This is a genomic window from Streptomyces sp. NPDC059037 (assembly GCF_042740015.1).
Taxonomy (GTDB): Bacteria; Actinomycetota; Actinomycetes; order Streptomycetales; family Streptomycetaceae; genus Streptomyces.
Map to the genome: position 1 here is coordinate 1 of NZ_JBHYIG010000035.1, position 43,731 is coordinate 43,731.

Here is a 43,731-nt window from a genome sequence, read left to right on the forward strand (position 1 = left end):
GGAGCACGGCTCCGGGCCCTTCTGGGTGTCCTGGCGCGCCCCTGGCGCGCTAAACGGTCTGTTGCGCCAGCAGCGCCATCGCCGCGATCAGCACCACGAGGACCCCTATCAGGGCCGCAGGGCTGAGGCCGCCGAACGGCCCCTCTTGCTGCTGCATGCGCTCGCGATTGGCCCGGCACACGGGGCAGCGGCCTTCGCTGACGGGCGCCGCGCAGTTCGCGCACACCAACCTGTCATAGGTCATGCGCTCCTCCTCCCGCACAGTCACAGCCTGCCCAACGCTAGGGGGAACCCAACCGTTCCCCTTCCACTGTGCCAGCTTCCACGGATTTCGGCGCGGCCCGCCCGACGCAGTCGGTTTCGGACTGATCTGTTCCGTGGTATATCCGCGACAATTCGCGCAACTCAGGACGCTGACTGCGCTCGCGCACCGCCTTCGCGTATGGTCACGCACACCTACCCCCGGCTACCCGTGGTGCATCCGTGATCCGATTCGACAACGTCTCCAAGGCCTACCCCAAGCAGTCCCGGCCCGCTCTCCGGGATGTCTCCCTGGAGATCGAGAAGGGCGAGTTCGTCTTCCTGGTGGGATCGTCCGGCTCCGGAAAGTCCACCTTCCTGCGGCTGATCCTCCGCGAGGAGCGCACCAGCCACGGCCAGGTGCACGTCCTGGGCAAGGACCTCGCCCGCCTCTCCAACTTCAAGGTGCCGCACATGCGGCGCCAGTTGGGCACCGTCTTCCAGGACTTCCGTCTGCTTCCGAACAAGACCGTCGGCGAGAACGTCGCCTTCGCGCAGGAAGTCATCGGCAAGTCCCGCGGCGAGATCCGCAAGTCCGTGCCCCAGGTCCTCGACCTCGTCGGTCTCGGCGGCAAGGAGGACCGGATGCCCGGCGAGCTCTCCGGTGGTGAGCAGCAGCGGGTGGCGATCGCGCGAGCCTTCGTCAACCGCCCCAAGCTGCTCATCGCGGACGAGCCGACCGGCAACCTCGACCCGCAGACGTCGGTCGGCATCATGAAGCTGCTCGACCGGATCAACCGGACCGGCACGACCGTCGTCATGGCGACCCACGACCAGCAGATCGTGGACCAGATGCGCAAGCGGGTCATCGAGCTGGAGAAGGGCCGTCTCGTCCGCGACCAGTCGCGCGGCGTATACGGCTACCAGCACTGACGACCCGTACTGATCCACAGCACTGATCCACTGAAAGGGAGCCATGCGCGCCCAGTTCGTCCTGTCGGAGATCGGCGTCGGTCTCCGCCGCAATCTCACGATGACCTTCGCGGTCATCGTCTCCGTCGCCCTCTCGCTCGCCCTGTTCGGCGGCTCGCTGCTCATGCGCGACCAGGTGAGCACGATGAAGGGCTACTGGTACGACAAGGTCAACGTCTCGATCTTCCTCTGCAACAAGGCCGACGCCGAGCAGGACCCCAAGTGTGCCAAGGGCGCGGTCACGAACGAGCAGAAGGAACAGATCCGTCAGGATCTGAAGAAGATGCCCGTCGTGGAGAAGGTCGCGTACGAGTCGTCCGACGACGCGTACAAGCACTACAAGGAGCAGTTCGGCGACTCCCCGCTGTCCAGCTCGCTCACGCCGGACCAGATGCAGGAGTCGTACCGCATCAAGCTGAAGGACCCGGAGAAGTACCAGGTGGTCGCGACCGCCTTCTCCGGGCGTGACGGCGTGCAGTCCGTGCAGGACCAGAAGGGCATCCTGGAGAACCTCTTCGGGCTGCTCAACGGCATGAACTGGGCGGCGCTCGCGGTGATGGCGCTGATGCTCGTCGTCGCGCTGATGCTGATCGTCAACACGGTGCGCGTCTCGGCGTTCAGCCGCAGACGTGAAACCGGCATCATGCGTCTGGTCGGCGCGTCCAGCTTCTACATCCAGATGCCGTTCATCATGGAGGCCGCCGTCGCCGGTCTCATCGGCGGCGGTGTCGCCTGCGGCATGCTCCTGGTGGGCCGTTACTTCATCATCGACCACGGTCTCGCGCTCTCCGAGAAGCTGAATCTGATCAACTTCATCGGGTGGGACGCGGTTCTGGCCAAGCTGCCGCTGGTGCTCGCCATCGGCCTGCTGATGCCCGCGCTCGCCGCGTTCTTCGCGTTGCGCAAGTACCTCAAGGTGTGACAAGACCCGCCTGTGCGTAAGGGCGTCGTGCGGTTCAACCGGCCGTACGGCGCCCTTCGTTGTCCTAGACTCACCGGCATGTCAGGCCTCGACCGGTTCTGCGACCGGCTCTCCCGGCCCCGCCGCATCCGCCGTGGGGCCACGCTGACATTGGTCTTCGCGAGTGTCCTCGCCACCGGCGCGGCCACCGGATCCTGGAGCGAAGGCGCCGAGCAGGGCCGGAAGTCGCCCTCCCCGGCGACCCGTTCCGTCGCCTCGTCCGGCGACGCGGGCGACGCCGCCGACGAAGCGGCCGACGCCGCCGCCGAGGCGATGGCCGACGGCAAGTCCGGCAAGAAGGCCGCGGAGGACGCCGTCAGCCGCAGCGGTGACCGCTGGGGTTCGGTGTACTCCCCCGGGGAGTTCCAGGAGTTCGAGCAGGCCCTCGACGGTGCCTACACCGGAGTCGGCCTGTGGGCCAGGCGCGCGGCCGACGGGCGCATCGAGGTGTCCCGCGTCCAGCGCGGCGGCCCCGCCGACCGGGCCGGCGTACGCGAGGGCGACCGGCTCACGAGCATCGACGGCAGGCGCGTGGCGGGGCTCCCCGTCACCGAGGTGGTGTCCCTGCTGCGCGGCGACCGCGCAGGCACCCCCGTCACCCTGGACCTGGAGCGGGGCACGCGCGCGTGGAGCGAGACGCTGCACCGGGCCCGCCTCTCCACGGACCCCGTGACGGTCACCCGGATCGCGGGCGGCGCCGTACTGATCAAGGTGGACGCCTTCACCAAGGGCTCGGGCGAGCGGGTGCGTTCCGCGGTGCGCAAGGCCCCCGAGGGCGCCGGGATCCTGCTCGATCTGCGGGGGAACTCCGGAGGCCTGGTGTCGGAGGCGGTCACCGCGGCGTCAGGCCTTGTCGACGGCGGCCTGGTGGCGACGTACGACGTGCGCGGCCGGCAGAAGGCGCTCCACGCCGAGCGGGGCGGGGACACCTCCAGACCCGTGGTCACGCTGGTCGACGGCGGCACGATGAGCGCGGCGGAACTGCTCACGGGAGCGCTGCAGGACCGCGGCCGGGCGGTCGTGGTGGGCTCGAAGACCTTCGGCAAGGGTTCGGTCCAGATGCCGAGCCGGCTGCCCGACGGCTCGGTGGCCGAGCTGACGGTCGGGCACTACCGCACTCCTTCGGGGCGAGCGGTCGACGGCCAGGGCATCACGCCCGACCTGGAGGTCGACGGCGGGGCGGAGACCCGGGCCGAGACAGTATTGACTGGCCTCGGACCCCCCTCGTAGTGCGAAAATGGCCGCACTATGGCGAAGGAAAAGGTAAAGCGCAAGGCCGCGAAGGCCGCTGAGAAGGCCCCCGCCCGGAAGATGGTCGCGCAGAACAAGAAGGCGCGGCACGACTACCACATCCTCGACACGTACGAGTGTGGCCTCGTCCTGATGGGCACCGAGGTCAAGTCGCTGCGGATGGGCAGGGCCTCCCTGGTGGACGGCTTCGTACAGATCGACAACGGAGAGGCGTGGCTGCACAACATCCACGTCCCGGAGTACGTGCAGGGCACCTGGACCAACCACTCGGCCACGCGGAAGCGCAAGCTCCTGCTGCACCGGGCGGAGATCGACAAGCTGGAGTCCAAGTCGCAGGAGACGGGTCACACGATCGTGCCCCTGTCCCTGTACTTCAAGGACAGCCGGGTCAAGGTCGAGATCGCTCTTGCCAAGGGCAAGAAGGAGTACGACAAGAGGCAGACACTGCGTGAGAAGCAGGACACCCGCGAGACGAACCGCGCGATCGCGGCGGTCAAGCGGCGCCAGCGGAGCGCCTGAGGTGCCCGCCGCCTGAGGTCGCCAGGAATTGGCTGGCATCGTCGTGCGTTGGTCACGTACGATGGGCCTTGCCCCTCAAGCAGGGGCGCGGTTTGAGCAGTATCTAATTCAAGAGTGCCAACATGGGGATGATCGGTTTCGACAGCGGATGTCGAAGCAGGGGAAGCGAGCCGAGGAAGCGGCAATGATCTCGTAAACCATATGTCGCAACCAATAATCGCCAATTCTAAGAGCGATTCCCAGTCCTTCGCCCTCGCTGCCTAATAAGCAGTGAGTGAAGGACCCTTAATGGGTGTCAGCCCGGGAGTGTTCCCGACCCGGATCCTGGCATAATCTAGGGAACTAAACCATCGAGCCCGGTCACGGGGTTCGATGGGAAATCAAACAGTGACTGGGCCCGTCGGAGACTTGTTCGCGAGATCACCGGGGCCGAGAAAATCGAAGCGAACTGCGCTCGGAGAAGCCCTCCTTTAGCACCGTTGGACGCGGGTTCGATTCCCGCCATCTCCACAATTCCCATGTGAGGTTAAAGCCCCCTGGTCACCGGCCAGGGGGCTTTTCCGTGTGCGGGGCACGGGTCGGTCGGGCACATCCTCTGGGCATGTGACTCGTTACTGCATCCGAGTGGAGGTTCAGAGCAGCCGACGGGGCAGAGGACGGCTGCGTACGCAAGAGCAGGAGGCAGTCGCTTGGATGCCACCGTCACTCTCTTCGGATCTTTTCTCGCCTGCATGGGGGTGCTTGGCGCAGCAGTGGTGGCGTATCTGGGAAAGCGCGGGGAGAACGCGCTCACCGGCTACTCCAGTCTCACGGAGAAGCTCCAGACCGAACGGGACCGGCTGGAGCGCCAGGTCGCCGAACGCGACGTGAAACTCGCAGAGTTAAACGCCTTGCACGCCCATGACCAGAGCGAGATCGCACGGCTTCTCATCGACAACCAACGGCTCGGAGGCACGCCGTGATCCAGCTCGAGCGACTCCTGGCCCGCCGTTGGCGCAGTGTGTTCCTCGTCTGCGTGCTCATCGCGCTCTCCGGTGTCGCGGCGATTCTCTGGGCCCGTATCGACGCCGGTGACCGCCGTGCCGACCAGTTCGCCGCCGAGGCGGACCGGCGCGGCGAGGCCGTTTCCACCCTCGCCCGGGATGTGCGCACCCTGCGTGCGCAGGTCAGGTCCCAGGGGGGCACGCCCGCGGCACCGGACCCCTCCGACGCGATCGACGATCTGCTGGCCCGGGTGCGGGTGCCGGCCGTGGGTCCCGGTTCGCCCGGCGAGGACGGCGCCGACGGTGCGGACGGCTCGGACGGGAAGCCGGGCGAGAAGGGCGCGCGCGGAAGCGGCGGGCAGCAGGGCGACCCCGGAGATCCGGGCGAGCCCGGGGAGCCCGGGGAGCCGGGGAAGTCCGGTGAACCCGGAGAGCCAGGGCCGACGGGACCCCCGGGCGTGGACGGCCGGGACGGCGAGCAGGGGCCCGAAGGGCCGGCCGGCTCGGCCGGGTCGGACGGCCCTCCCGGCCCCGCGGGCGCCGGCGGTGCCACGGGTCCCGCGGGCCCGGCGGGACCCGCGGGGCCTCCCGGCGAGCGAGGCCCCAAGGGTGAAGCGGGGCCCAGCTGCCCCGAGGGCTACAGCCTTCAGCAGCCTCCCGACGACCCCGACGCCCTGGTCTGCCGCCGCGAGGCCGGTGCCCCCGCCGACCCGGCACCGGCCCTGTTGCTTGCGGCCGCGCTGCAGGTCCGCTGCCGTCGGCCGCGGAGGACCGCGGAGTGGGGTCTGTCGCCGGGCGCCGGAGTCAGGGATGCTCCTGGGTCATGAGTAGACCCGTGAGACGCGTCAACACCCGTATGCGCCACTGGATCTGGCCCGCCGTGCTCGGCCTCGCGGCGGCCTCCCTCTCGCTGAGTGCCCCGGCCGGGGCGGATTCCGACCGCAGTGGTCTGCCCGAGGCGATCGACACCATCCTCGGCGATCCCCGGATGGAGGGCGGCGCCGCGAGCGTCGTCGTCGCCGACGCCACGTCCGGTGACGTGCTCTACCAGCACCTGCGCAGCGGGCGCCTGATGCCCGCCTCCAACACCAAACTCCTCACGTCGGCGGCCGCCATGGAGCGGCTCGGCCCCGACCACCGCTTCACCACCGATGTCCTCACCGACGGCAAGCAGCACGGCCCCGTGCTCTCCGGCGATCTGTATCTGCGCGGCACCGGCGATCCGACGACGCTCGCCGAGGACTACGACCGGCTCGCCGCGAAGATCGCCGACGCGGGTGTCCGGCGGGTCTCGGGGCGCCTGGTCGCCGACGACACCCGGTTCGACGACCGGCGCATCGGCGACACCTGGGCCGGCGACGACGAATTCGCGTACTACGCCGCCCAGATCTCCGCGCTGAGCGTCGCCCCGGACACCGACTACGACACCGGAACGGTCATCGTCGAGGCCGTGCCCGGAGCGAAGGCCGGGGACAAGCCCAAGGTGACGGTGTCCCCGAAGACCGACTACGTAGACGTCGACATCAGCGCCGAGACGGTCGCGGCGGGCGGCGAGGACACGCTCACGATCGAGCGGGAGCACGGCACCAACACCATCACCGTCACCGGGACCGTCCCCGTGGGCGGCGACGCCACCAAGGAGTGGATCGCCGTCTGGGAGCCGACCGGCTACGCGGCCGCGATCTTCCGGGACGCGCTCGCCGCCCACGGGGTGCGGGTGAGCGGCCCCACCAAGGCGGGGATCGCGACTCCGAAGGGCGCGCGGCAGCTGGCCAAGCACGACTCCATGCCGCTGAAGGAGCTGATGATCCCCTTCATGAAGCTCTCCAACAACATGCACGCGGAGAACCTCACGAAGGCGATGGGGTACGAGTCGACCGGTCGGTCCGGAAACTGGACGGACGGAATCGCCGCCATCAGTGGCTACTTGAAGACGGCCGGAGTCGATCCGGGCAAGCTGCGCCAGGTCGACGGCTCCGGGCTCTCACGCAAGGACAACGCCCCCGCCGATCAGCTGATCAAGCTGCTCCTCTCGGCGAAGGGCGAGCCCTGGTACGCGGATTGGTACAAGTCGCTGCCGGTCGCCTGCGGCTCCGGCAAGTCCGTGGGCGGCACCTTGCGTTCGCGGATGTGCGGGACCCCGGCGGCCCTCAACGTGCATGCGAAGACAGGGTCGTTGACGGGCGCGTCCGCACTCTCCGGGTACGTGAAGGACGCGGACGGCCGTGAGCTCGTCTTCAGCATCGTCCTCAACAACTACCTGCCCTCCTCGGTGAAGGCCTTGGAGGACGCGATCGTGGTGACGCTCGCCAAGTCGACCGAGGACAAGGCGGTGTCGGTCAAGCCGCGTGCGAAGCGTGCGGCCGAGCCGAGCGGCGATCTGGAGTGCTCGTGGCGGAAGCCCGCGCGATGCTGAGCAGCAGCGCGCAGCACGCGGCGGTGACCGGGACCGCGTAACCGGTGGTGGCGCTCAGGTGCTCCACCACCCAGCCGCCGCCCGCCGCGCCGCAGGCGATGCCCCCGAGGAGGCCGGTCACGGCGAGGGTCATGCCCTCGTTCAACCGCCCCTCGGGGGTGAGCTGTTGGACGACGGTCATGCCGGTGACCATGGTCGGGGCGGTCGCCATCCCGGCGACCAGGAGGGCCCCGGCGAGCACGATCAGCGATCCTGTGAGTGCGGCCGCGAGGAGCGGCAGCGTCATCAGGGCCGCCATCGCGGTGGCGCACAGGATCTGCCGGCGGCGCAGCGAACCGCGCGGCCCGACCGCTCCGTAGAGCAGGCCCGCCGCACAGGAGCCCGCCGCCTGCAGGGCGAGGATCGCGCCCGCGGCGGACTTGTGGCCCTGGGCGTCGGCGTACGCGATCGTCACGACCTCCATCGAGCCGAAGACGGCGCCGGTGGCGAGGAACGCGGCGAGCAGGGTGGGCATCCCGCGCGCGTGGAGGGGCGATTTCCCCTTCGTGGCCGTACGTTCCTGGAGCGGCGGCTCCGTGGTGCGCTGGGCGGCGAAGAGGAGCACGCCCGTCAGGAGCAGCACGATGCCCACGAGGGTGCCCGCCTCCGGGAAGAACGCCCCGCACAGGAAGGCCGCGACGACGGGGCCGAGCATGAAGCACAGCTCGTCCGCCGCCTGTTCGAAGGAGTTGGCGGTGTGCAGGGCCCGGGCGTCGCCCTTCAGGAGATGTGCCCAGCGGGCCCGGGACATGCCGCCGGTGTTGGGGGTCGTGGCCGTCGCCATGTAGGAGGCGAACAGGGTCCAGTCGGGCGCTCCGTAGTGCACGCACAGCAGCAGGGAGAGCGATCCGAGCGCGGCGATCGCGGTGGCCGGCACGGCGATCCGCGCCTGGCCGTGACGGTCGACCAGGCGTGCCGTCCAGGGGGCCACCACGGCGGTCGCGGCGAGGCCCGTCGCGGTGACGGCGCCGGCCAGCGCGTACGAACCGCGGGCCCCGGCGATCATGATGACGGCGCTCACGCTGAACATGCCCATGGGGAGGCGGGCGATGAGGTTGCCGACGGTGAAGGCGACGGCTCCGGGTATGCGGAAGAGGTGGGTGTAGGGGACGCGGCGGGGGTGTTCGGCGGGCGGCATGGGATCACCATCACCGGGGCGGTGGCGCGTGGTCCAACACCTTCTGGGTGCCGATTCACGCACCTGCGTTGTAAGTTCCCGGGGTGACCGGAGAGCCTCGTACATCTCATGACCCGGTGGGGCCGCCCTCGCGCGACGTACGCGACCTGGTGGACCCGCGCCTGCTGCGGGCCTTCGTGGTCGTCGCCGAAGAGCTGCACTTCACCCGGGCCGCCGCCAGACTGTACGTCGCCCAGCAGGCGCTGAGCCGTGATGTGCGGCGCCTGGAACGGGAGTTGGGCGCCGGCCTTTTCGCGCGCACGACGCGGCAGGTCACGCTGACGGCGGAGGGGGAGCGGCTGCTGCCGTACGCGCGGCGGGTCCTGGAGGCGCAGGACGATCTGGCGGCCGCCTTCCCGCGGGACCGGGGCGGGGCGGCGGCTTCGGCCAGGCCCCTGCTGGTGGACCTGAACAGCCCGGGGCTCGTCTTCGGGCGGATCCTGGAGCGGGCCCGCGAACTCGCCCCCGACTGCGAGCTGATGGCCCGCTTCGAGAGCGGTCTCACCTGGGCCGCTGCGGAGATCGACGCGGGGCGGCTCGATGTGTCCTTCGGGCGGTACGCCGGGCTCGAACCGGCGCTGCGGGCGCGGCTCGACCAGCAGCCCGTGCGCTACGAGCCGATGGCGGTGCTGCTGCCGCTCGGCCATCCGCTGGCCGAACTCGACGCGGTGCCGCTGGACGCGCTGGCCGGGGAGAGCGTGTACGCGGGGGCGGGCAATCACCGGACGCTGGAGTGGACCGACCTGGCGCACCGGCTCTTCGCCGGGCGCGGCATCGAGGTGGCGCCGCCCGCGCCGCTCGCGGTGGGCCAGGAGGAGTTCGGGCGGATCATGGCCAAGAACCGGAACCCCGTGCTCGCCGTGGTGGACTTTCCGGCCATGCCCGGGGCCGTTCTGCGGCCTTTGACCGACCCTGTTCCCCTGTCGCCGGTGTCGCTGGTGTGGCGGAAGGGCCTGGTGCATCCAGGAGTGGACGCACTGCGCAGGGCCGCCGCCGAGCTCGCCGCCGCCGAGGGATGGCTCCGACGGCCCGAAGACGGATGGGTTCCGGCCACAGATGCACTCATCATGATGAGTCTGGACTGATGGATTAGTACGACTGTCGCCGCCGTGCGCTACATTCATAGTCCGGGCACGGTGTGATAGGGGGGCGCTCGGATCGGGTGGGGGCCTGGTCCGGACGGCAAGTTGCCCGGAGTCGTGCGCGCCCGAGACAGGTTATGTGGGGGGTTGCGCGTACGCATGGACAATTGGCGAGAAGATGCCCTACCGGAACACACCCATGATCCGAACGAGGTCACCGTTCAGATCGACGGGGTGGGGCGACAGCTGGCGGACTTCTCCGCCGGGAGTGACCAGGACGCGCCGGACGGGCCGGTTTTCGTCGACGAGACGGGCCGCCGCAGCCGGCGGTACCGCCGCATCGGCGTGATCGTCGGCATCGCCTGCGCCGTCTACGCGGTGATCATCGTCGGCACGCTGCTCTCGGGCAACTCCAGCGCGCCCTGGCTGCCGACGCCCGGACCCAAGGACGACAAGCCGGCGAGCCAGGTGGACACACCCGACGGCCCGGCGGACTCGGCCGACCCCTCGGCCTCGCCCGGCGTGACACCGTCGCCCGGCGCGACGGACGCCAGTGGCACCGCGCCCGCGCCCGGCGGCAGCGACCCCACCGACCCCACGAAGCCCGGCGACGGCACCGGCAAGCCCGGCGAATCGCCCGACCCCGACCCGACGGACGACGGCAAGCCCGACCCGGACCCGACGGACGACGGCGGCGATCCCGACCCCACGGACAAGCCCACCACGCCCGACCCCGACCCGGACCCGACCGAGCCGACGGACCCGCCCACGGATCCGGACCCCACCGAGTCCTCCAGCGGCGGCGCGGGAGGCGGCGGCGAAGTCCCCGTGGTGAACCCCGCCGCCGACCAGCAGTCCACGAGCGCCCAGTCGGTCGGCTACCAGTCCCCGCACAGCGCTGACCAGCAGCCCTCGGAGGCCGCACAGCGATGAACGTCCGCACCAACAGCCGCACGGCTCCGGCAGGTCACGGGCGCGGTCGGCCCCGTCGTGCCCAAGGGCGCCGCGCCAAGGCGACGCGCACCGTCAGGCGGCGCAGACTCCCCATGCGCTATCTGCTGCCCTCGCTGCTCCTCGTCGCCCTGATGGCGATGCTGATGCTGCGCGGGTACACCCACAGCGAGATCCTCGCCGACCACCGCGTGCGCCCGCCCGCGGCCACCGACAAGGTGCCCCAGAAGGTCCTCGAAGGCGGCCCGGTCATCGACACCCGGGGCGGTCACGAGGAGACGCTGAGCGTCCCCGACCACCGCCTGGTCCTCACCTTCGACGACGGCCCGGACCCGGAGTGGACCCCCAAGGTCCTGGACGTACTGAAGAAGCACCACGCGCACGGCGTCTTCTTCGTCACCGGCACGATGGCGTCGCGCTACCCCGACCTGGTCGAGCGCATGGTCGCCGAGGGCCACGAGGTCGGCCTGCACACGTTCAACCACCCCGACCTCTCCTACCAGTCCACGAGCCGCATCGACTGGGAGCTCTCGCAGAACCAGCTGGCGCTCGCGGGCGCGGCAGGCATCCGCACCTCCCTCTTCCGCCCCCCGTACTCCTCCTTCTCGGACGCGATGGACAACAAGTCCTGGCCGGTCACGAAGTACATAGGAAGCCGCGGTTATCTCACCGTTGTCAACGACACCGACAGTGAGGACTGGAAGCGCCCCGGCGTCGACGAGATCATCCGCCGTGCCACGCCCAAGGGCGGCAAGGGCGCCGTCGTCCTGATGCACGACTCCGGAGGCGACCGCTCGCAGACGGTCGCCGCGCTCGACACCTTCCTGCCCGATCTGCAGGACAAGGGCTACCACTTCACCAACCTCACCGAGGCCCTGGAGACGCGCAGCGCGCACGCGCCGGTCTCCGGCATAGAGCTGTGGAAGGGCAAGGCCTGGGTCTTCCTGGTCGGTGCGTCGGAGCAGATCACCGGCGGCCTAGTCGTCGCACTGGCCGTGATCGGCTTCCTCGTGATGGCCCGCTTCGCCCTGATGCTGCTGCTCTCCGCGGTGCACGCGCGCAAGGTCCGCAGACGCGGCTTCCGCTGGGGCCCGGACGTCACGGAACCGGTCTCGGTCCTGGTCCCGGCGTACAACGAGGCCAAGTGCATAGAGGCCACGGTCCGTTCGCTCATGACGAGCGACCACCCCATCGAGATCATCGTGATCGACGACGGCTCGACGGACGGCACCGCGCTGATCGTCGAGGGCCTCCGCCTGCCGAACGTACGCGTCGTACGCCAGCAGAACGCGGGCAAGCCCGCGGCGCTCAACCGCGGGATCGCCAACGCCCGTTTCGACCTCATCGTGATGATGGACGGCGACACGGTCTTCGAGCAGTCCACCGTCCGCGAGCTGGTGCAGCCGTTCGGCGACCCGCGCGTGGGCGCGGTGGCGGGCAACGCGAAGGTCGGCAACAGGGACTCCCTCATCGGCGCGTGGCAGCACATCGAATACGTGATGGGCTTCAACCTCGACCGCCGGATGTACGACATGCTCGGCTGCATGCCGACCATCCCCGGCGCCGTGGGAGCCTTCCGGCGCTCGGCACTTGAGCGGGTCGGCGGCATGAGCGACGACACGCTCGCCGAGGACACCGACATCACCATGGCGATGCACCGGGACGGCTGGCGGGTCGTGTACGCGGAGAAGGCGCGTGCCTGGACCGAGGCACCGGAGACGGTGCAGCAGCTGTGGTCCCAGCGCTACCGCTGGTCGTACGGCACGATGCAGGCGATCTGGAAGCACCGCCGCTCGCTGATCGAATCGGGCCCGTCGGGCCGCTTCGGCCGGGTCGGTATGCCGCTGGTGTCCTTGTTCATGGTCCTGGCGCCGCTGCTGGCCCCGCTGATCGACGTATTCCTGCTGTACGGATTGGTCTTCGGCCCCACCCAGAAGACGATCATCGCGTGGCTCGGCGTCCTCGCCATCCAGGCGGTGTGCGCGGCGTACGCCTTCCGGCTCGACCGCGAGCGCATGACCCATCTGATCTCGCTGCCCCTCCAGCAGATTCTCTACCGGCAGCTGATGTACGTCGTGCTGCTGCAGTCCTGGATCACTGCCCTGACCGGAGGCCGCCTGCGCTGGCAGAAGCTCCGGCGTACGGGAGTGCTGGGGTCGCCGCCCTCGATTCCGCAGCAGCGGGCGGGCGGCGCCGATCGGAGGCCCGTCGCATGACCTATCCCACGCAGCCGCTGCCGCAGGTGCCTCAGGCGGCGCCTCCTGCGGCGCCTCCTGTGGCGCCCGCTCCCGTTGCCGGAAAGAAGCCGGGCCGGGACCGCTACTTCGACGTACTGCGCTCGCTGGCCCTGGTCCGTGTCGTCATCTACCACCTGTTCGGCTGGGCCTGGCTGACGATCCTGTTCCCGTCGATGGGCGTGATGTTCGCGCTGGCGGGCGCGCTGATGGCGCGCTCGCTGAAGCGCCCGGCGTGGGGCGTGATCAGGGGCCGAATACGCCGACTTCTCCCTCCCATGTGGGCGTTCAGCGCGGTGGCCCTGTTCCTGCTGTTCTACGGCGGCTGGAACGTGACGAAGGACCCGGACCACGGGGACACCTGGGGCCTGGTGTCGATGCTCAACTACGTGTTCCCGATAGGCGCCCCGCCGTTCCCCTGGCACATCGGGGACAAGGCGGGCCTCCTGGAGGACACCTGGCCGGCGCAGGCCGCGGGCCCGCTCTGGTACATCCGCGCGTACCTGTGGTTCGTGATCGCCTCGCCGTTGTTGCTGTGGGCGTTCCGCAGGCTCCCGTGGGTGACGCTGTTCGCGCCGCTGGCTTTGACGGCGGTGCTCGCCACGGGCGTGGTGAAGATCCCGGGCGAGACGGGCAACGCGGTGACGGACTTCGCGATGTACGGCAGCTGCTGGGTCCTGGGCTTCGCCCACCAGGAGGGCGTACTGGCGCGCGTCCCGCGCTACTTGGCGGTTTCCGTCTCGGCCCTGATCATGGCGTTCGGCCTGTGGTGGGCGTCGGGCCATCTGGGCCCGGACGGCTGGGACCTGAACGACATCCCGCTGGCGCAGGCGGCGTGGTCCTTCGGCTTCGTCGTCATCCTGTTCCAGTACTCACCGTCGTGGCAGGAACTGCCGGGCCGCTTGAGGAAGTGGGACAAGCTGGTGACGCTGTCCAACAACCGCGCGGTCACGATCTACCTCTGGCACAACCTGCTGATCATGGCGACGGTGCCGATCATCGACATGGCGTACGACTTGCCGTTCATGCAGGACGAGCAGTGGAGCTCGGCGCTGGACACGACGTACATGCTGTGGATGACGGTGCTGGTGTGGCCGTTGATCGGGCTGATGATTGTGGCCGTGGGCTGGCTGGAGGATGTGGCGGCACAGCGGAGGCCTCGGCTTTGGCCGAATGGGGCGAAGGTGGGGAAGGGGCGGCGGGCCGCTCGGTAGGGCGGGCGTCAGCAGCGCGCGCGTCAGCGTGAGGGTGGCCGTGGATCGCACTCTGGTGTGGTGTGCGGCCACTTTTGTGTGTGGGGCTCAGGGCGGCGCGAAGTTACCAACTAAGGGTGAACTTGGAGCCCTTGAATGTGCTGATATGTCCTAACGCTGGGTGAACATGCCGCTGGCATCGCCCACCTCTGCTGGATAACTTGCTCGCTCCCGAGGGTCTTCGCCTCGCCTCGCTTGCCTCGCCAGGAGCCGAACATGCCCAGTCGCCCCCACCTGTTCGCGGCGGTCGCCGTCACTGTTGCCGTGGTGCTTTCGCTGTCTGCGTGTGGAGTAGGTGCCGAGGGGGACAAGGGCGCGGAGAAGATCGCGGGCGCGGATGTGGGGGACAGGGAGAGAAGGCCGCCGTCCCCGGCGGCGTCCGACGACGGCATCGACCGGCCGGAGATCAAGCTGCCGAAGGGCGTGGAGAACGTCTTCGAGGGCGGTGAGACGGGCGATTCGGTGAAGGACGCGGTGCTTGCGGACAACGAGCGGCGTATCGACTCGATCGACGAGGCGGTCACCGTCAACGCGAAGAAGCACCCGGCGTTGGAGTTCTACTCGTCGGGCGATGCGCTGGTTTCAGCGGCGTACTTCATTGAGGGCTTCTACGACAACGGCAAGAGCTTCGTCGGGACCACCCGCTACTACGACCGGAAGGTCACCCTGCTCAAGAACGGTGCCGCAGCCGTGACTTACTGCATGGACGCCACGAAGACCTACCCTCAGGACCGGAAGACCGGGAAAGTTGATCGGTCCATCCCGGCATCGGCGAATGACTACGGCTTCTACAACACCCGTTTGAAGAAGAATCACAGGGGTGTCTGGCAGACCACTCTCGTCATCTCGGAGGAAGCTGCCAAGCGGTGCATGCCATGAGCGGCCGAGCTTGGACGTGGTGTGTTGCCCCCACCGTGGCTCTGTCGATTGCCGCTGTGCCGGGCGTCGGCTACGCGGGTGGCGGCATCGGTGCGGGGAACGGCCAGGAGAGCGCCCAAGGCGGCAAGCAAGGGCGGACCATCACCGTCCGGACAGGCATCCAGACCAGCGCCAAGGGAGATCCGGGATCTGCCAGGACAGGCAGCCTCACTTCTGCGGACGGCAACTGGACGCCTCCGGCGTGCTGGTACGAGCCCGCCTTCTCGCCGCGTGAGATCAAAGAGACGGTCAAGGGGTTGCGTGGCCTTGGCGCCGGGATTCCGCTGATGGGCGGTATCGGCGTCGGCCTCGGGGACGCCCTCGACGCGTACTACAAAGACGGTCACCCCTACAAGAACTACAACCTCGACAAGCAGGGCGAGGGAATGTTCTGGGCCCGGGTGGTCAATCCCAATCGCAAGGACGACCCGGAGGCGATGGCCTGCGACCGGCCGCCCTTCTGGGTCGACAAGGGGGAGTCGCCGGATGAGCCTCTCGCCGTGAGCCCGGCGGTTCTCGCCGCGTACGCGTACGACGAACTCCCCGTCCCCGATACGGAAGTCGCCATGGTGCCGCCCGGCGAGACCAAGGTCAATCTGCCGACCTGGATCTGGCTGGACAAGGCCAAGTTCAAGAAGGTCTCGGTGACCGCGAGCATCCCGGAGGCCGGGCTCTCCGCTACCACGACCGCCGAGCCGGTGTCGATGAAGGTCGATCCGGGGACGCCGGACGCCGAGACGTACCCGGCCTCCGGCGAGTGCTTGATCGAGGGCGGCCGGATTGGTGAGCCCCGAGCCAAGGGCACGCCCGCGGAGACGATGCCGCCGTGCGGAGTGAAGTATCTGCGGTCCTCCGGGGGCGACTCGTACGAACTGCGGGCCACCATCACTTGGAAGATCAGCTGGGCCAGCACCACGGGTGAGGGCGGTGACCTTCCTGACGGTGAGTTCGGGGCGGAGCAGGGCGTCGTCGTTGAGGAGATCCAGACCGTCAACCGCTGACCGGCTCGTCACGGCGTACAACGCCGACGCAAATGTGCCTGCGTACCCGGAAGTTCGGGCCCTCGTCAAGGAGGTGAGGGTGGTCTCACTCGCTCAGGGTGGAGAGGGCCGCGTTGCGCGTCGCCGGGGCTGATACGGGGCCCTTATGTGCCGATATGCCTGCTGCCCCGCGAACATGCCGATGGCACTGGCCACGCCCCGTGGATAGCTTCCTGCACTCCAGAGGATCTTCTCGCTCCAGGAGCTGACAGTGATTCGGCGTCCCACCTTTCTCGCAGCGGCTGCTCTGACTGCCGCCGCCGTGGTTGTCCCGCTCTCGGCCTGCGGGGGCCAGAACGAGAAGATCGCCGGGGTGGGATCGGGCGACGAGGAGAGAGTTCCACCGTCTCCGACGGCGTCGGAGGATCGGATCGACCGGCCCCAGATCAGGTTGCCGAAGGGTGTTCAGCTCGCCTTCTCTCCGGAGACGACGGGCGAGGTGAAGACCGATGCCGTGTTGCGGGACAACGCCGAGTATCTGCGTGCCATCAACGAAGCGATCGAGAAACAGGACGCCAAGTCCGAGGCCATCGTGTTCTACAGCAAGGACACGGCGCTGCTCGGCACGGTCGAATGGGTCAGCGGGTTCATCAAGGACAACACGACGCTGACGGGCTCGGCGCGTTACTTCAACCGCAAGGTCACGTTCAGCAACGACGGTTCGGCCGGACTCACGTACTGCGCGGACGAGTCCAAGGGATACACGAAGGACCGTAAGACCAAGAAGATCAACGTCACCCCGGCCACGGAGAACTCGTACGTCTTCTACAACGACCGCCTGCGGAAGAACACGAAGGGCATCTGGCAGGTCACCAAGAGCTTCTCGGAGCGCGGAAGTAAGGCCTGTCAGCCATGAACCGACGCACCTTCGTGCTGGTCACGCTCTTGGCCGCGTACTTCGCTGCGGACTCCGCAGCAGCGATGGCATGGGCGGACTGGGCGAATGCCAACAGTCACAGCAAAGAGGCGAAGGGCGGCAAGAGCGGCCGAACGATCACGGTTCAGACGAAGGTGCGGACCACCGTCAATGGCGCTTCGAGGTCGGTCAGCACAGGGAATCTCACGTCGACGGGCGGCAACTGGACCCCTCCCGCGTGCTGGTACGAGCCCGCGTTTTCGCCCAAGGAGATCGAGAGAACCGTCAAGGCGTGGCGCGGATTCGGCAACGGCATCCCGGTTTTCGGCGGTGTCGGGGAGTTCGTCGGCGACTACCTCGACAGCCGGTACAAGGAAGGCAAGCCCTACAAGAACTACAACCTCGACAAGCAGGGCGAGGGGATGTTCTGGGCGGCGGTCGTCAATCCCAACCGTAAGGACGACCCGGAGGCGATGGCCTGCGATCGGCCGCCCTTCTGGGTCGACAAGGGGGAGTCGCCGGATGAGCCTCTCGCCGTGAGCCCGGCGGTTCTCGCCGCGTACGCGTACGACGAACTCCCCGTCCCCGACACGGAAGTCACCATGGCGCCGCCCGGCGGGACCAAGGTCAATCTGCCGACCTGGATCTGGCTGGACAAGGCCAAGTTCAAGAAGGTCTCGGTGACCGCGAGCATCCCGGAGGCCGGGCTCTCCGCTACCACGACTGCTCGGCCCGTCTCCCTCACGATCCATCCCGGCACGGCGGACGCCGAGACGTTCCCGGCGTCGGGAGAGTGCCCCATCAGAGGCGGGCGGATCGGTGCGCCACGGGCCAAGGGGACGCCGGCGGAGACGCTGCCTCCATGCGGCGTGCGGTATTTGCGGGCCTCGGGGCAGGACGGCTCGTACGAACTGAACGCCACTCTGACTTGGCAGATCAGTTGGACCAGTACGGCGGGTGACGGGGGTGGTCTGCCGGACGGGGTGTATGGGGTGGCGCAGGACGTCGTGGTCAAGGAGATCCAGTCCGTGAACCGGTGAGTGTGAGTGTCTACGTATTCGCAAGGAGAGGAGAAGCGCGCGCGATGGCGGATCGGCTCGTGGTCGACGGTGATGAGCTCGAACACTTCATGAAGCTGCTCAACAGATCGAGGGATTCGCTGAAGAGCATGCGCAAGGCGTTGGGTGATGCGACCACCATGGGGCTCGGGACGGACGACCTCGACTGGGCCTGCGCGGACTTTCAGGACGACTGGAAGTACGGCACGGAACAGATCGGTGAGCAGACCGAGGACCTCGCGAAGATCATCAATGCGAGCAAGGAGAGTTACCGCGAGGTCGACAAGGCGCTGGAGGAGTGCCTGAAGGAGAAGGGCGAGGGCAAGGGCAAGGCGAAGCGTGGCGGTTCTGGGGGTGCGGCTTGACGTACGATCCCGCTGCCGCGACGACCCTCCCGTCGAATTCGCCGGCCCGCCGCAACGGTCCGCTTCCGCAGGGCATGAAGTCCTCTCCGGAGGTCCCGAATCCTGACTACCCGGATCTCGGGTTCAACCCGGTGCCGGGCGACACCGAAACGGTGGAGGCGCTGCGCCGGAAACTGGTCGACTGCGCCACGACTCTGCAGGAGACGCACGGTGTGGTGACTCGATTGATGGACGGCAGCTACTGGAAGGGCGACGCGGCCGTCGCCTTCCGGGAGCAAATCGAGGATGGCCCGCTTCCGAAGAACCTTAAGGACGCGGCTAATTCCATCGGTAAGGCGGCCAAGCATCTGCATCGCTGGCACGGTGAACTCGACGATTTCCAGCGCCGGGCCAAACGCCTGAATCAGGCGGCGAAGGATGCACGCGTTGCCCTGGAGGCAGAGAAGGGGCGCGCCGAGCGTGCGGGTGACGACCCGGACCTGGACGAGGAGGGCGCGGCCCGGCACGACGACGCGAAGAAGGCGTTGCGACGGGCCAACGGGCAGGTGCAGGACGCTCAGGACGAACTCGACGGAATTCTGAAGCGAGCCCGGGGCCTGGCCAGCGAGCACGAAGAGCGGGCCAACTACCGGGCGGGCAAGATCCGTGACGCGACGCACCGGCTGGCGCCGAACGAACCAGGCTTGTTCGACAGGGCGACCGACTGGGTCAAGGAGAACCTGCCGGACATTCTCAGTGCGCTGGCTGGTGTCGTCGCCCTGGTGGCGATCGTCTTTTCCGGTCCGTTGGGGATCGCGATGGTGGCGGCGTTGATGTTGGCGTCTTCGGCGTTGAGTGCGGGTGCGCTTGGGGCGCGGGTGTGGGATCCGGAGGTGCGGGCGTCGTTGATGGACGGGGTTACCAAGCGGGAGTTCGATGCGGATTTCTGGAGCAATGCGGTGTCGGTGGGGGCGGATGGGTTGGGGATGGTTCCGGGGTTGGTGGCTGTCGTGAAGGGAGGGGTACGGGCTGCGCGCGCAGTGCGTGCAAGCTCGGGGGCCATGAGCCTGGGACAACAGATGGCCACCTTTGGGACCAAGACCATGGATGAGGCGCGGACCATCGCAGCCCTGGACAACCGGTTGATCGCGCGCTTGGTCCGTGGAGTCAGTGACCCGGCGAAGGCTGCCAAGGCAGTAGCCACCGGTTCAGGGTCCCTTGGCGTGGGCACAGCGAACTTCGGCCTGATCGATAGTGCCTTGGACGGCGACGACACCAAGGTCAAGGACGGTGCCGTCGCCGGGATCGACGGTGCGCGGCTGGGCCTCGACAGCGGTGGGGTTCTGAGCCTCGCCCGCCATGCCTTCTCGTGATTCTCTCGACGGAAAAGAGCGCCTCATGAATCCTGCTGACTTCACCACCGCCTGGGACCACCCGACGACCCGCCTGGCTTGGTTGCGCCACATGTGTATGAACGTGGTCGGGCTCATCGGGTGGGCGGGAGGCTGGATCGTGCTCCTGGGCATCTCGACCTACACACCCAACTGGGTTGTGTTGGTCTTCATGCCCTACTTCATCTATGGGTTTTACCGGGTATACATCCAGTTCAAGTACTTCCGCCCGGCGCTGCACATGCTGCGTATCCTCCGCACGTATCCATGGCAGGTGCTACACGGAGTTCCGAATGGGTTGACCGAACGCTCTGAAGTTGTCGGCAGTCAGTTCGGGTGGTTCGAGTTCCCCAACCCGGCACACCCGGATCAGCAACTGCCATTGGTCTTCGGCGAGCACATGCGTACGGAGTGGTGGAGCCGGAGAATGGCCCCCCGCGCCAAGCCCAAGCTGAAGGCCCAGATCGAGGTGGTGTGGTTCGCCGGTGACCCCCGATTCATTGGGCTCATCGCCGCTCCAACAGCCAGCGGCCAAGCACCCCGGCGTCTCCAAGTCCTTCACCAGCAGATGAGTGCCGAGGGCGGCCGCCACTTCTCCGACTGGGGCGCAACCCCCGAGGACATCGAGCGCGGCCGACGCGTCGGCATCTACCCGGCCTAGCCCCTGAAGAGGCATGCCCCCATGAGTAGCGACACCTCCACCCCCTACTTCACCCTCCACGAATCCGCCCAAGACCCCGACGCGGACATCTGGTTCGTCGAACCGGCCGGCTTCACCGCCATCCCGCTCGACGTGTTCCTCGCCCCGCAGGATTCCCCAGCCACCGACAAGCTGCGCAACGTCCTCGCCCCGCTCCTCGACGCGGCTCCCGATGGCACGGCTGCGCGCCAGCAGCTCTTCGCCCAACTATCCGCAGGGCAGCAGATATTGGCAGCCCTGTGCCAAGCCGGGACAGTGCACTGTTCCGTGGGGCTGCATCGCGACGACGACGTGGGCGGAACAGGCGGCCCGCTGCTGCTCTCCCTCCTTACCCTCTCCTGGCGGGATATCGTCCTCGCCCCGCCCGCCATCACCGCCGCCCGTGCCGTCGCGTCGTCCGATGGGCACACACACGTCGAGTACGTCGAACTGCCCTGCGGGCCCGCGTCCGTAAGCGAGACCGTGCGTACGCCCTCCCTCGGCAGCGGCCTCCCGCAGCAGCCGCTGCTCCAGATTCATGCCCACCTTCCGCACCCGGCGGGCAGGCGGCTTGCCATCCTCACCCTGACCACCGCCGAAGTCGCTCGCCGGGAGCACTACCGCGCCATCCTCGGGCAGGTCGCGGAGCTGGTCAGCTTCGATGATCCGCTCGCCGACGTCATCCCGCGGCCCGCCTGAGAGCTGCCGCGAGGAGTGCCGGGGGACCGTCCGCCGCGTTGCTGTGCAGGGCCTCGGTGCGGTGTACCAATCGTGGTGCGGAGACGGGGACCGCCTTGGTGCCGGGTATGCCTTCGATCGCCGATTGGGGTAGGAGGGCGAGTCCGTGTCCTGCAGCGGTGAGGGCTAGGAGTCCGCGTACGTCGGTTCCTTCGTAGCGCAAGGACGGGCGGAAGCCGTCGGTTCCGCTCGCGGTGCGGAGCTGTGGCAGTGGGATGGCGGTGTCGGGGGCGTCGATCCAGCGGGCGTCGGCGAGGTCGACCAGGCGGAGGCCGGTCCCGCCTGCCAGTGGGTGCTGAGCGGGGAGAGCGACGGCCGGCCGTTGTTCAGTGACAGCTGTCGCCGTGAGTGGGCCGACGTCGGGGAGGTGCAGTGGGTCGTTGGGCGCGGCCACGCCGTCGACCAGGCCGATGTCCAGTGCTGCGGTGGCGACTTGGCGGGCGATGACCTCGCGGCTCAGGACACGTACCGTCACCTCCCAAAGGGGCTGCGTCCGGCGTATGTCGGCAAGCGTTCGGGTGAGCTGTGGCGTCAGGGCCAGAGGCGAGACACCGATGACGATGCGGGCCGCAGGTGCCGCGGTGAGGCGCGCGATGTCCGCGCGGGCCGCGTCCAGTCGCAGCAGCAGCGGCCCTGCGTGCTCAAGGAGCCGGACGCCGACGCCTGTTGGAGAGACCGGTCGCCGCTGGAGCAGGACCGCTCCGAGGTCGCCTTCGAGCGCGGCGATGTGCTGGGACACCGCCGACTGGGTGTAGCCCAGTTCGCGAGCCGCCTCGGAGAAGGAACCGCAGCGCGCCACGGCAATGAACGTACGGAGAAGGTGCGGATCCATGCCCGTCAGTATTGCCACCGGCATTGCCATCAGTATTGCTAATGGGAGGGTCGCGGATCATCGTTGGTGCTGAACTCGGTCGCCAGGTCAGGATGTTCGCATGTCTGAGCCCGTGAACGTGAACATCTCGACGGCCCGCCTCGCGCTGGTGGGCGACCGCTCGCCCGGCGTGCGGGCCCACACTCGTATCCCCGGCCTTCTCGACGCGCTGGCCCAGCGCGACCAGCTGGTCCTGGACGCGTACTGGATACCGACCCAGGACGCGGAAGACGCCGACGGTCTCAGCGGGTTCGATGCCATCTGGCTTGTGCCCGGAAGTCCCTATCGCAGCGAAGCCGGGGCGATCGCGGCGGCCCGCACCGCGCGTGAGCAGGGGATCCCGTTCCTGGGTACGTGTGGTGGCTTCCAGCACGCGCTTCTGGAGTTCGCGCGCGGCGTGTGCGGGCTCTCCGGTGTTGACCACGCGGAGAACCGACCGGAGGGGGACGACTTGCTCGTCGTCCCCCTGGCCTGCTCCCTGGTCGGTCACGAAGGCGTGGTCAAGGTGGTGGCGGGCTCGTTGGCGGAGCGTGTCCTGGGTGCTGAGCGGACTGTCGAGCGGTACCACTGCTCGTACGGCCTCAGCCCGGCCTATCTGAATGTGCTGCGTGCGCACGGGCTGCGCTTCAGCGGCGTCGACGAGGCGGGCGACGTGCGTATGGCCGAGCTGACGGACCACCCGTTCTTCCTCGCCACCTTGTTCCAGCCCGAGCTCGCGGGCGACGGCACTCGGCCCCACCCGATCATCCGGGCGCTGGCCGCTGCGGCGGTTGACCATGCGGCTGCGGCCGAGGGCTCTGTGCCGTTCAGTACCCGGCGGTGAAGCGAGTGCGCCGGTGCTTGGGGAGTTCGGCCTCGTCCAGGAGCGCCACCGCCAAGTCCTCCATGGAGAGGGAGGAGTTGCCTTCGGCGTCGACGATGAGCTCATCCGTGCCGAGCCGGAAGACGCCGGTGCGGACGCCCGGCTCAAGCAGGGCGGACGGGCTCAGATACGTCCAGTCGACCTCGGTGTCGGCGGTGCGGACGGCGTCGTACTGATCGTTGGAGGCGAGGGCGATGTGCCGCCAGGCGGTGGGGACGTAGGCGGGGTCGTCGATCGCCAGGACGCCTTCCTTGCCCGGCACGGTCAGGCTGCCGGCCCCGCCGACGATCATCAGACGTACGCCGTTGATGTTCGCGAGTCCCGCGAGCAACGCCCGGCTGATGGCGGCGTGTTCGGGTTCGCGGCCGGGGGCGGGTCTGGTGGCGTTCACCACGAGGTCCTGGCCGGCGCTCAACTCGGCGATCCGCTGGGGGTCTTGGGCGTCGCCGGTGCGGTGGGCGGCGCCCGGGTGCAGCTCGCCGAAGCGGGCGGCGTCGCGGACGACGGCGGTGACTTCGTGGCCGCGGGTGAGGGCCTCGGTGACGACGCGGCTGCCGACGTTTCCGGCTGCTCCGAAGACGGTGATGCGCATGGGGAGTGCTCCTTGGGTGGTGGGGCGGTGGGGTGGTTGATCGTGAGTGTGCCGTGAGTACGTGAGTGCTTTACGGGTGCTGTCGGGCCGGACGGCGACCCTGCCCGACCAGGACACTCGCCACGACGAGGACGAGCCCGCCCACCTGCCAGAGGGTGAGGGTCTGCCCGAGCAGAACCAGTCCGGCGAGGGTGGCGACGACGGGGTTCGTGAGTCCGAGGAACGACACGGACGAGGCGGGGAGGCGCTCGATGCCGCGGAACCAGAGGGCGTAGGCGATGGCGGTGCCGATGATGCCGAGGTAGGCGTAGCCGGCGAGGTTGGCGCCGGTGAAGTGGTCGGGGAGTCCTTCGGTAGTGAGGGCGATGGGTGCCAACACCAGGCCACCGGCGGTCAGTTGCCACCCGGTGAGGGCGAGCAGCGAGACGCCTTCCGGGCGTCCCCACCGCTTGCTCAGTACGACGGCGAGGGCCATCAGCGTCGTGGCGACCAGCATGGCCACGATTCCCGCGAGGTCGACGGACGCGTTGCCGCGCAATACGAGGAGGGCGACGCCCGCGACTCCGACGAGCCCGGCGGCGAGGGTGCGACGCGTGGGCCGCACCTTCAGTACCCCGATGCCGAATCCCGCGACCAGCAGCGGCATGACGGCGCTGATGGTCGAGGCGACGCCGCCGGGGAGGTGGTAGGCGCCGAAGAAGAGGAGCGGGAAGAACGCCCCGAAGTTGAGCAGGCCGAGGACGCCGGCCTTCCACCACCAGTCGCCGGTGGGCAGCCGCCGGGTGAGCGCGAGCAGGATGAGCCCGGCGGGCAGCGCGCGGAGCGCCGCGGCGAGCAGCGGGCGGTCAGGGGGCAGCAGCTCGGTGGTCGTGACGTAGGTGGTGCCCCAGGTGGCGGGGCCGATGGCGGCGAGGCCCGCGGCGGCGAGGGCGGAGGTGCGGGGGCTGCGGGTGGCGCTGCCGGTGGAGGTGCTGACGGTGCTGACGGTCCTGGCGGTCCTGGCGGTGGTGTGCATATCGGTTCCCCTCGTTTCCCCTCAACGCTGTTATTCTCAACGTTGAGATAAATATGGACCCCAGGGTCTGCGAACGTCAAGTATCTGAACGTTGAGATATCTGGTGATCCGGAGCCGGGGGCTTCGACGACGAGGAAGGAGCCAGGCGTGGCGGCTGAGCAGGAGACGGACCGGCGACCCGAGGTGGCAGGCACCGACGCCATTGACGAGCTGCGAGCTCAGTGGCACCGCGAGCGCCCGGACATGGCGGCCGCGGGCCTGGACGCGATGGCCCTGGTGGGCCGCATCAAACGGGCGGACCACCTGCTGAGCAAAGGCATGAAACCGATCTTCGCTGAACACGGCCTGGAATTCGCCGAGTTCGACGTCCTGGCGACCCTCCGCCGGGTCGGCGCCCCGCACGAACTGACGGCGGGCGGCCTCCTGAAGTCCGCGATGGTGACGTCAGGCGCGATCACCAACCGCCTGGACAAGCTGGAACGCAAGGGCTTGATCGAACGCCACCCTGACCCGGCGGACCGCCGGGCGATTCGTGTGCGGCTGACGGGGGCGGGGATGGAGTTGGTCGATCGGGCGGTGGTCGATCATGTCGCCAACGAGGAGCGGATGTTGGCGGCTTTGTCGGCCGAGGATCGACGGGCGTTGGACGGGGCCTTGCGGAGGTTGTTGGTGTCGTTGGGGGACACGCACTTGGGGTGAATGCCGAACATAGATCACATCGGCGCCGCTGGTACTCCTGAGTCAGCGAGAGCAACAGCGATGTCCCTGGCAAAAGGAGAGCTGAGTTCGATGCCCTCGCCTGAGCGCAGAAGCAGGTCGATGCTGGGGTGAAGCCAGGCGGCGGTGGGCGGCAGGAAGACGACACCGGCTAGGTCGGCGAAGGGGATTGCAAGGGCGCTGCCGTCCGTGCCACGCAGGTGCAGGGCCCCCGGTTGGATGGCCAGAATGCCGGTGCGAGGCGGACCGGCATCCCAGGTGGACGGCGCCGCGTCGCTTCGCTCGGGCAGTGTGTTCAGGCCGTAGCGGACGGGATTGACGGCCGTCCCGGCAGTGAAGGACGGCCGGAGGGTATTCGCGGTCTCGGCGAGCAGAGCACTCTCCCGGCGTCGTTTGAGCTGGGCCAGCGGCGCTCCGAGTACCAGGAAGGACAGCGCGAAGAGCCCGAGGGCAGCCAGTACGGCGGCGTTCTTCGGACGAGCGACGACATAGACGATCCCGACGATGATCGTCGGGCTGAGGGAGGCGAGATAGAGCAGCGCCGGGTGGATGACGGACCGTTGGACCGGCTTCTCTCCCGCCAATTGCTCACGGCGAAGCTGGCGTATGCGCGCGCGCCCTCGTACCGCCTGTTCCCGTGCGGCCCAGCTGTAGCGAGCTGCGTACTTCTTGATCGGCGCCCAGGTGAACAGCCCGGCGACCAGCACGCCGGGCAGAGCTGCGGCGGCCTGCGGGTCGGCCGAAGATGCGATCAGGGCCGCCGCGAGAGTGATCAACAGGAGGAGAACGAGTCCCGCGTTGAGGAATCGCGCGTGGGGTGTCTGCGTCCCGTACGCGGTGGGGAACTGTGCGTCGTGCCCCCGGTCCACGGCAGCCCACTCGCGCAGCAAGTGCCAGCGCCGCCTGGCTCGGATTCGCCAGGCGCGCAGGACCAGTAGCGCAGGCACAGTGACGACCGCGAGCAGGACGGCGAACAGCACCGCGGACACCGCCACGTCGACAGTGTCGCTCGTGTCTGAGATGAGGGTGTCGGTCATCACGGCCGGCACGACCATCCCCGTGAAGGAGACCGCTAGCGCGCACAGGAAGAAGGCGGCTGCCCGAACCCTTGAAAGGTCCTCGCGAACCAGTGTGTCGAGTGCCTGTGTCTGAGCGCGCAGGAGTTCGGGGCGATCGGGCCAGGACTCGGGAGGGCCGGGCGGGTCAGGCATTGGTGCGGCACGCATGGGCGAGCGTCTCGTCGAGGGGCGGTCGCTGGTGGTGTCGGTCATCTGCTTCCTCTGTCACCCTGTCGGTCAGGTCACTTGCTTTCCGGAGTCACGAAGACCGAGTGTCCGGCTATGACGGCGACCAGGCCAGCTAGTTCCCGGACCTGATCGGGATCTAGGCACGTTCCCATGACCAAGAGTCCCCTGCCTCCTTCCGGAGGACAGCTCAGCACACCGGCCAGCCCCGTTCTCAGGTTGGGCGGCACATCGATCTCCCAGCCCGTCGGAACCTCCACCGGAGGTTGTGCCATGAACCCGACGCCGATGCCCATGTCCGTAGTGAATCGTTCGACATAAGCCATGCCCTCCAGGAACGCCTCGTCGAACACGCGGGACAGGAGTGCACCGAGGTCGAGTTCAGGGGGCCCTGGGGGGACGGCAACGATACCCGCGTAGACCTGCCAGACCACCTGTGCGCCCGTGCTGGGCAAGGGAGCGGTAACTACCCCGTTCATCAGCACGCCGTTGGCGAAGAGGTGGTCGTAGCGGAACATCAGGACGTCGGTGAACTCCTCCCTGCGCTCGTCCGGAGTGTCCGGATAGGTAAGGCGAATGAGTTCGGCACAGCGCGCTCGAGTTGCTTGCCTGTCGCCCCCATCGGCCATGAGATCGAACCAGTCCGGCGGGACGAAAAATTTGATGAAGCCGGGCTCGATGGTGGGAGCGGTCGTGGCGGGGCTGTTCATTCGGTTACCTTCGGCTTCTGCGTGGTCGGCCCGAATTCCCATTTGGCGATCTTGCCCACCGTCTCAATGGCGTCGCCGCCGCCCTCAGCCGTCATGACGTTGCCTGTCCAGGTCATGAAGAAGCCCGCAGTGCGTGAGGTCATGTCGTTCTGGCTCATGGCATAGCCGCCGCTACTTCCGGCAGCGCTGGATCCACCCATCGCAAGATGGAAGAACCCGAAGGGAACTTCCTTGTCCGGGCCTACGGCTTGGCGCGCCATGCGTGTTCCCCCCGCCAGTCTGGCTGCGGTGAGAACGTCGTCGCCGATCTTGCTGCCTACCTTGGCTAGGCCGAATCCTGCAGCGTCCATGATGACGTCCTTGGTCACCAGGGCCTTGCCGAAGCTTCCGGTCGTACCGACTGCCGATAGATAGTGCGCGGCGAGTGCCGTTCCCGAAAGGAACAGGGAGGCGGCTGCAAGGAACTGGAGACCTGGAATAAAGGCGAGGAGGCCAGTGAGGGCGCTAAGCAGGCCAGCGATGTCCCCGATCAGGTCCAACAGAGGGGCGAGCTTGCCCAGATACTCGATGGCGTAGTCGTGCAAGTCGGCAAGGAAGTCACCGATTTTATCGAGCAAACCACCGATTCTGTCTCCGAGTTTCTCCCAAAATCCAGGTTCGTTCGGGGCGATGTCGATGGCCTTCTTGAGGCGACCGGCTGCGGCTTTCCCTCCTTCCTCGTAATTTCCGTGAAGGGTCCGTGCCCGCTTGCGCACTTCTTCGACAGGGTCGGTCTCATCAGGCGTGCCGTTGGGTGAGTCCTTCTTCTGGCCCGACTCGGGCTTGTCCTTGGCCTTCTCCTTGGCAGTGGTGCGCTGGGCCTCGGCGGCTTCTCTTTCTAGGCTGCGCGCCACCTTCTGTTTGTCGCGCATGTAGTCGGCCCAGCCCCGGGCCACATCCTTGGCGCCGTCGAAGGAGTCGAAAGCGTCATCGATCTTCGGGCGAAAATCGTCATCGAGTAGTTCCCGGAAGGCGATGGCAGCCTTCCCGCGCCATTCGCCGTCGTCGGCTCCCCGGAGGACTCGTTTGATCTCACCGAGCGCGCCAGCCGTCTCGCGGATCGCGTCGGCCACTTTATCGACCGAATCGTGGTCACCAGGGCACGGAACGAATCCGAGGGTTGGGAAGGAGTCGACGGAAGGAGCGCTCACTTCTTCTTCGCCGCCTTCGACAGTTCAGCGGCCAGATCTACGTCGAGCTTGTTGAATGACTTCTCGATCGTGTCCAGCGTCTTCGCTGCCCCCTTGGCGAACTTCTTCATTTGGCTGATGCCATATTCCCACTCGTCGCCGAACTCATCCATGCGGCGCTCGAGTTCAGTGGCTCCCATGGCCTTCGCGTCGATATCGGCCATCGCGCGAATCGGCTTTCCGAGGAGATCTTCGATGTTGCGCAGATTGCGGCGTACTCGGTCCAGCATTTCGCCATCGATATAGAGGTCGCTCACGTGCATCTCCCCGTTTCTCGATTCCCCGCCTGCGCAACGTGTGCCTCAGCATCAGCAGCACGACTGGCCGGAGCACTAATCTGCTCACCCGGTCAGCGGTTGATGGACTGGATCTCCTGGACGTTCCTGTTCTGCGTGGTCTCAAAGGTGCCGTTCGGTAGATCGCCCTTTGCTCCGCCCGTGCCCTTCCAGGAGATCTCCCAGGTGACGGAAGCCTTCAGCTGGTACGGTTCGCCGCTCGTCGCGCGTTGGTACGCGATGCCGCAAGGAGGGTCCTGCTTGGACGCGCCCTCGGTGTACGGGGCGCCGATGCTGCCGTCCTCGTTGACCGGACAGTCGCCGGAGGCGGGGAAGGTTTTGGCGTCGTCGGTGCCCGGCTCCAGGTGCAGGGCCACCGGCTTCGCGGTCGTCACCGCGTACAGCGGGGTGTTCGGGAGTTCGGCGCGCACCGTGACGTCCTTGAAGACTGCCTTGTCCAGCCACACCCAAGTGGGCAGGTTCACCGTCGACTTGCCCTGCGGCTTCAGCTCGATCTCGGTGTCCGGGACGCGGATCTTGTCGTAGGCGTAGGCGGCCAGCACCTCGGGGGTGGGGGCGTTCGGGTCGTCGGGAACGGTGCCGGCGTCCTGCCAGAACATGTTCTTTGAGCAGTCCAGGATTTCCGGGTCATTCGCGCGGTCCCCGCGGGCTACCGCACGCCAGAACATGCCCTTCTCGCCCACGTTGTAGTTCTTGGTGGGTGTGTCGGTGAAGGTCGGCTCGCCCTTGTCGAATGCGTCGACGAGCAAGTCCTTGCCCCAGCGGCGTCCGAAGTTGACGGAGAGCAGGTCGCCCTTCTTCATCTGCTCCGTCGCGTCCTTGAGCTGCTCCGGCGTCGCGAGCGGTTCGTACCAGCAGGCTGGGGGCTTCCAGTTCGGGTCCACGGAGGCGAGACCACCGGCGGCCGGCTTGGCCGTGCCGCCGCCGGACTGCTTGACGACGATGCGGGATCGGGTGACCTCGGCCCCCAATTCCGGTCCGCTGGCTGTGCCTTGAGCGCTGTCGTCACCGGGCGGCTTGCTGCCCTCGCCGGAGTCCTCCCCCCAGCCGAAGGCGGCCGACGGTGTCAGCAGCATGATCGACAGGGAGGCCGCGGTGAGCGCCACCGTGCGATGGGACGACCTCCTCACTTACAGGCTCCCCGCTCTGTCTGGACCATCGTGGTCTTCCAGATGCCGTCATCGGTCTTGCGCAGCTTGGTCCGGTACAGCACGAAGGCGTCGTCGGCGGGGGTGGCGGTGACCTTGCCGGTCTTGCTGTCCTTGGTGGACCCCTTGCCCTCGTCTACGCAGTAGAAGAGGGTTCCCGAACCGTCCGGGCTGATGCGGGGCTGCGGCTGGTACACCCGGCCCTTGCCGATCAGGACCAGGTTCTTGTCCGTGAAACCCTTGACCCAAGCAGTTCCTGTCCGCAGGGCGTCGCTCTCGCTGTAGTAGGTGAGGGCGCTGTGCTGCGGGTCTCCCTTGATGATCGCGGCATACGAGGCAAGAAGGCGCTCCTTGCCGTCGTCCATGATCGCCTGCAGCTTCGGGTCGCTGTTCGTCCACCCGGTGAACTCCACCTGGAAGGACTTCGGCAGCTTGACCTCCGGCCGCTTGGCCCCGTCCGGCTTCGCCGACGCGTCGGCGGACGCTGAAGCGTCCTTGTCTCTGCCTTCGGCACCCTTGATCTTGTCGGCCGAGTCAGCGTCACTGTCGCCGGAACCGCATCCGGTCAGCAAGAGTGCGGTGGTTGCGGTGATCGCGACCGCAACGGGCAGGAAACGGCGGTTCACTTCTGACTCCAGTTGGGGCGACGGTGTCTTGGGCAACTGACGATGCCCAAGGTGCAAATGCTTTCATGCGAACAATCCGCCCCAGTCCGGGGGCAGTGAGTTGGCTGGTATCGCATGCATCGCAGGTTCACAGTCTGCGCACTCGTGATTGAACGCGGCATTTCAGACTGAAAGGGGCGTGGCGTCGAGAGGGTGTGCTGAAAGGGGCTGAGCACCTTAGAGGCACGTCATATTCGCCATGCGCACCGTCTGGGCGTTCCGTCCCGCCCCGGCTGGATTCCGAGCTTGGTCCGAGCCGAGCAGGGCCGCGACTGCTGGGCGCTGCCCCATGCATGGGTACGGACCTGTGGAACTCTCACGATGGAGATCGCCGCCAATGCAGTTCGGGCGTAGGGCAGCCTCAGTGTCGGGTCGTCTTGAGGGTGCGTATGAGGGTGCGGAGGCGGTCCGGGGTGGTGGTCATGATGATGTCCGGGTCGTCGCTTTCGCGGAGGCGGATGGTGCCGTCCGGGCTGGTAGCGACGTAGACGCAGTTCGATGCGTCCGGGCTGAACGAGGACTTCTGCCACTCGTGGTCGGTCACGGACGAAACCCTTCAGATGTCCTTGGCGATGCTGTGGATGAGGTCGCGTGATGCGGTGGACTTCAGTGCGCTTGTCTCCATGCGGTCCAGTACGAACCGGTACTTCGCCAACTGTGCCTCGGCATCCAGGAATTCGCAGCCATGGTGGGTGTCCAGCTGGACGGTGTCCAGTTGCGGAACCGCCCCCGCCACATAGTCGACGGATTGGCCCGTGCCCGGGAAGCTGTCGCTGCCAAAGGGGATGACTCGCACGGTGACGTGTTCGAGTTCGCTCATATCCAGGAGATGCCGGAGCTGGGCGCGGACCGTTGGAGGGCCCCCGTACCCCATGCGCAATGCGCACTCGTGGATGACTGCGCTGTAGGTGGGTGGGTTGTCTCGGTGCAGGATGCCCTGTCGCTTGATGCGATGCGTGACGCGGTGCTCGATTTCGTACTGCCGTAGCGGCGGGACCGCTTGGTTGAAGAGGGCGCGAGTGTGGTCGGTTGTTTGCAACAGCCCCGGGATGTGGATGACAACAGCCACTCGCAGTGCGGTCGCATGGTGCTCAAGCTCGGCGAGATCGATAAGGCCGACGGGCAGGTGCTCGCGGTACCCCTCCCACCAGCCGCGAGTGCGCCGTCCCGTCATAGCTGCCAGGGCGTCCACCAGAGAGTCGTCGGTGCATGTGTAGGCGCGGGCGGTGGCGCGGACGCGGTCGGCGCTGACCGGGGTGCGGCCCGTCTCGATCATGCTGACGCGGGCTTGGTTGACGCCGAGGTGCGCGGCGGCCTGCGTGGCGGTGAGGCCTGCTCGTTCGCGGAGTTTGCGCAGTTCGGCGCCCAGTCTCCGCTGGCGCAACGTGGGATTGCTGGTGGGCGGCAAAGTGCCTCCTTTCAGGCGGCGTTGAGGTCCGCTCGTCCCTCACACGTGTGAACGGGGGATGCTTCTCGCGTATCTAGTGAGAAGTATCTAACTCTCTGCTCTACCGTAATTCACGAACCGCTCAACTCGTGGCTTCTGCAAGGCGGAAGAGCACCACCACCGTGGCATCGCCACCGCACCGCGGGCCCGCGAACGCACAGAGTTCCCTCTCCTTAGGAGGCATTCATGCTCACGGTAGCCCCGCCCCAAGGCTGGTCCTACGCCCTTCACCTGCCCCACGATCCAAGAGCACCCCGCGTCGCCCGTATGACCTTGCGGGCCGCTCTCCACGGGCACGGGATGAGTGAACTGATCGACGTTGCTGAGCTGTTGACGTCCGAGATGGTCACCAATGCCTACCGGCACACCAAGGGTCCCGCCTCGCTGCGGTTGCGGTCCGTGCGGGCCGGGCGGCTTCGGGTCGGGGTGTGGGACAGCAGTCCCCTCATTCCCGCTCCCTTCGACAAGCCTCCCGGCGGCTTCGGGGCTCCCGTTCCGCCGGTGGACTCCGACGGTGGGCGTGGGCTGCTTCTCGTACGGCAGTGTGCTGATGCTTGGGGCGGGTGGCCGCTCGGGGATCAACTCTTCGGCGGTGGGGGGAAGTTGTTGTGGTTCGAGGTGGGGGTGGGGGCGGAGTGCGCGGGAGCTGTCGCCTGAAGGGTGGCTGCCGCCTGCGTCAGGTGGGTCAGCGTTGCCGTCAGTACGGGGTCCTGCTCCGCGCCCGAGCGGATCGCCGCGAAGACATGGCGGACCGGGGGGTCGCCCTCGGGGGTGCGGAGTACCAGGCCGGGGCGGTGCAGGGGTTGGAGGAGGCGGGGGATCAGGGCCACGCCCGAGCCTGCTTCCACCAGCGCCGCCAGGGACTGCCAGTCGTTCACCGCGTGGCGGATCTCCGGGGTGAAGCCTCCCGCCGCGCAGACCGAACGGGTCACCGCGCCGCAGCAGCTGCGGGCGTCTCCGACTATCCAGGGGTCGGTGGCCAGTTCGCGCAGGGGGATGCGGGGGAGGTGCGCCAGGCGGTGCTTGGCCGGTAGGGCTATGTCCAGGATGTCCGTCAGGAGGGGGGTCCGGGTGTAGCGGCGGTCCGTGAACGGGGGTGCCTGTGCGAAGTCCACCGCCACCGCTATGTCGATCTCGCCCGCGTCCAGGCGCGTGAAGAGGTCCGGGGGTTCGGCTTCTACGACTGAGATCGATATGTGGGGGTGGGTCGAGGACAGGGTTGTCATCGCTGCCGGCAGCAGGCCTGAGATTGCGCTCGAGAACGCGCCGATCGTCAGGGTGCCCCGTTGGCCCTGGCCCCACGCGGCGAGTTCGGCTCGGGCGCGCTCCAGCTGCGCCGCTATCGCGTCTGCGTGCTGCAGCACCACCCGTGCCTGGCCCGTGAGTCTGACGCCGCGGCCCTGGCGCTCGATCAGGGGTACGCCCAATTCGCGGGAGAGGGCCGTCAGTTGCTGGGACACCGCTGACGGAGTCAGGTGCATCGCCTCCGCGGTCTTCGCCAGGCTTCCCCTGCGGTCCAGTTCGCGCAGGGCGCTTAGGCGGCGCAGGTCCATCGTGAAGGTGCCGCTTACCTGTTCCATCCAGAAACATTAACTGGACCTGATGGGCGGCCGCCTCGACGATCGGTGTCATGACTCCGGCCTCGCACTCCTCCTTCTCCTTCTCCTCCTTCTCCTCCTTTCTGATCCTCCACGGGTGGCAGAACCATCGGCCCCAAGGGCATTGGCAGCGGTGGCTTGCCGGTGAACTCGCCGGTCGTGGTGCTCGCGTGAGCTATCCGCAGCTTCCGGATCCCGATGAGCCGGATCTTGAGGTGTGGCTGGGGCGGCTTCAGGGGCTTCTCGATGGGGAGCAGGTCGTCGTCTGTCACAGCCTTGGTGTTCTGTTGTGGCTGCACGCCGTGGCCCGTGGCGGGGGCCGCGCCGAGCGAGTGCTGCTGGTCGCGCCGCCCTCCGGCGACGTGCTTGCGCGGTACGCGGAAGTTGCGGGGTTCGGCGGGCCCGAGGTCAGTGCCGCGCAGGTGGCCCGTGCTGCCGGTGCGACCCGGCTCGTTGCCGCCGACGACGATCCCTTCTGTCCCGGCGGTGCCGCCGCGCGGTACGGCGTGCCGCTCGGGCTCGACAGCGATGTCGTACCGGGTGGCGGGCACCTGGATCTGGACGCGGGGTACGGGGCCTGGCCTTCGGCCCTCGGCTGGTGTCTGGATCCTGCGGTGCGGGTGTCCGCGTAGCCGGGGCGACGGTAGCCACATATGCCGGAGGTAGCATATGTGCATGACGATGAAGCGGACCATGGTCTACGCCGACGCCGAGGACATGACCGTCATCAAGGAAGCGGCCACCGAGCGCGGTATAAGCGAGGCCGAGATCATCCGTGAGGCGCTCCATCTCGCGGCGCTGCGATACCGGCGCCGGGGGAAGCCGCTGGGGCTGCGCCGGTTCGACAGCGGGGATCCGACGCTCGCGGACCGTGCCGACTCCATCGTGCGGGAGTCGATGGGGCGAGGTTCGGCGGGGGACGAGGATTGATCCTCATCGCGGACACCTCGGGGATTCTCGCCGCCTTCGACACCGCGCATCCGTCCAGTGACCGGGCTTATCAGGCCATGGAGGAAGCGGGGCTCACGGTCTTCTCGCCGCTTGTTCTGGCCGAGCTGGATCACGTGGGGCGGCGCGAGCTCGGACCGGCGCGGACGCGCGGCATGCTGGAGGACATCGTCGGCGCCGCCGATCGTGGGGACTTCGCGATCGCCGAGACCGGGCCTTCCGTGCTGCTCCGGGCGCAGCGAGTTCAGGCGCGGTACGCGGCGCTCTCCCTGGATCTCGCGGACGCGGTGAATGTGGCGTTGGCGGAGGAGTACGAGACGGATGCGATCCTCACTCTTGATCGCCGGGACTTCCGCACGGTCCTGCCCCTGACGCAGCACAAGGCGTTCCGTGTGCTGCCGGACGATCTCTAGCAGCACCGGCTGCGGTATTCGTGGGCGGCCACGGATACCGCAGCCGGGAGCTGTTGCTTCGAGGGTCTCTCATGGTCTCTTGGTCTCTGAACCGCTCTGGCGGCTAACTGATCCTTGAACAGGCTTTCGCTGCGTGCGCAAGGCGGACGCCTAGGTCCTGTAGCTGCGTGTTGCACCTGGACACCCTGTTCGTACCCGTCTGGCGGCACGCCTTCTTGACACCCTTCCCCACTACGTAGCCCTCAACGGCTACGTAGCCCATGCACCGTGTCGCCTTGGCCTCATTCGAAGGCGCGGCAGCAGCCGGTGCAGCCATGGCGATGGGTGCGACACCGACAGCCGCAACCATGCAAACAGTCGTCAGCGCGCGCTTTGTCTTCAAGAGCTTCACGCTCTCCCCTCCCGTTTCTGTGGCTTGAGGCTTCTGCCTGGCCACGAGCAAGAGGACCATGAGTGTTTGTCTGACTTCAGAAGGTCACGTCGATTTGGCTTGATCCGTACAGCCCCGCCCTCACCGCCCACCCCACCCCCACGTGAGAGCAACGTTCCCCGCCGGTCACCGCGTGGCACAGGGCTGAAACCCGGTCTCCCTACCTTCGAGGCCATCAGCCCTAGCTGTGGGAGATGCGGAGGCCTGTCATGTCATGGATTCAGCGGTGGGACCCGGAAGACGACACGTTCTGGGAGGAGGAAGGCGAGCGGGTCGCCCGGCGGAATCTGGTGTTCTCGATCCTCTCCGAGCACATCGGCTTCTCCATCTGGACCCTGTGGTCCGTGATGGTGCTCTTCATGGGGCCCGAGTACGGGATCGACCCCGCCGGGAAGTTCTTCCTGGTGTCGATGGCGACCCTCGTCGGGGCCGTCGTCCGCGTCCCGTACACCTTCGCCGTCGCCCGCTTCGGCGGGCGCAACTGGACGATCATCGCGGCCAGCGCGCTCCTCGTCCCGACGACAGCCGCCTTCATCGTCATGGAGCCCGGTACCTCCTACACCACCTTCATGGTGTGTGCGCTGCTCACCGGAGTCGGCGGCGGCAACTTCGCCTCCAGCATGACCAACATCAACTCCTTCTTCCCCCTGCGGAAGAAGGGGTGGGCGCTCGGGCTCAATGCCGGCGGCGGCAACATCGGCGTACCCGTCGTGCAGCTCGCCGGGCTCGCCGTCATCGGGGCCGGCGGTGGGCCGCGGGTGCTGCTCGGGGTCTATATCCCCTTCATCCTCGTCTCCGCCGTCTGCGCCGCGCTCTTCATGGACAACCTCGCGACCGTGAAGAACGACACCGGGGCCGCCAAGGAAGCCGTACGCGATCCGCACACCTGGATCATGGCCTTCCTGTACATCGGGACCTTCGGGTCCTTCATCGGGTACAGCTTCGCGTTCGGGCTCGTGCTGCAGACCCAGTTCGGGCGTACGCCGCTGCAGGCCGCCTCCATCACCTTCATCGGGCCGCTGCTCGGCTCGCTGATCAGGCCCGTCGGCGGGCGGCTCGCCGACAAGTTCGGCGGGGCCAGGATCACGCTGTGGAACTTCGTCGGGATGGGCGCGGCCACGGGCGTCGTCGTCATCGCCTCCATGCGGGAGTCGCTCGCCCTCTTCGTCGCCGCCTTCGTCGTGCTCTTCGTGCTCACGGGGCTCGGGAACGGGTCCACGTACAAGATGATCCCCGGCATCTTTCAGGCCAAGGCCCTCCAGAAGGGGCTTGAGGGGGAAGCAGCCGCGGCCTACGGGCGGCGGCTCTCCGGCGCCTCGATGGGGCTCATCGGAGCCGTCGGCGCGCTCGGCGGGCTCGGGATCAACCTCGCCTTCCGGCAGTCCTTCCAGACCGTGGGGTCGGGGACCGGCGCCTTCGTCGCCTTCCTGGCCTTCTACGCGGCGTGCTTCTGCGTCACGTGGGCCGTATACCTTCGCCGCACCGCGGCCCCCGAGGCGGCCGAGCCGCACGCCGAGGCGAAGCCCCAGCTCACGTACGCGGAAGTCTGAGCGAAGCCTCGCCGTAGCCTGGCGTAACACGTACGACATCGTGGTGATCCGGGGTTGTCACGGGCCCTTGGCAGGCTCGTTCAACCCCGGACCGGATTCAACCCCGGACCGGATACGAAGCGGCTCCGGAGCACGGAGCACCACACCATGCAGTACTAGCGGGACGAGAGCAGCCATGCACGCGAGCCAGCAGAACGGCCCCCTCGCCGGATTCACCGTCGGCGTCACCGCCGCCCGGCGCGCCGACGAGCTCGGCGCGCTGCTCCAGCGGCGCGGCGCCACGGTCCTGCACGCGCCGGCGCTGCGCATCGTCCCGCTCGCCGACGACAGCGAGCTGCTCTCCGCCACCAAGGAGCTGATCGACCACGCTCCCGATGTTGTGGTCGCCACCACCGCCATCGGGTTCCGCGGGTGGGTCGAGGCCGCCGACGGGTGGGGCTTCGGCGACGCGCTGCTCCAGTGCTTGCGGGGGGTCGAGCTGCTTGCCCGCGGGCCCAAGGTGAAAGGCGCCATCCGCGCCGCCGGGCTCACGGAGGAGTGGTCGCCCTCGTCCGAGTCCATGGCGGAGGTGCTCGACCGGCTGCTCGGGGAAGGCGTCGCGGGGCGTCGCGTCGCGCTCCAGCTGCACGGCGAACCGCTGCCCGGCTTCGTGGAGTCCCTGCGGGCCGCGGGAGCGGACGTCGTCGGGGTGCCCGTCTACCGGTGGATGCCGCCGGAGGACCTCGGGCCCGTCGACCGGCTGCTCGACGCCACCGTCGCCCGCGGTGTCGACGCCCTGACCTTCACCAGCGCGCCCGCCGCCGCGTCGCTGCTGGCCCGCGCCGAGGAGCGGGGCATGTCCATCGAGCTCTTCGCCGCCCTGCAGCACGATGTGCTGCCCGCCTGCGTCGGCCCGGTGACCGCACTGCCGCTGCAGGCGCGCGGGGTCGACACCGTGCAGCCCGAGCGCTTCCGGCTCGGCCCCCTCGTACAGATCCTGTGCCAGGAACTGCCTTCCCGCGCCCGTACGTTGCCCATCGCGGGGCACCGTATAGAGATCCGCGGCCATGCCGTCCTGGTCGACGACGAGCTGCGTCCGGTGCCGCCGGCCGGCATGTCGCTGCTGCGGGCGCTGTCCCGCCGCCCGGGGTGGGTGGTCGGCCGCGCCGAACTGCTGCGGGCGCTGCCCGGCGCCGGGCGCGACGAGCACGCGGTGGAGACGGCGATGGCCAGGCTGCGCACGGCGCTCGGCGCCCCGAAGCTGGTCCAGACGGTCGTCAAGCGCGGCTACCGGCTCGCGCTGGATCCGGCCGCCGGGTCCAAGTACGCGGAGTGAGGCGGCGCGGTCAGCCGATGACCTCGATCGTGCAGCGCGCGATCTTGCAGCGGCTGAGGCGGGCGTCACCGGTGACGAGGGGGCAGGCGAAGGCCTCGGCCGCGGCGATGTACGCGGCGTCATAGCCGGACACGTTCTGCCGCAGTTCCCACATGCGCGGCAGAAGTCGCTGCACCTGCACGGTCTCGATGGCGGCGCTCGCCAAGGAGGCCACCGCCGCGTCCGCGCGCTCCTGAGTGATCTTCCTGCCCAGGAGGCGCCCGCGCACCGCGTGAAACGTCTCGACGACGAGATGCTCCGGGGCCGCCCAGTGGTTGTCGCGCATCAGCCGGGCGCGCGCGGACTTGCCCGCGGGGCCGTCGCCCGTCAGCGCCTCCGTGAGAGTGGAGGCGTCGACGACGATCACCGCTCGCGCTCCGCCCTGGCGGCGTCGATCTCCGCCACGGTCTGTTCCATGGTGCCGTCCGCGCCGTCGGTGCGGTTCTCGAAGGTGCGGAGCAGGGCGATGTTGTTCGCCCGCGCCGCCTCGTCCGTGACGAGGGACAGGAGGTACCCCTGGAGCGATTGCCCCAGCTCCTGGGCGCGGCCGGCCAGTATGTCGCGGACCTCGTCCGGCACGTCGCGAATCTGCAGAGCTACCATGCATGCAGTATGCATGCGCGTATGACGCGGCGCAACCTTGTACGCCGGGTTCCGCCCCCGCCCAAGGGCAGGCACTGTAGGGGGAGCACTCACCGGTAACCCCACAAGGCGGTGACAGGCGCATGGCGTTGGGCATGGACCCGGCCACGTTCGAGCTGCGATTCGACTCCGGGCGGAGCTGTCTGGATCTCGTGGCGACGACCCATCCGACGGAGCGGCTCGACTCGGTGGACCGGCTGCGCGCCTGGCTCGCGGGCGCCGGGCTCGTCCCGGACCGTACGGCGCTGCCGGGCGCGGGCCCCGGCTGGCTCATCGCCTTCCGTGAACTGCGCGGCCACATCGGGCAGTTGGTGCGCGGCGAGCTGGAGGGGCGGTCCGCCGACGGAGCGCTCGCCCGGGTCAACGCGTTCGCCGCGGCGGCCCCGCCGTCCGCCCGCGCGATCCGGCGCCCCGACGGCTCCCTCGTCCGCGTACTGAACGGCGACCCGGGCTGCGCGGCACTCCTCGCGGCGGTCGCCCGCGACACGGTCGACCTGCTCACCGACCCCGCGGCGCGCGCCCTCCTCCGGCAGTGCGAGGGCGACAACTGCCCCATCGTGTATCTGGACACATCGCGCGGGCGGCGCCGCCGCTGGTGCTCGAGCGAGGTGTGCGGCAACCGCGAGCGGGTGGCCAGACACCGGCGCAGGGCGGCGCTGGCGAGGGCGTGATCAGAAAAGTTCGTGACGCGGTTGAACACCTGCCCCGCTTCACACGTACATCCCGGGTGAGCCAGTCAAGACGAGCCCGACGAAGTGCGGACACCGGAGGCAGACGTGCGCAAGGATTCCGCCGTGGCCGATGAGCGCCCGCAGGGGCGACCGCACCGACATCGCCTGGTCCAACGTGGTGGACCCGACGAGGAGTTGATGCGCGCGCTCTACCGCGAGCACGCGGGTCCACTTCTCGCCTATGTGCTCCGACTTGTGGCGGGAGACCGGCAGCGCGCCGAAGATGTCGTACAGGAAACGCTCATCCGTGCCTGGAAGAACGCCGGTCAGCTCAACCGAGCGACCGGTTCGGTACGCCCCTGGCTGGTGACGGTCGCCCGGCGCATCGTCATCGATGGCCACCGCAGCCGGCAGGCCCGGCCGCAGGAGGTCGATCCCTCACCGCTGGAGGTCATCCCCGCGGAGGACGAGATCGATAAGGCGCTGTGGCTGATGACTCTCTCGGACGCTCTCGAGGACCTGACTCCCGCACATCGGGAGGTACTTGTCGAGACCTACTTCAAAGGGCGTACGGTCAATGAGGCGGCTGAGACGCTGGGTATACCCAGTGGGACGGTGCGCTCGCGGGTGTTCTACGCGCTGCGCTCGATGAAGCTGGCGCTGGAGGAGCGGGGGGTGACGGCATGAACGAGTTCCCGTACGAGTCGGCAGGCGGGCACGGCGCTCCCGATGTGCACGAGACCGTCGGTGCCTACGCCCTCGGCATCCTGGACGACGCGGAGGCGACCGCCTTCGAGGCGCATCTGGCGGGCTGCGAGTACTGCGCGCGCCAGCTGGAGGAGTTCTCCGGCATGGAGCCGATGCTGGCCGCGCTCGCCGACTTCCCCGGCGCCCGCGGCGTACGCCCCGTACCGGAGATCGGCGAGCAGCTCGCCGCCCGGCCGAGCCCCCGCCTCGCGGACCGGCTCGTGGACGAGGTCGCCCTCAAGCGCGAGCAGAAGCGCAGGCGCGGCTTCTACCTGGTGGCGGCCGCCGCCGCGCTGATCATCGGCGGTCCGCTCACGGTCCTCGCGGTGAGCGACGACGGCGGTGGCACGAAGGACGTGGCGGGCGATCCGCACCCCACGAGCCCCGCCGAGGACGCCTTCTTCAACCACATGGACGACAAGATCAAGGCCACCGACCCGACGACCAAGGTCAGCGCCACCGTCGGCACGGAGAAGAAGGCCTGGGGCACGCACACGGTCCTGGAGCTGAAGAACGTGAAGGGCCCGCTCAAGTGCTCGCTGATCGCGGTCGGCAAGGACGGCGAGAAGGAGACGGTGACCACCTGGTCCGTCCCGAAGTGGGGCTACGGCATCGAGGACAGCTCGAACAAGTGGGCGCGCAATCCGCTGTACGTCCACGGAGGCGCCGCGATGGACCGGAACGACATCGACCACTTCGAGGTGACCACCTTCGACGGCAAGCGTCTGGTGGAGGTGGACGCGTAGTCGACGCGTGATCGTCGCGCAGGAGAAGTGCACATAGGGGCCCCCTTTCGCGTACGGTAGACGGCTGCTCGGTAGGGCAGCTGCACGCAGGAAAGGGGCCTCGGTGGCCGACGTACGCGACCGCGAGATCAGCGTCGAACAGGAACATCTCGACCAGGTCTACCGGCGTCTCGAGGAGAAGATCCACGAGGCCGAGTTCCTGATGAACGACGCGGCCAAGCGCTCCCAGGTCGGCACGCCGGGCGCGCTTGCCGAGCGGGACGCGCAGGTCTTCCGCGCGGGCGTCCATCTCAACCGGCTCAACAACGAGTTCGAGGACTTCCTCTTCGGGCGCATCGACCTGCTGCTCGGCAAGGACGGCAAGAAGGGCCCGGACGGCGCGTACACGTCGGTCGAGCCGGCCGAGGACGCGGTCTCGGCGAACAACACCGCCGAGATCGCCGAGACCCTGCACATCGGCCGCATCGGCGTCCTGGACGCTGACTACTCCCCGCTCGTCATCGACTGGCGCGCCCCGGCCGCCGCGCCGTTCTACCGCTCGACGCCGGTCGACCCGGGCCGTGTCGTACGCCGTCGGGTCATCCGCTCCAAGGGCCGCCAGGTCCTCGGCGTCGAGGACGACCTGATGCGTCCGGAGCTCACGGCGACCCTGAAGGGCGAGACGCTGCCCGTCATCGGCGACGGCGCCCTGATGGCGGCGCTCGGCCAGGCCCGCAGCCACACGATGCGGGACATCGTGGCGTCGATCCAGGCCGAGCAGGACATGGTGATCCGCGCGCCCGCCGCATCGGTGACGTACGTCGAGGGCGGCCCCGGCACGGGCAAGACCGCCGTGGCGCTGCACCGCGCGGCGTACCTCCTCTACCAGGACCGCCGCCGGTACGCGGGCGGCATCCTCATCGTCTCGCCGACCCCGCTGCTCGTGGCCTACACGGAGGGAGTCCTTCCGTCGCTCGGCGAGGAGGGCCAGGTCGCGATCCGCGCGGTGGGCTCCCTGGCCGACGAGCCGGGCGCGGAGGCCACGGTCTACGACTCCCCGGCGGTGGCAAGGGTCAAGGGCTCTTCGCGGATGCTGCATGTCCTGCGGAGGGCGGCGAGGGGCGCGCTCGAAGGTACGACGACAGCTGTGGGCAGGCGTTCCGCAAGGGCCGAACGGGTGGGCACAGCGGACCCGCACACTGCAACGGCGAACACCCCCACCGAACCGGAGCAGCTCACCTTCGGCGAGGAAGAATCGGACCTGCAAGTCCCCGCCGAGACGCCCACCCGCCTCCGGGTAGTGGCATTCGGCCGCCGCCTGGAGCTGGAGTCCGACCAGCTGACCCGCATCCGCCGCAACGCGCTGGGCGGCACGGCCCCGGTCAACCTCCTGCGCCCGCGCGCCCGCAAACTCCTCCTGGACGCCCTGTGGTCGCAGTCCGGCGCGGCAGGACGCCACAGCGACCCCGAACTCGCCGCCGAACTCCGCTCGTCCTTCGACGACGACATCACGTCCGAGGACGACTTCATCCGCTTCCTGGACGCCTGGTGGCCCGAGCTCACGCCGCGCGCGGTGCTCTCCGCGATGAGCGACGAGCGGCGCCTCGGCCGCTGGGCCCGCCGCGTCCTGAACCCCGGCGAGGTCCGCAAGGTGGCCCGCTCCCTCAAGCGGGACGAGCTCTCCGTGCACGACGTGGCGCTCCTCGACGAGCTCCAGGCGATTCTCGGTACGCCGCCCAAGCCCCGCAAGAAGAAGGACCTGGACCCCCTCGACCTGCTCACCGGCCTCGACGAGCTGATGCCGCAGCGCGAGGAGTCGCAGCGGGAGCGCGCCGAGCGGCTCGCGGCGGAGCGCACCGAGTACGCGCACGTCATCGTCGACGAGGCGCAGGACCTCACCCCCATGCAGTGGCGGATGGTGGGCCGCCGCGGCCGGCACGCCACGTGGACGGTCGTCGGCGACCCGGCGCAGTCCTCCTGGTCCGACCCGGACGAGGCGGCCGAGGCCCGTGACGAGGCGCTCGGCACCCGCCCGCGCCGCCGCTTCACGCTCACCGTCAACTACCGCAACCCCGCCGAGATCGCCGAACTCGCCGCCAAGGTCCTCGCGCTCGCGATGCCGGGCTCCGAGTCGCCTTCGGCGGTCCGGTCCACCGGTGTGGAGCCGCGGTTCGGCGTCGTACGCGACGGGGACCTCGGCAAGTCCGTGCGCGACGAGGCGGCGCGCCTCCTGGAGCAGGTCGACGGCACCGTCGGCGTCGTCGTGGCGATGAACCGGCGCGAGCAGGCGGCGCGCTGGCTCGCCGGGCTCGGCGAACGGGTGGTCGCGCTCGGCAGCCTGGAGGCCAAGGGTCTGGAGTACGACGCGACGGTCGTCGTCTCGCCGGCGGAGATCGCTGACGAGTCCCCGGCGGGCCTGCGGGTGCTGTACGTGGCGCTGACGCGCGCGACCCAGCAGCTGACGGTCCTGTCGGGCGAGCGCGACGAGCCGGACGCGGACGGGGTCCCGGACCTGCTCCGAGACTGACATCCGAGGATGACTTCAGGGACTTGTCGGGACGGGAATTGCCTTACGGGGATCGTTTGTTACCGTTGATGTGGCACCGGCCCGATCCAAGCCCCCGGGCCCAACCTTCGTCGCTACGAGCGACCACTTGCCGCGAGGCGAGCATGGCGGGTCGGTGTCATTTACGTAGGAGAGGTGGGGGGGCGCCCCCGGACTAGAACTCAGTAGGGTTTGGGGCACCCCGAGAGC

At 68.4% G+C, this 43,731-nt stretch carries 47 protein-coding genes and 1 other RNA gene; 32 read left to right on the plus strand and 16 right to left on the minus strand.

The genetic code is table 11. From position 1 onward, the window contains the following. Window positions 1–49: 49 nt before the first annotated feature. On the minus strand, window positions 50–244 hold the full coding sequence (locus tag ACFWY6_RS10520; protein WP_360766377.1) for a hypothetical protein: 195 nt from the start codon (window positions 242–244) through the stop codon (window positions 50–52). A gap of 239 nt (window positions 245–483) precedes the next feature. On the opposite strand from ACFWY6_RS10520, the gene ftsE reads away from it, so the two are divergent. The 8 genes from ftsE to dacB all read left to right on the plus strand — a co-directional run bounded on the left by ftsE (window position 484) and on the right by dacB (window position 7,342). Continuing rightward, a complete protein-coding gene (gene ftsE, locus ACFWY6_RS10525) occupies window positions 484–1,173 on the plus strand; it encodes a cell division ATP-binding protein FtsE (protein ID WP_266866377.1) in 690 nt (229 codons plus the stop codon). A gap of 43 nt (window positions 1,174–1,216) precedes the next feature. Continuing rightward, window positions 1,217–2,134, plus strand: a complete 918-nt coding sequence (ftsX, locus tag ACFWY6_RS10530) for a permease-like cell division protein FtsX (RefSeq protein WP_360766374.1) — start codon at window positions 1,217–1,219, stop codon at window positions 2,132–2,134. A gap of 78 nt (window positions 2,135–2,212) precedes the next feature. Continuing rightward, window positions 2,213–3,403 (plus strand): S41 family peptidase, encoded by a 1,191-nt coding sequence (locus ACFWY6_RS10535; RefSeq protein ID WP_384687809.1) that lies wholly within the window; start codon window positions 2,213–2,215, stop codon window positions 3,401–3,403. 18 nt (window positions 3,404–3,421) lie between these two features. Further along, window positions 3,422–3,943 (plus strand): SsrA-binding protein SmpB, encoded by a 522-nt coding sequence (gene smpB, locus ACFWY6_RS10540; RefSeq protein WP_266866383.1) that lies wholly within the window; start codon window positions 3,422–3,424, stop codon window positions 3,941–3,943. 124 nt (window positions 3,944–4,067) lie between these two features. Then, window positions 4,068–4,456, plus strand: a transfer-messenger RNA (tmRNA) gene (ssrA, locus tag ACFWY6_RS10545). A 176-nt stretch (window positions 4,457–4,632) separates the two neighbouring features. Then, window positions 4,633–4,905, plus strand: coding sequence for a hypothetical protein (locus ACFWY6_RS10550; protein WP_384687810.1), 273 nt, complete (start codon window positions 4,633–4,635; stop codon window positions 4,903–4,905). Next, window positions 4,902–5,753, plus strand: coding sequence for a collagen-like protein (locus tag ACFWY6_RS10555; protein WP_384687811.1), 852 nt, complete (start codon window positions 4,902–4,904; stop codon window positions 5,751–5,753). The genes ACFWY6_RS10550 and ACFWY6_RS10555 overlap by 4 nt, the downstream gene beginning before the upstream one ends. After that, window positions 5,750–7,342 (plus strand): D-alanyl-D-alanine carboxypeptidase/D-alanyl-D-alanine-endopeptidase, encoded by a 1,593-nt coding sequence (dacB, locus tag ACFWY6_RS10560; RefSeq protein WP_384687812.1) that lies wholly within the window; start codon window positions 5,750–5,752, stop codon window positions 7,340–7,342. The genes ACFWY6_RS10555 and dacB overlap by 4 nt, the downstream gene beginning before the upstream one ends. Here the strand turns inward: dacB and ACFWY6_RS10565 are convergent. Further along, on the minus strand, window positions 7,266–8,519 hold the full coding sequence (locus ACFWY6_RS10565) for an MFS transporter (protein ID WP_384687813.1): 1,254 nt from the start codon (window positions 8,517–8,519) through the stop codon (window positions 7,266–7,268). The genes dacB and ACFWY6_RS10565 overlap by 77 nt on opposite strands. 116 nt (window positions 8,520–8,635) lie before the next feature. Between ACFWY6_RS10565 and ACFWY6_RS10570 the strand changes: the two genes are divergently transcribed. From ACFWY6_RS10570 to ACFWY6_RS10625, 12 genes are all read left to right on the plus strand, one after another. Continuing rightward, a complete protein-coding gene (locus ACFWY6_RS10570; protein ID WP_384687814.1) occupies window positions 8,636–9,643 on the plus strand; it encodes a LysR family transcriptional regulator in 1,008 nt (335 codons plus the stop codon). A gap of 231 nt (window positions 9,644–9,874) precedes the next feature. Further along, window positions 9,875–10,573 (plus strand): hypothetical protein, encoded by a 699-nt coding sequence (locus ACFWY6_RS10575; protein ID WP_384687815.1) that lies wholly within the window; start codon window positions 9,875–9,877, stop codon window positions 10,571–10,573. A gap of 113 nt (window positions 10,574–10,686) precedes the next feature. Next, window positions 10,687–12,807 carry a glycosyltransferase gene (locus tag ACFWY6_RS10580; RefSeq protein WP_384687847.1) on the plus strand — a complete coding sequence of 707 codons (2,121 nt, stop codon included), beginning with the start codon at window positions 10,687–10,689 and terminating at the stop codon, window positions 12,805–12,807. Next, window positions 12,804–14,039: an acyltransferase gene (locus ACFWY6_RS10585; RefSeq protein ID WP_384687816.1), complete on the plus strand. Its 1,236-nt coding sequence runs from the start codon at window positions 12,804–12,806 to the stop codon at window positions 14,037–14,039. Before ACFWY6_RS10580 ends, ACFWY6_RS10585 begins: the two co-directional genes overlap by 4 nt. Window positions 14,040–14,294: 255 nt before the next feature. After that, on the plus strand, window positions 14,295–14,957 hold the full coding sequence (locus ACFWY6_RS10590) for a hypothetical protein (protein ID WP_384687817.1): 663 nt from the start codon (window positions 14,295–14,297) through the stop codon (window positions 14,955–14,957). A 35-nt stretch (window positions 14,958–14,992) separates the two neighbouring features. After that, window positions 14,993–15,997 carry a hypothetical protein gene (locus ACFWY6_RS10595; RefSeq protein ID WP_384687818.1) on the plus strand — a complete coding sequence of 335 codons (1,005 nt, stop codon included), beginning with the start codon at window positions 14,993–14,995 and terminating at the stop codon, window positions 15,995–15,997. Window positions 15,998–16,475: 478 nt separating this feature from the next. Next, a complete protein-coding gene (locus ACFWY6_RS10600) occupies window positions 16,476–16,892 on the plus strand; it encodes a hypothetical protein (RefSeq protein ID WP_384687819.1) in 417 nt (138 codons plus the stop codon). Next, window positions 16,889–17,932, plus strand: a complete 1,044-nt coding sequence (locus ACFWY6_RS10605) for a hypothetical protein (RefSeq protein ID WP_384687820.1) — start codon at window positions 16,889–16,891, stop codon at window positions 17,930–17,932. The genes ACFWY6_RS10600 and ACFWY6_RS10605 overlap by 4 nt, the downstream gene beginning before the upstream one ends. 44 nt (window positions 17,933–17,976) lie before the next feature. Next, window positions 17,977–18,315, plus strand: a complete 339-nt coding sequence (locus ACFWY6_RS10610; protein ID WP_384687821.1) for a hypothetical protein — start codon at window positions 17,977–17,979, stop codon at window positions 18,313–18,315. Beyond that, window positions 18,312–19,667: a putative T7SS-secreted protein gene (locus tag ACFWY6_RS10615; protein WP_384687822.1), complete on the plus strand. Its 1,356-nt coding sequence runs from the start codon at window positions 18,312–18,314 to the stop codon at window positions 19,665–19,667. The genes ACFWY6_RS10610 and ACFWY6_RS10615 overlap by 4 nt, the downstream gene beginning before the upstream one ends. Window positions 19,668–19,692: 25 nt before the next feature. Further along, entirely contained in the window at window positions 19,693–20,346 is a 654-nt protein-coding gene (locus ACFWY6_RS10620) for a hypothetical protein (RefSeq protein ID WP_384687823.1), read from the plus strand. Between the two features lie 21 nt (window positions 20,347–20,367). Next, window positions 20,368–21,063 (plus strand): hypothetical protein, encoded by a 696-nt coding sequence (locus tag ACFWY6_RS10625; RefSeq protein ID WP_384687824.1) that lies wholly within the window; start codon window positions 20,368–20,370, stop codon window positions 21,061–21,063. Here the strand turns inward: ACFWY6_RS10625 and ACFWY6_RS10630 are convergent. Then, entirely contained in the window at window positions 21,044–21,934 is an 891-nt protein-coding gene (locus ACFWY6_RS10630; protein WP_384687825.1) for a LysR family transcriptional regulator, read from the minus strand. The two genes, ACFWY6_RS10625 and ACFWY6_RS10630, sit on opposite strands and share 20 nt — an antisense overlap. Before the next feature lie 100 nt (window positions 21,935–22,034). Here ACFWY6_RS10630 and ACFWY6_RS10635 point away from each other — a divergent pair, with 100 nt between their 5' ends. Then, window positions 22,035–22,796, plus strand: a complete 762-nt coding sequence (locus ACFWY6_RS10635) for a hypothetical protein (RefSeq protein ID WP_384687826.1) — start codon at window positions 22,035–22,037, stop codon at window positions 22,794–22,796. Here ACFWY6_RS10635 and ACFWY6_RS10640 read toward each other — a convergent pair. Both ACFWY6_RS10640 and ACFWY6_RS10645 read right to left on the minus strand, forming a co-directional pair. Continuing rightward, window positions 22,780–23,427 (minus strand): NAD(P)-dependent oxidoreductase, encoded by a 648-nt coding sequence (locus ACFWY6_RS10640; protein WP_384687827.1) that lies wholly within the window; start codon window positions 23,425–23,427, stop codon window positions 22,780–22,782. The two genes, ACFWY6_RS10635 and ACFWY6_RS10640, sit on opposite strands and share 17 nt — an antisense overlap. 70 nt (window positions 23,428–23,497) lie before the next feature. After that, window positions 23,498–24,442, minus strand: coding sequence for an EamA family transporter (locus ACFWY6_RS10645; protein WP_384687828.1), 945 nt, complete (start codon window positions 24,440–24,442; stop codon window positions 23,498–23,500). 147 nt (window positions 24,443–24,589) lie between these two features. On the opposite strand from ACFWY6_RS10645, the gene ACFWY6_RS10650 reads away from it, so the two are divergent. Further along, window positions 24,590–25,141 (plus strand): MarR family winged helix-turn-helix transcriptional regulator, encoded by a 552-nt coding sequence (locus ACFWY6_RS10650; RefSeq protein ID WP_384687829.1) that lies wholly within the window; start codon window positions 24,590–24,592, stop codon window positions 25,139–25,141. A 14-nt stretch (window positions 25,142–25,155) separates the two neighbouring features. On the opposite strand, the gene ACFWY6_RS10655 is transcribed toward ACFWY6_RS10650, so the two are convergent. From ACFWY6_RS10655 to ACFWY6_RS10690, 8 genes are all read right to left on the minus strand, one after another. Then, window positions 25,156–26,430: a hypothetical protein gene (locus ACFWY6_RS10655; protein ID WP_384687830.1), complete on the minus strand. Its 1,275-nt coding sequence runs from the start codon at window positions 26,428–26,430 to the stop codon at window positions 25,156–25,158. Window positions 26,431–26,459: 29 nt separating this feature from the next. Further along, window positions 26,460–27,113: a hypothetical protein gene (locus ACFWY6_RS10660; protein ID WP_384687831.1), complete on the minus strand. Its 654-nt coding sequence runs from the start codon at window positions 27,111–27,113 to the stop codon at window positions 26,460–26,462. After that, window positions 27,110–28,303, minus strand: a complete 1,194-nt coding sequence (locus ACFWY6_RS10665; protein ID WP_384687832.1) for a putative T7SS-secreted protein — start codon at window positions 28,301–28,303, stop codon at window positions 27,110–27,112. Before ACFWY6_RS10665 ends, ACFWY6_RS10660 begins: the two co-directional genes overlap by 4 nt. Next, the gene (locus tag ACFWY6_RS10670; RefSeq protein WP_384687833.1) at window positions 28,300–28,605 is read right to left on the minus strand and encodes a hypothetical protein; all 306 of its coding nucleotides are present in this window, start codon (window positions 28,603–28,605) and stop codon (window positions 28,300–28,302) included. Before ACFWY6_RS10670 ends, ACFWY6_RS10665 begins: the two co-directional genes overlap by 4 nt. 86 nt (window positions 28,606–28,691) lie before the next feature. After that, window positions 28,692–29,714 carry a hypothetical protein gene (locus ACFWY6_RS10675; RefSeq protein WP_384687848.1) on the minus strand — a complete coding sequence of 341 codons (1,023 nt, stop codon included), beginning with the start codon at window positions 29,712–29,714 and terminating at the stop codon, window positions 28,692–28,694. 50 nt (window positions 29,715–29,764) lie between these two features. Then, window positions 29,765–30,412: a hypothetical protein gene (locus tag ACFWY6_RS10680; protein WP_384687834.1), complete on the minus strand. Its 648-nt coding sequence runs from the start codon at window positions 30,410–30,412 to the stop codon at window positions 29,765–29,767. A 400-nt stretch (window positions 30,413–30,812) separates the two neighbouring features. Beyond that, window positions 30,813–30,995: a DUF397 domain-containing protein gene (locus ACFWY6_RS10685; protein ID WP_384687835.1), complete on the minus strand. Its 183-nt coding sequence runs from the start codon at window positions 30,993–30,995 to the stop codon at window positions 30,813–30,815. Window positions 30,996–31,007: 12 nt separating this feature from the next. After that, window positions 31,008–31,859, minus strand: a complete 852-nt coding sequence (locus ACFWY6_RS10690; RefSeq protein ID WP_384687836.1) for a helix-turn-helix domain-containing protein — start codon at window positions 31,857–31,859, stop codon at window positions 31,008–31,010. Window positions 31,860–32,165: 306 nt separating this feature from the next. Between ACFWY6_RS10690 and ACFWY6_RS10695 the strand changes: the two genes are divergently transcribed. Beyond that, entirely contained in the window at window positions 32,166–32,555 is a 390-nt protein-coding gene (locus ACFWY6_RS10695) for an ATP-binding protein (RefSeq protein ID WP_384687849.1), read from the plus strand. On the opposite strand, the gene ACFWY6_RS10700 is transcribed toward ACFWY6_RS10695, so the two are convergent. Then, complete coding sequence (locus ACFWY6_RS10700; RefSeq protein WP_384687837.1) at window positions 32,477–33,478, minus strand: LysR family transcriptional regulator; 1,002 nt, start codon at window positions 33,476–33,478, stop codon at window positions 32,477–32,479. The two genes, ACFWY6_RS10695 and ACFWY6_RS10700, sit on opposite strands and share 79 nt — an antisense overlap. 50 nt (window positions 33,479–33,528) lie before the next feature. Between ACFWY6_RS10700 and ACFWY6_RS10705 the strand changes: the two genes are divergently transcribed. The 5 genes from ACFWY6_RS10705 to ACFWY6_RS10725 all read left to right on the plus strand — a co-directional run bounded on the left by ACFWY6_RS10705 (window position 33,529) and on the right by ACFWY6_RS10725 (window position 38,152). Continuing rightward, a complete protein-coding gene (locus ACFWY6_RS10705) occupies window positions 33,529–34,128 on the plus strand; it encodes an RBBP9/YdeN family alpha/beta hydrolase (protein ID WP_384687838.1) in 600 nt (199 codons plus the stop codon). A 43-nt stretch (window positions 34,129–34,171) separates the two neighbouring features. Further along, a complete protein-coding gene (locus ACFWY6_RS10710) occupies window positions 34,172–34,426 on the plus strand; it encodes a CopG family transcriptional regulator (RefSeq protein ID WP_384687839.1) in 255 nt (84 codons plus the stop codon). Continuing rightward, window positions 34,423–34,857 (plus strand): type II toxin-antitoxin system VapC family toxin, encoded by a 435-nt coding sequence (locus tag ACFWY6_RS10715; protein WP_384687840.1) that lies wholly within the window; start codon window positions 34,423–34,425, stop codon window positions 34,855–34,857. Before ACFWY6_RS10710 ends, ACFWY6_RS10715 begins: the two co-directional genes overlap by 4 nt. Window positions 34,858–35,496: 639 nt before the next feature. Then, window positions 35,497–36,837: a nitrate/nitrite transporter gene (locus tag ACFWY6_RS10720; protein ID WP_384687841.1), complete on the plus strand. Its 1,341-nt coding sequence runs from the start codon at window positions 35,497–35,499 to the stop codon at window positions 36,835–36,837. A 175-nt stretch (window positions 36,838–37,012) separates the two neighbouring features. Then, window positions 37,013–38,152 carry a uroporphyrinogen-III synthase gene (locus ACFWY6_RS10725; RefSeq protein ID WP_384687842.1) on the plus strand — a complete coding sequence of 380 codons (1,140 nt, stop codon included), beginning with the start codon at window positions 37,013–37,015 and terminating at the stop codon, window positions 38,150–38,152. 10 nt (window positions 38,153–38,162) lie between these two features. On the opposite strand, the gene ACFWY6_RS10730 is transcribed toward ACFWY6_RS10725, so the two are convergent. Both ACFWY6_RS10730 and ACFWY6_RS10735 read right to left on the minus strand, forming a co-directional pair. Then, on the minus strand, window positions 38,163–38,558 hold the full coding sequence (locus tag ACFWY6_RS10730; RefSeq protein WP_384687843.1) for a type II toxin-antitoxin system VapC family toxin: 396 nt from the start codon (window positions 38,556–38,558) through the stop codon (window positions 38,163–38,165). Beyond that, a complete protein-coding gene (locus tag ACFWY6_RS10735) occupies window positions 38,555–38,794 on the minus strand; it encodes a hypothetical protein (protein WP_384687844.1) in 240 nt (79 codons plus the stop codon). Before ACFWY6_RS10735 ends, ACFWY6_RS10730 begins: the two co-directional genes overlap by 4 nt. 122 nt (window positions 38,795–38,916) lie before the next feature. Here ACFWY6_RS10735 and ACFWY6_RS10740 point away from each other — a divergent pair, with 122 nt between their 5' ends. The 4 genes from ACFWY6_RS10740 (at window position 38,917) to ACFWY6_RS10755 (ending at window position 43,503) form a co-directional block, all read left to right on the plus strand. Continuing rightward, entirely contained in the window at window positions 38,917–39,504 is a 588-nt protein-coding gene (locus ACFWY6_RS10740; RefSeq protein ID WP_384687845.1) for a CGNR zinc finger domain-containing protein, read from the plus strand. 105 nt (window positions 39,505–39,609) lie between these two features. Next, entirely contained in the window at window positions 39,610–40,191 is a 582-nt protein-coding gene (locus tag ACFWY6_RS10745) for a sigma-70 family RNA polymerase sigma factor (RefSeq protein WP_135334888.1), read from the plus strand. Continuing rightward, window positions 40,188–40,997: a zf-HC2 domain-containing protein gene (locus ACFWY6_RS10750; RefSeq protein WP_360766279.1), complete on the plus strand. Its 810-nt coding sequence runs from the start codon at window positions 40,188–40,190 to the stop codon at window positions 40,995–40,997. Before ACFWY6_RS10745 ends, ACFWY6_RS10750 begins: the two co-directional genes overlap by 4 nt. A gap of 103 nt (window positions 40,998–41,100) precedes the next feature. After that, window positions 41,101–43,503 carry a HelD family protein gene (locus tag ACFWY6_RS10755; RefSeq protein WP_384687846.1) on the plus strand — a complete coding sequence of 801 codons (2,403 nt, stop codon included), beginning with the start codon at window positions 41,101–41,103 and terminating at the stop codon, window positions 43,501–43,503. Window positions 43,504–43,731 lie beyond the last annotated feature (228 nt).

Bases quoted from the DNA above. Each gene is read 5' to 3' on its own strand.
- ACFWY6_RS10520 (WP_360766377.1), bottom strand. From the start codon at position 244: ATGACCTATGACAGGTTGGTGTGCGCGAACTGCGCGGCGCCCGTCAGC.
- ftsX (WP_360766374.1), top strand. From the start codon at position 1,217: ATGCGCGCCCAGTTCGTCCTGTCGGAGATCGGCGTCGGTCTCCGCCGC.
- ACFWY6_RS10535 (WP_384687809.1), top strand. From the start codon at position 2,213: ATGTCAGGCCTCGACCGGTTCTGCGACCGGCTCTCCCGGCCCCGCCGC.
- smpB (WP_266866383.1), top strand. From the start codon at position 3,422: ATGGCGAAGGAAAAGGTAAAGCGCAAGGCCGCGAAGGCCGCTGAGAAG.
- dacB (WP_384687812.1), top strand. From the start codon at position 5,750: ATGAGTAGACCCGTGAGACGCGTCAACACCCGTATGCGCCACTGGATC.
- ACFWY6_RS10565 (WP_384687813.1), bottom strand. From the start codon at position 8,519: ATGCCGCCCGCCGAACACCCCCGCCGCGTCCCCTACACCCACCTCTTC.
- ACFWY6_RS10580 (WP_384687847.1), top strand. From the start codon at position 10,687: ATGCGCTATCTGCTGCCCTCGCTGCTCCTCGTCGCCCTGATGGCGATG.
- ACFWY6_RS10585 (WP_384687816.1), top strand. From the start codon at position 12,804: ATGACCTATCCCACGCAGCCGCTGCCGCAGGTGCCTCAGGCGGCGCCT.
- ACFWY6_RS10590 (WP_384687817.1), top strand. From the start codon at position 14,295: ATGCCCAGTCGCCCCCACCTGTTCGCGGCGGTCGCCGTCACTGTTGCC.
- ACFWY6_RS10605 (WP_384687820.1), top strand. From the start codon at position 16,889: ATGAACCGACGCACCTTCGTGCTGGTCACGCTCTTGGCCGCGTACTTC.
- ACFWY6_RS10610 (WP_384687821.1), top strand. From the start codon at position 17,977: ATGGCGGATCGGCTCGTGGTCGACGGTGATGAGCTCGAACACTTCATG.
- ACFWY6_RS10620 (WP_384687823.1), top strand. From the start codon at position 19,693: ATGAATCCTGCTGACTTCACCACCGCCTGGGACCACCCGACGACCCGC.
- ACFWY6_RS10625 (WP_384687824.1), top strand. From the start codon at position 20,368: ATGAGTAGCGACACCTCCACCCCCTACTTCACCCTCCACGAATCCGCC.
- ACFWY6_RS10630 (WP_384687825.1), bottom strand. From the start codon at position 21,934: ATGGATCCGCACCTTCTCCGTACGTTCATTGCCGTGGCGCGCTGCGGT.
- ACFWY6_RS10635 (WP_384687826.1), top strand. From the start codon at position 22,035: ATGTCTGAGCCCGTGAACGTGAACATCTCGACGGCCCGCCTCGCGCTG.
- ACFWY6_RS10640 (WP_384687827.1), bottom strand. From the start codon at position 23,427: ATGCGCATCACCGTCTTCGGAGCAGCCGGAAACGTCGGCAGCCGCGTC.
- ACFWY6_RS10645 (WP_384687828.1), bottom strand. From the start codon at position 24,442: ATGCACACCACCGCCAGGACCGCCAGGACCGTCAGCACCGTCAGCACC.
- ACFWY6_RS10655 (WP_384687830.1), bottom strand. From the start codon at position 26,430: ATGACCGACACCACCAGCGACCGCCCCTCGACGAGACGCTCGCCCATG.
- ACFWY6_RS10660 (WP_384687831.1), bottom strand. From the start codon at position 27,113: ATGAACAGCCCCGCCACGACCGCTCCCACCATCGAGCCCGGCTTCATC.
- ACFWY6_RS10670 (WP_384687833.1), bottom strand. From the start codon at position 28,605: ATGCACGTGAGCGACCTCTATATCGATGGCGAAATGCTGGACCGAGTA.
- ACFWY6_RS10675 (WP_384687848.1), bottom strand. From the start codon at position 29,714: ATGCTGCTGACACCGTCGGCCGCCTTCGGCTGGGGGGAGGACTCCGGC.
- ACFWY6_RS10695 (WP_384687849.1), top strand. From the start codon at position 32,166: ATGACCTTGCGGGCCGCTCTCCACGGGCACGGGATGAGTGAACTGATC.
- ACFWY6_RS10700 (WP_384687837.1), bottom strand. From the start codon at position 33,478: ATGGAACAGGTAAGCGGCACCTTCACGATGGACCTGCGCCGCCTAAGC.
- ACFWY6_RS10705 (WP_384687838.1), top strand. From the start codon at position 33,529: ATGACTCCGGCCTCGCACTCCTCCTTCTCCTTCTCCTCCTTCTCCTCC.
- ACFWY6_RS10710 (WP_384687839.1), top strand. From the start codon at position 34,172: ATGACGATGAAGCGGACCATGGTCTACGCCGACGCCGAGGACATGACC.
- ACFWY6_RS10720 (WP_384687841.1), top strand. From the start codon at position 35,497: ATGTCATGGATTCAGCGGTGGGACCCGGAAGACGACACGTTCTGGGAG.
- ACFWY6_RS10725 (WP_384687842.1), top strand. From the start codon at position 37,013: ATGCACGCGAGCCAGCAGAACGGCCCCCTCGCCGGATTCACCGTCGGC.
- ACFWY6_RS10735 (WP_384687844.1), bottom strand. From the start codon at position 38,794: ATGGTAGCTCTGCAGATTCGCGACGTGCCGGACGAGGTCCGCGACATA.
- ACFWY6_RS10740 (WP_384687845.1), top strand. From the start codon at position 38,917: ATGGCGTTGGGCATGGACCCGGCCACGTTCGAGCTGCGATTCGACTCC.
- ACFWY6_RS10750 (WP_360766279.1), top strand. From the start codon at position 40,188: ATGAACGAGTTCCCGTACGAGTCGGCAGGCGGGCACGGCGCTCCCGAT.